Source organism: Actinophytocola sp., from assembly GCF_049647105.1.
Classification (GTDB): Bacteria; Actinomycetota; Actinomycetes; order Mycobacteriales; family Pseudonocardiaceae; genus Actinophytocola.
The window spans coordinates 1-56,161 of the sequence record NZ_JBARWZ010000309.1; the positions used below are offsets into that span (position 1 = coordinate 1).

Here is a 56,161-nt window from a genome sequence, read left to right on the forward strand (position 1 = left end):
GTGGTCCGCCGCGGCAACGACGTGCTGTCGCGCGCCTGAACGACAAACTCGTAGGTCCCGAACCGTGGACTCGCGGGTCCTGAACCGTGGACTCGCGGGGTTTGGGGGGGTGTTGTTGCCAGTTGGGTGGGGGCTGTCTGGTAACCGTGAACTACTTACGAGGTGGTTCGGGGGGTGGTTACTTGCTGGTAGGGATGTGGATGTCGGGAATCCCTCCACCGGAGGTTAAACACCATGCGTCTCCGTTCCATTGTCATTTCTCTCTTCGCGGCCGTGGCCGCGACCGGCGTGGCGTTAGTCCCCGCGTCGGCTGATCCCGTTGCGGCGGCGGGTAAATACGTCGCACTCGGTGACTCGTACGCGTCCGGCACGGGCGCGGGCGACTACGGCGACAGCGGCAGCTGCAAGCGCAGTGCCAACGCCTACGCACAGTTGTGGGCGAACGCCAACGCCCCGTCCGCGTTCGACTTCGTCGCCTGCTCCGGCGCGGTCACCTCGGACGTCCTCGCCAACCAGGTCGGCGCCCTCACCGCGGACACCGCGCTCGTCACGATCTCCATCGGTGGCAACGACGCGGGCTTCGCGGACGTCATGGCGGACTGCAACCTCGGCTCGGACGACAGCTGTGTGGCGCGCAACCAGGAGGCGCAGGACTTCGCGCGCAGCACACTGCCTGGCCGGCTGGACAGCGTGTACACCGAGATCAGCAGCCGGGCGCCGAGCGCGCAGGTGGTCGTGCTCGGTTACCCGCACATCTACCAGCTTTCCGGCGACTGCAACGTCGGCCTGTCCGAGACCAAGCGCGCGGCCATCAACGGCTCGGCGGACGCGCTCGCCGAGGTCGTCTCCTCGCGTGCTGGCGCGTTCGGCTTCACCTTCGTGGACGGGCGCTCGGCGTTCTCGGGTCACGAGATCTGCTCGTCGGGCGACTGGTGGCTGCGCAGCATCACCCTGCCGATTGACGAGTCGTATCACCCGAATGCGGCCGGTCACAGCGGGGGCTACTACGCGGCGTTGTCCGCGGTCGCTTAGTCCGGTCATCCGCGGGCGGGGTCCGGTGTCGCGTGTTCGCCGGGCCCCGCCCGCATGTCCACGTACCGTGATCGAGAGCCACTCGAGTGGCACCGGGGCGGGCCGGGCGCCGAGTGGACGGGTGCGGCGGCCGTGGCTACCATCGCTCATGTTAACGATGACTAACGTGAGCGGAGTGAGATGGACGCGCCCGTGCTGGGGAGCGGAGCCGACCCGGGGGACCCCGCATACCAGCGGTACGTGAAGGACCACGCCGCGCTCGTCGACGACCTGCGTGCCCGTACCGCCACCGCCGCGCGCGGCGGCGGTGAGCGGGCCAGGCAGCGGCACCTCGACCGAGGCAAGCTTCTGCCGCGCGACCGCGTCGAGTCGCTGGTCGACCTCGGCTCGCCGTTCCTGGAACTGTCCCCGCTGGCCGCGACCGGCATGTACGACGACGAGGCGCCCGCGGCCGGCATCATCACCGGCGTCGGCCGGGTCTCCGGCCGCGAGTGCGTGATCGTCGCCAACGACGCAACGGTCAAGGGCGGCACCTACTACCCGGTCACCGTCAAGAAGCACCTACGCGCGCAGGAAGTCGCACTGCACAACAACCTGCCGTGCGTGTACCTGGTCGACTCCGGCGGTGCGTTCCTGCCCCGCCAGGACGAGGTGTTCCCGGACCGTGAGCACTTCGGTCGCATCTTCTTCAACCAGGCCAACATGTCCGCGCGTGGCATCCCGCAGATCGCCGCCGTGCTCGGCTCGTGCACCGCGGGTGGCGCGTACGTGCCCGCGATGAGCGACGAGGCCGTGATCGTCCGCAACCAGGGCACGATCTTCCTCGGCGGCCCGCCCCTGGTGAAGGCCGCGACCGGCGAGGTCGTCACGGCGGAGGAGCTTGGCGGCGGCGACGTCCACTCGCGACAGTCCGGCGTGACCGACCACCTCGCCGAGGACGACGGTCACGCGCTGCGGATCGTCCGGTCGATCGTGTCCACGCTCGGCCCGCGCGGCCCGCGCCCGTGGGAGGTCGAGCCGGTCGAGGAGCCCGCCGCCGACCCGGCAGAGCTGTACGGCGTCGTGCCGACCGACTCCCGCACCCCCTATGACGTGCGGGAGGTCATCGCACGGGTGGTCGACGGCAGCCGGTTCCGCGAGTTCAAGAAGGAGTACGGCACCACGCTCGTCACCGGGTTCGCCCGCATCCACGGGCACCCGGTCGGGATCATCGCGAACAACGGCGTGCTGTTCGGCGAGTCCGCGGTCAAGGGCGCGCACTTCATCGAGCTGTGCGACCAGCGGTCCGTCCCGTTGGTGTTCCTGCAGAACATCACCGGGTTCATGGTCGGCCGCGACTACGAGACCTCCGGCATCGCCAAGCACGGCGCGAAGATGGTGACCGCGGTGGCGTGTGCGCGGGTGCCGAAGTTCACCGTGATCATCGGCGGCTCGTTCGGTGCGGGCAACTACTCGATGTGCGGCAGGGCCTACGAGCCGAGGTTCCTGTGGATGTGGCCCAACGCGCGGATTTCCGTGATGGGCGGCGACCAGGCGGCGTCCGTGCTCGCGACTGTGCGGCGCGACCAGCTCGGCGACGACTGGTCCTCGGCGGACGAGGAAGCCTTCAAGGAGCCGATCCGCGCGCAGTACGAGGACCAGGGCCACCCGTACTACTCGACCGCGCGGCTGTGGGACGACGGCGTGATCGACCCGGCCGACACGCGGATGGTGCTCGGCCTTGGCCTGTCCGCCGCGGCGAACAAGTCGCTGGAACCGGTCCGCTACGGCGTCTTCAGGATGTGACTGCATTGATGTTCGGCACTGTGTTGGTCGCCAACCGGGGCGAGATCGCGATCCGGGTGTGCACCACGTTGTCCCGCATGGGAATCCGGTCGGTCGCGGTGTACACCGACGCCGACGCGGGCGCCAGGCACGTCGCTGAGGCGGACGAGGCCGTGCGGGTCGGCAGCTACCTGTCCATCGCGGACATCGTGGCCGCCGCCAGGGAGAGCGGTGCCGAGGCCGTGCACCCCGGTTACGGCTTCCTGGCGGAGAACGCGGCGTTCGCGCGTGCCTGCGCCGAGGCGGGAATCGTGTTCGTCGGTCCGCCGCCGGATGCGATCGAGGCCATGGGCGACAAGATCCGCGCGAAGCAGACCGTGAGCGCGGCCGGGGTTCCGGTCGTGCCGGGGCGGACCGAGCTGGGGATGACCGACGACGCCCTGATCGAGGCCGCCGCCGAGGTCGGCTACCCGGTGCTGGTCAAGCCGTCCGCCGGTGGCGGCGGCAAGGGCATGCGGCGGGTCGAGGCGCCCGCCGACCTGCCTGCCGCGCTGGAGTCCGCGCGCCGCGAGGCCCGTGGCTCGTTCGGTGACGACACGCTGCTCATCGAGCGTTTCGTCGCGAACCCGAGGCACATCGAGATCCAGGTGCTGGCCGACGGGCACGGCTCGGTGATCCATCTCGGCGAGCGCGAGTGCAGTCTGCAGCGGCGGCACCAGAAGATCATCGAGGAGGCGCCGTCGCCGTTGCTCGACGCCGAGGCCAGGGCGCGGATGGGTGCGTCCGCCGCGGCCGCGGCCCGCTCGGTCGGCTACACGGGCGCGGGGACCGTCGAGTTCATCGTGTCGACGGACCGGCCGGACGAGTTCTTCTTCATGGAGATGAACACCCGCCTGCAGGTCGAGCACCCGGTGACCGAGATGGTGACCGGGATCGACCTGGTGGCGCAGCAGCTCCGGGTCGCGGCCGGACTTCCCCTGGAGATCGGGCAGTCCGGGGTGGCGATGAACGGGCACGCGGTGGAGGCCCGCGTCTACGCGGAGGACCCCGCGCGCGGCTTCCTGCCGACCGGAGGTCGGGTGCTCGCGATCGCCGAGCCGTCCGGTGACCACGTGCGGGTAGATTCGGCGCTGCGCGAGGGAACCGTCGTCGGCTCGGACTACGACCCCATGCTGGCCAAGGTGATCGCATGGGGACCCGACCGGGAGTCCGCGCTGCGGCGGCTGTCCACCGCGCTCCGCGAGACGGCCGTGCTCGGTGTCGGCACTAACGTGGCGTTCCTGCGGGCTCTGCTGTCCGATGTGGACGTGGTGGCCGGGCGGCTCGACACCGGGCTGGTGGAACGCAAGCTGGACGCGCTGGTGGCGACCGACGTGCCTGCCGTGGTGTTCGCCGCGGCGGCGCTCGACGAGCTGATCGACCTGCAGCCCGCCGGTGCGGTGGTCGACCCGTGGGACCTGGTGGGCGGCTGGCGCCTCGGCGGGCCCGCGGCCATCCCGTTCAAGCTGGTCAGCGGCGACCGCACGGAGACCGTCCGCGTCACCGGCACACCCGCCGCCGCCTCCGTCGTGGTCGGCGACGATGCGCCCGTGCGTGCGTCCGCGCACCGGGAACGCGACCGGCTCACCGTGACCTTCGGCGGTCGCACCACGTCGTTCCGCCGTGCGCGGGACGGGGACACGCGATGGCTCGTGGCGGACGGCCGTACCTGGCCGGTCGACGAGCACTCGCTGCTGGAGAGCAACGCCGTGTCCGCCTCGGGTGGCGGGCCGGTGACCAGCCCGATGCCCGGCACCGTGCTGGTGGTCAAGGCCGCCGCCGGTGACGTCGTGGCGGCCGGGGCGCCGCTGGTCGTCGTCGAGGCGATGAAGATGGAGCACACCGTGACGGCACCGGTCGACGGTGTGGTCACCGAACTGCATGTCCGCGCAGGCCAACAGGTCGCGCTGAACCAACCCCTTGCCGTGGTGACCCCACAAGAGGAGCAGTAATGATCGACTTCCGGCTCACCGAAGAGCACGAGGCGCTGCGCAAGACCGTAGAGGAGTTCGCCCGCGAGGAGGTCGCGCCGGTCATCGGCGACCTGTACGAGAAGGCCGAGTTCCCGTACGAGATCGTGGCGAAGATGGGCCGCATGGGGCTGTTCGGCCTGCCGTTCTCCGAGGAGTACGGCGGCATGGGCGGCGACTTCCTCGCCGTGTGCGTCGCGCTGGAGGAGCTCGCCCGGGTCGACTCGTCGGTCGCGATCACCCTCGAGGCCGGGGTGTCGCTCGGTGCCATGCCGATCTACCGGTTCGGCACCGAGGAGCAGAAGCGGGAATGGCTGCCCAGGCTGTGTTCCGGTGAGATGCTTGGTGCCTTCGGGCTCACCGAGCCGGGCGGCGGCTCCGACGCGGGCGCGACGCTGACCACCGCCGTCGAGCGGGACGGCGACTGGGTGCTCAACGGCTCCAAGGCGTTCATCACCAACTCCGGCACGAAGATCACCGGGCTCGTCACCGCGACCGCCGTCACCGGCCAGACCTCCGACCGCCGCAAGGAGATCTCCGCGATCATCGTGCCGTCCGGCACGCCGGGCTTCTCGGTGTCCAAGAGCTACTCGAAGGTCGGCTGGAACTCCTCCGACACCCACGAGCTGTCGTTCGCGGACTGCCAGGTACCCCAGGAGAACCTGCTAGGGCAGCGTGGCAGGGGCTACGCCCAGTTCCTGTCCATTCTGGACGAAGGACGCATCGCCATCGCGGCGTTGTCCGTCGGCCTCGGCCAGGGTTGCGTCGACGAGTGCGTGCGGTACGCCCACGAGCGCAAGGCCTTCGGTCACGCGATCGGTGAGTACCAGGCGATCCAGTTCAAGATCGCGGACATGGAGGCACGCGTCCACACCGCGCGGCTCGCGTACTACGCGGCGGCGGCGAAGATGCTGCGCGGGGAGCCGTTCAAGAAGGAGGCGGCGATCGCGAAGCTCGTCAGCTCCAACGCGGCCATGGACAACGCGCGCGACGCGACGCAGATCTTCGGCGGGTACGGGTTCATGAACGAGTATCCGGTCGGCCGCTTCTACCGCGACGCGAAGATCCTCGAGATCGGCGAGGGCACCAGCGAGGTGCAGCGCATGCTGATCGCACGGGAGCTGGGTTTGCGCTGATCGCGGCGGTACGATGACAGCGCTTTCCGCCCTGCTGCGCCTGTTCGTCGTACGGAGGCTTGATGCGCACGTCCCGTCGGCTCGCCCTGCTCGTGCTCACGGCGGCGCTGCCGCTCGCCGTGGTCACCCCGGCGGTGGCTGCTCCCGATCCTGGTTCGCACCGCCCGACACCGCCCCCCTGGCTGAAGGTCGAGAACGGGGTCAGCGTGCCCCAGTTCGACCTCGCGAACGCGGTGGAGGAAACGCTGTTCGTGCAGACCGAGGTCGACAGCGACCTCGACGGTGTGCGCGACCGGGTGCGCGTCCGGCTCTCGCGACCGGGGGAGACGGAGACGCAGGGCATCAAGGTGCCGGTGGTCTTCGAGCACAGCCCGTACCGCTACAACACCGGCGGCGGCGTGAACCACAACGTGGACTTCTCCGTGCTGCCACAGGAAGGCTTACAGCCGACCGAGGGGGCCGGTGGCACCGCGGTCGCGCCGCGGCCGGATCTGCCCGGCTCACTGGACAACTACTGGGTGCCGCGCGGGTACGCGGTCGTGCTGGGTGAGTCGATCGGCACCGGCTTCTCGGACGGATGTCCCACGGTCGGTGACATGAAGGAGACGCTCGGCACGAAGGCCGTCATCGACTGGCTGAACGGCCGGGCGAAGGCGTACACCGAGGCGGGCGAACCCGTCGAGGCGGACTGGACCACCGGCGACGTCGGCATGACCGGCACGTCCTACAACGGGACGCTCCCCAACCAGGTGGCCACGACCGGTGTCGAGGGACTGCGCACGATCGTCCCGGTGTCGGCGATCGCGAGCTGGTACGACTACTACCGGGCGAACGGCCTGGTCCGCGCGCCGCACTCGAACGCCTCCGGGCAGGGCGAGAACGCCTACCAGGGCGAGGACCTTGACGTGCTGGGGTACTACGTCGAGGGGCCAGGGCGCGTCGAGAAGTGCGCGCACATCACCGACGCGTTGCTGCAGTACGCCGATCGGACGACCGGTGACTACAACGCGTACTGGCACGAGCGGGACTACCTGCACCGCGCCCGCGGCATCAAGGCGAGCGTGTTCGTGGTGCACGGGCTCGAGGACTACAACGTCATGCCGACCGCGTACTCGTCGTGGTGGTCGCAGCTGGAGCGGTACGACGTGCCGCGCAAGATCTGGCTGCACAAGGGCGGCCACGGCGGTCCCGGCGGCGCGTCCGACTATCAGCGAACCCTCAACCGGTGGATGGACTACTGGCTGTTCGGGGTGCGCAACGGGATCATGGCCGAGCCGCGCGCCGACGTGCAGCGGCCGGACGGCACCTACGAGAAGTACGCGGACTGGCCTGCGCCGGGTGCGCGGAACACGACGCTGCGCCTGTCGTCGCCGTCGGCGACCGAGCCGGGTGCGCTCGGCCGCTCCGGTGGCGGTCCCCGCCAGTCGTTCGTCGACTCCGGTCGCACACTGGACACGGATGTCTCGCTGCTGCCGGACCCGGACACGGCCAACCCGAACCGGCTCGTGTACCTGTCCGCGCCGCTGGCTCGTGACACCCACCTGAGTGGCACCCCATCGGTGTCGCTGCGCGCGTCCGTCGACAACCGGTACGCGGCGAACCTGACGGCGGTGCTGGTCGACTACGGCCCCGACGGCCAGACGATGGTGACGCGCGGGTGGACGGATGTGCAGAACCGCATGGACATCGACCGGAGCACGCCGGTCGAGCAGGGCAAGGAGTACACGTTCGACTGGCCGCTCGAGTCGGACGACTACGTGTTCCCGGCCGGTCACCGCATCGGGCTGGTGATCGTCTCGACGGACATGAACTTCACGCTGCGGCCGCTGCCGGGCACGCGGCTGACGGTGAACCCGGGCAAGAGTGCTGTCACGCTACCGATCGTGGGAGGCAGGCTGTGAGGCGTTTGCTGGTCGTACTGTGTTCATTGGCGCTGGTGACGGGCCTGGCCCCGGTCGCGGTCGCCGCACCGTCCTGTACGTCCACATTGGACTGTTCGGCCGCGGAGATCGACGGCATGTCGATGGCCGAGCGGCTGGAGTTCGTGCGGGACATGCAGTCCGGCCCGGCGGTGGCGCTTGGCGCGACGGACCGGTGGCGCAACATCGAGGGCGTGATCACGTTCTTCCGTGACCGTGGCCTCGGCGCGCCGGGCACCTGGGTGTCCTATGTGGACGCGGGCATCGTGGAGGGCATCCAGCGGGGCATCGCGATCGCGCTGGGCTGGTCAACGGACACCGGTGGCAACCCGGGCTCCGCGAAGTGGGCGAGCTACCTGACCAGGCTGTCGACGGGCCAGCTCACGTCGAGGGCCGCACACGACCGCGCGTGGAGCGAGGCGGAGCAGGCGTCGACCGAGTACGGCAACACGATGGCCGAGGCCAACGGCGTCCCCGCGACGGCGGTGGAGTGGCGGTTCTACCAGTTCTCGGAGATGTACCGGTGGGCGCTGCGGAACCGCCCGTTCGCGCTGGATCTGCTGGTGATCTACGGCCCGCTGATCAGCCCAGGGCTGGTGAAGGCGCGGGTGCCGTTCTACGACTGGTTCACCGACGTCAGCGAGGCGGCGCCGTCGACCAAGGGCTGCGAGATGGCGTACGGGTTCGCGGAGCTGCACCCGATCACGGGGGTGTTCGGGATCGCGGGCCTGTTCCTCGCGTACATGAAGGAACTGTTCGAGGAGTACCAGGCCCAGACGTGAGGCGGGGTGGCCGCCGGCCCCCTCGAACCACGCTACCGGCGGCCACCGACAGAACCGCCGGACGAAGCCCGGGTTGTCCACAGGCCGTCGCCCCTGTGGACAACCCGGGCTTCGCCGCGTGGCGAGGTCACCACCGTCGTTTCGGGAGCTTGTGGAGGGACTGTCCGGTTCCGGTGGCCGGTGTGATCAAGGGCTGGGAAAGCTATCCGGTCGAGGACGCCGATCAGGGCTAGCATCAGAAGTGTGACCCGCTCACCTGCACGGATCTCCCACGAGCAAGCGGTGGACGCCCTTCGCGCGCAGCTTCTCGCGCGGCCGGACGGGGCGCCGATCCGGTTGGCGAAACCCACGTCGAACCTCTTCCGGTTCCGGGAGCCGCCCGGCCGAGAAGCACTCGACGTCAGCGCCTTCTCCGGCGTCATCGAGGTCACCGGCACGACCGCGGACGTCGGCGGCATGACCACCTACGAGGACCTGGTCGACGCCACCCTCCCGCACGGCCTGATGCCGCACGTCGTGCCGCAGCTCAAGACGATCACGCTCGGCGGCGCGGTCGCCGGCCTGGGGATCGAGTCGACGTCCTTCCGCAACGGGATGCCGCACGAGTCCGTGCTGGAGATGGACATCCTCACGCCAGACGGGGACGTCGTCACCGCCACCCCGGACAACGAGCACGCCGACCTCTTCCGCGGCTTCCCCAACTCCTACGGCACGCTCGGTTACGCACTGCGGTTGCGGATCGAGCTCGAGCAGGTCAAGCCGTACGTCCGGCTGCGGCACGTGCGGTTCACCGACGCCGCCGACTGCGCCGGGGCCATCGAGGAGATCTGCGCGGGCGGGACCTACCGGGGTGACCGCGTCGACTTCCTCGACGGCGTCATGTTCGGCAGCACCGAGCTGTACCTGACGCTCGGCAGCTACGCCGACACCGCGCCGTCGCTGTCCGACTACACCGGGCAGCGCATCTTCTACAAGTCCATCCGTGACCGCGTCACCGACCACCTCACGATCCGCGACTACCTGTGGCGCTGGGACACCGACTGGTTCTGGTGCTCCCAGGCCCTCGGCGCGCAGCACCCGCTGGTCCGCCGCCTGTGGCCACGCCGCTACCTGCGGTCCGACGTGTACCGCAGGATTGTCGCGCTCGACCGGCGGCACGACCTCTCCGGACGGGTCTACAGGCTGCTCGGCCATCCCGCCCGCGAACCCGTGATCCAGGACGTCGAGATCCCCGTCGAGCGGATCGCCGACTTCCTCCGGTTCTTCGCCGACGAGATCCGCATCAGCCCCGTCTGGCTGTGCCCGCTGAAGCTGCGTGAGCAGACCGGATGGCCGCTGTACCCGATGAAACCCGGCCGCCTGTACGTGAACGCCGGGTTCTGGGCGACCGTCCCGTTGGGACCGGGCGAGCGGGACGGCACCTACAACCGGCTCATCGAGAACAAGGTCACCGAGCTGGGCGGGCACAAGTCGCTGTACTCGACTTCGTACTTCGATGAGGATGAGTTCTGGGAGGCGTACGACGGGGAGACATACCGGCAGCTCAAGGGCGCGTACGACCCGAACGGCCGGCTCCCGGATCTGTACTCGAAGGTCGTGCGGAACAAGTGAAGGGGAGGAGCGACATGCGGCTGGCGGAGATCATCGAGCGTGCCCTGGGGCGGGACGCTCCGTTGGAGGTCACCGGTTACGACGGAAGCCGGGCCGGGGACCGGGACTCGCCGGTGCGGATCGAGATCAAATCACCGATCGCGTTGTCCCACATCGCGTCCGCGCCCGGTGAGCTGGGGTTCGCGAGGGCGTACGTGAGCGGCAGCCTCGACATCCACGGCGACATGTACACGGCGCTGCGGAGCATCGCCGTGACCACGCTGGACGCGATCCCGGTGAAGACCAGGGCCGAGATGGCGCTGCGGCTCGGCTGGTCGCGGCTGTGGTGGCCGGTGCCGCACCCGGCAGGCGAGGCGCCGAGGCTGCACGGAAGGCGCCACTCCAAGCGCCGCGACCAGGAAGCCATCGCGCACCACTACGACGTGTCCAACCGTTTCTACGAGTGGGTGCTCGGCCCGTCGATGGCGTACACGTGCGCCGTCTACCCGGACGCCGACGCCACCCTCGAGGAGGCGCAGTGGACCAAGCACGACCTGGTCGCGCGCAAGCTCGGTCTGGCGGAAGGCATGCGGCTGCTGGATGTCGGCTGCGGCTGGGGTGGCATGGTCATGCACGCCGCCAAGCACTACGGCGTGCGTGCGCTGGGTGTCACCCTGTCGCGCAAGCAGGCGGAATGGGGCCAGAAGAAGATCGCAGAGGCCGGGCTGACCGACCTCGCCGAGATCCGGCACCTGGACTACCGCGACGTGGCGGAGTCGGGGTTCGACGCGGTCAGCTCCATCGGCCTGACCGAGCACATCGGTGAGGCGGCGCTGCCCGCGTACGTGCGGTCGCTGCACGACAAGCTGCGTCCGGGCGGCAGGCTGCTGAACCACTGCATCACCCGCCCCGACAACACGCAGGGCGCGCGGGTCAAGGGGTTCTTCGACCGCTACGTGTTCCCCGACGGCGAACTGCTCGGCCCCGGCCACATCATCTCGGCGATCCACGACAACGGGTTCGAGGTCCGCCACGAGGAGAACCTGCGTGAGCACTACGCGAAGACGCTGACAGCGTGGTGCGCGAACCTCGACGAGCACTGGGACGAGGCGGTACGCGAGGTCGGCGAGGAGCGGGCGCGGGTGTGGCGGCTGTACATGGCCGGCTCGCGGCTGGGCTTCGACGACAACAACATCCAGCTGCACCAGGTGCTCGCGGTGAAGCTGGACGGCGTGAAGTCGCACATGCCGCTGCGCCCCGAGTGGTGACCTGACGGTGAGCGGTCCGTCCGGCTGCCCGGACGGACCGCTCAGGCCTTCCGGGCCACGCCCGCGAAGACCAGCGAGGCCTCCGGGTGCTCGCCGACGTCCTCCGGCGACTCCGGTCGCCACTCCGGCGTCCACACCAGGCCGGGCTCGACGAACTCCAGCCCCTCGAAGAAACGCGTGATGTCCTCCGGTGTCCTGCGCACCCCGGGGCTGCTCGACTCCTGGTACAGGCGGTCCACCTCGTCGCGCCCCTCCAGCGACGGGTTCTCCACGCCGTGCGACAGCACGAGGAAGCTCCCCGGCGCCATGGCGGACACGTACTGCGCGACGGCGTCGTGGGGCGTCGACGAGTCGGGGATGAAGTGCAGCACGGCCACCATCAGCACGGCCACGGGCTGCGAGTAGTCGATCAGCGGGGAGGTCAGCACCGGCCCGGGGTCGGTCAGGTCGCCGTGCATGACCATCGCGTTCGGGTTGTCCCGCAGCAGCAGCTCACTGTGCGTCACCGCGACGGGCTCGTTGTCCACGTACAGCACCCGTGCATCGGGGTCGACGGCCTGTGCGATCTCGTGCACGTTCCCCGCGGTCGGGATGCCCGACCCGACGTCGATGAACTGCTTGATGCCCGACTGGGTGCAGAACCGCACCGCCCGCCGCAGGAACGCGCGGTTCAGCCGGGCCGCGGGCCGCGCGAGCGGCATCACCTCGAGCAGCTTCTCGGCGAACACCCGATCCTGTTCGAAGTTCGCGGCGCCGCCAAGCAGATAGTCGTAGATCCGCGCGGCGTTGGGGCGGTCAAGGTCGATCGACTCCGGGGCCCAACTCGGGCGGTCGCCTGTCATGCACTCGATGCTATGCGACAACCGCGGCGGTACGAGGCAGTATGACGTCATGATCTCGCTGTCCGCCGCCTCGAACAACGTCATGGACATGGTGCTGCGCGGGGGTATCGCCGACCTGCGCCCGATGCCCCGCGTGCTCATCGACAAGGGCCCGAACCGCTCGGTCTACCGCTTCGTGGCCAACGACCGCGAGCAGTCCGGCGAGCCGGTGCTGCTGGTGCCGCCGCTCGCCGTGCCCGCGTTCTGCTTCGACCTTCGCCGCGGGTGCAGCCTCGCGGAGCACCTCGTCGAGGCGGGCAGGCGGACCTACCTCGTCGACTACGGCACGGTGCGGTTCTCCGACCGGGGGCTCGGGCTCGAGCACTGGATCAACGAGGTGCTGCCGCGCACCGTCCGCGCGGTGAGCAAGGACGCGGGCGGCGCGCCGGTGCACGTGGTCGCGTGGTGCCTTGGCGGCATCCTGTCGCTGCTGACCCACGCCGACCAGCCGGACCTGCCGATCGCGTCGATCGCGACGGTCGCCGCACCGATCGACATGACCGCGATCCCGCTGGTGGCACCGATCAAACCGCTCGTGGACGTGACGAACGGCTGGATACTGACACCGGTGTACCGCGTGCTGGGCGGCGCGCCGAGGGCACTGGTGAAGCGCGTGTTCCAGCTGTCGGCGATCGACAAGGTCGTCACCAAGCCGTACGCGATTCTGTCCCATTTGGACGATCGGGACTTCCTGGCACAGATCGAGGCCGTCGATCGTTTCACCGACAACATGGTCGCCTACCCCGGTCGCACGTTCGGCCAGATGTACCACCGGTTCTTCCGCTCCAACGACCTGTCGAACGGCGAGGTCGACTTCGGCCGCAGGCGCATCTCGCTGCACGAGGTGAAGGCGCCGGTGCTCGTGGTGGCGGGGGAGGGCGACAGCATCGCGCCGGAGCGGGCCGTGCGCAGACTCGTCGAGGTGCTGGACAACGCGGCGGAGGTGCGGTTCGAGACCGCGCCGGGCGGACACCTCGGCGTACTGGCGGGTCGCCGCGCACGCAGCACGACGTGGGCACACCTGGACGGCTTCCTGGACGCGCAGCTGACCTAGCCCTGTGGACAACCCGCCCCGCGACGGCTGGGAATGTCGGTGGTCGCGGCTAGGCTGGGAATCGGGGGGCCGGAGGCCGTTCCCGGCACGGGCGTCCTCGCCGTTTTGCCTCCGGCGGTTCCTTGCCGGAGGGGCAGGTCTCTGGGATGGCAGGGATCCCCTTGGTGGCGGGCTTGCGCCCTCGGGACGCGATGTCCCGAAAGCGCCTGATCAGTTCTGGGACGTCACGCGCGGCGCTTTGCCAGTCGAAGGTGAGTAGCAGCGTCTCCTCGAACGGCTGTCCCTTCGCGGTTGCGCGGCAGCACGCGGTCCCTGTGCCCGAGCCGGTCGGCGGACAGTTCGACTGTCTGGTCAGGTTCCGGTCAGGATCAGTGCGCTCGTCGGGACGCCGGTGCCCGCGGTGACCAGCACGTTCTCCACGGATCGGAGTTGGTTCGCGGCCGTGCCGCGGAGCTGACGGACGCCTTCCGCGATGCCGTTCATGCCGTGGATGTACGCCTCGCCGAGTTGGCCGCCGTGCGGGTTGGTCGGGAGGCGGCCGTCAAGTTCCAGGGCGCCGTCCGCGATGAAGTGGCGGGCCTCGCCGCGTGGGCAGAAGCCCAGCTCCTCCAGTTGGACCAGGACGAACGGGGTGAAGTGGTCGTACAGCACCGCCACCGACATGTCGTCGGGGCGAAGGCCGCTCTGCCGCCACAGCTGTCGCGCCACGACGCCCATCTCCGGCAGGCCGGTCAGGTCGTCGCGGTAGTAGCTGTTCATCGTGAACTGGTCGGTGCCCGAGCCCTGCGCGGCCGCCACGATCCGTGCCGCCGGGTTGGGGAGGTCGGCGGCCCTGGCCAGGGACGTCACCACCAGCGCCACCGCGCCGTCGCTCTCCTGGCAGCAGTCCAGTAGTCGCAACGGTTCCGCGATCCACCGCGACGACTGGTGGTCCTCGATGGTGATCGGGCGGTTGTGGAACCACGCCTTGGGGTTCGTCGCCGCGTGGCGGCGGTCCGCGACCGCGACGCGGCCGAAGTCCTCGCTCGTCGCGCCGTAGGTGTGCATGTAGCGTCGCGCGAACATCGCCACCGACGCCGCCGGGGTGCCGAGGCCCATCGGGTAGTGCCAGCTGTTGTCGAGGCCGCTCGACGTGGGGGCGGCCGCCGCGGCGGTCTGGACCCGGCCGAAGCGGCTGCCCGACCGTTCATTGAACGCGCGGTAGCACACCACCACCGACGCCATGCCGGTCGCGACCGCCATCGCCGCCTGCTGCACCGTGGCGCACGCGGCGCCGCCGCCGTAGCCGACGCGGGAGAAGAACGACAGCGACGGGATGCCCAGCTCGCGGGCGACCGCGACCTCGGAGTTGGCGTCCATGGTGAACGTCGTCAGTCCGTCCACATCGGACGGTCGTAGTCCGGCGTCGGCCAACGCTTCCTTCACCGCCTCCGCCGCGAGTCGCAGTTCGCTGCGGCCCGAGTCCTTCGAGAACTCGGTCGCCCCGATGCCCACGATCGCGGTGTCCACGAGCCCGTCCATCTACGGCACCTCGATCCGCACGGTGCCGGTCACGTGGTCGCCGAGGCTGTTGCGGCCCGCCACCGCCACGACGTACTCGTCGCCATCGTGCTCGGTGACCCGGCCGGTGAACGTCAGCGTCTCGTAGGCGTAGCACGGCACCCCGAGCCGGATCGCGATCTTCTTCACCCGCACGGAAGGGCCCGCCCAGTCGGTCACGAACCGTTGTACCAGCCCGGTGTCGGTGAGGATGTTGAGGAAGATGTCCTTGGAGCCCCGTTTCACCGCGAGGTCGCGGTCGTGGTGCACGTCCTGGAAGTCACGCGTGGCGAGCGCCGTGCTCACCACGAACGTCGGCGTCACGTCGATCGACAGGGGGGGAAGCGTATCGCCGACACGGAATGACGTCGTCATCGGCGCCGCCACACGGGCATCGTCAGCTCGTCGTCGACCTCGACGAAGCCCACCCGCACCGGGAGTCCGATGTGGACCTCGTCGGGTGGCACGTCCAGTTCGGCCATCAACCGCACGCCTTCCGCCAGTTCCACGAGCGCGACCACGAACGGCAGGGTGCGCCCTGGCACCGGCGGGTGGTGGTGCACGACGTAGCTGTACACCTCGCCGAGTCCGCTCGCGGCTGTCCATCCGGGCTTGGTCTCGTTGCAGGACGGGCACATCGGGCCGGGTGGGTGCCGCAGCTCGCCGCAACCGCCGCACTGCTGGATGCGCAGCTCACCCAGGGTCGTGCCCTCCCAGAAGAACGCCGTGTCCCGGTTGACCAGCGGGCGGATCACCGGTGCCACCGGCGGCTTCGCCGGTGCGGGCCGGAACTTGAGCACCCGGAACATCATCTCCGCGACCGGCTCGTCGCCGACGTACCAGGTGCTGAGGGTGGTCACGAACCAGCCCTCGCCGAGTGCCGTCCTCTTCGGGCCGACCACGCTCTCCAGCCGGGACGTGATCGCGACTTCCTCGCCGTAGCCCAGATAGCGGTGGTAGGTCTGCTCGCAGTCGGTCGCCACGATCGACGAGTAGCCCGCGTCGTCGAGCACGGCCAGCATGGCGCCCAGCGGGTCGTCGTCCTGCCGCCTGCCGTGCAGGCCACCCATCGTCCACACCTGCGCCATCGCGGGCGGCGCGACCTCGGTGTATGCCGGACTGTGGTCGCCGAGCGCCTCCAGCCAGTTGCGGACCATCGGCAGGTTGACCGGGTCGCGGCCCGGCCGCCGCGCGGACTCGCCCCAGGCCAGCACCTTGTCGGCGGCGTCCTCGATCCCGGTCATCGCGGCACCCTCGGCAGTCCCAGCCCGGCCGTCGCGATGAGTTCGCGTTGTACCTCGTTCACGCCGCCGCCGAACGTCAGCACCAGGTTGCGTTTCGCCTGCAGGTCCAGCCATCGCAGCAGCCGTCCCGTCTCCGGGTCGGCCGGGTCGCCGTGTACGCCGACCACCTCCTCCAGCTCGCGCCCCAGCCACTGGATGCGGTCCGACGTGAACACCTTCGTCGCCGACGCGTCCGCGATCGACACGTTCGCGCCCGACGCCGCGACCTGCCAGTTCAGCAACTCGTTGACCCGCACGTGCGCGCGTGCCTTCGCGAGCGTGCGCCGCACGTCCGGCTCGTCGCACAGGTCGCGGGCGGCGGCCCAGTCCCTGACCCGCTCGTACAGTGCGGCGAGCCGCCCGGCCGGGCCGAGCATCACGCGTTCGTGGTTGAGCTGCGTCGTGATCAGCCGCCAGCCCGCGTTCTCCTCGCCAACCAGCATGTCCGCCGGTACCCGCACGTCGCTGTAGTACGTCGCGTTCACGTGGTGCGCGCCGTCACAGGTGATGATCGGTGTCCACGTGAAGCCAGGGTCGCTGGTGTCGACGATGAGGATCGAGATGCCCTTGTGGCGTGGGGCGTCCTGGTCGGTGCGGCACGCGAGCCAGATGTAGTCGGCGTCGTGCGCGCCGGTCGTGAAGATCTTCTGGCCGTTCACGACGTACCCAGAACCGTCGCGGACCGCCTTCGTGCTCAACGACGCCAGGTCGGTGCCCGCCGACGGTTCGGTGTAGCCGATCGCGAAGTGGACCTCGCCCGCGAGGATCCTCGGCAGGAAGAAGTCCTTCTGTGCGGCCGTTCCGTATGTCTGGAGCGTCGGGCCGACGGTCTGCAGCGTCACGTACGGCAGCGGCACGTCCGCGCGCGACGCCTCGTTGACGAAGATCTGCTGCTCGACCGGGCCGAACCCGTGGCCGCCGTACTCGGTCGGCCAGCCGACGCCCAGCCACCCGTCGCGGCCCATGCGGCGCACGAGTGCCCGGTAGGTCTCGCCGTGCCGGTCGGTGAGCATCGCCGCGTGTTCCTCTGTGGACAGTAGTTCGCGGAAGTACGCTCGCAGCTCGACCGCGAGTTCCAGCTGTGCCGGGGAAAGCTCGAGATCCATGTCAGACCGCCGCCAGCCGGTGTTCGACGCCGCCAAGCAGCCGGACCAGGTCCTTGGTGGCGGAGTAGTAACGGTGCATGGCGTAGCTCTCGTCGACGCCGAGGCCGCCGTGCAGGTGGTGGCAGGTGTGCAACGCGGGCATGGCCTCCTCGGTGAGCCAGTAGGCGGCGATGGCGAGATCGTCGTCGGGGTCGCGATGCTCCGCGAGCCGCCAGATCGCCGACCATGCGGCCAGGTGCAGCGTGCGGGACGCGACGTAGACGTCGGCGATCTGCTGCGCGACGGCCTGGAACGTGGCGAGTGGCTTGCCGAACTGCTCGCGGGTCCGGACGTGGTTCGCGGTCAGCGACAGCGCCCCCGCGAGGAGCCCGTCCCCGTACGCGCAGGCACCGGCGAGCGCGAAACGTCGCAGTTCCACGGTGTCGCACAGGCGGTCGCCCCGTGCCCGGTCGAGGACGACGGTGTGTGCCTGCGCGCCGCTCGCCGTGTACGTCGCGGTCAGCGTGACGTCCTCCGGCGCGACGAGGAACACCGTGTCACCGGCGGGCACCAGGATCGCGTGCGCGCGGGCGGCGTCCGGCACGCCGACCACGGTGCCGGACAACAGGTCCCCGTCCGCGGTCACCTCGCCGCGCAGCGCCGCGGTCAGGAACCGCTCACCCGCCGCCACCGGCGACAGCATGGCGCGCTGCCGTTCTGTTCCACAGTGGACGATCGGCAGCACCCCGAGCGCGAGCGTGCTCAGCGCCGGAAGTGGCGCGGCGGCCCGGCCCACCTCGGTCAGCACCAGCGCGGTCTCCAGCACGCCGAGCCCATCGCCGGACAGCAGACCGGCGTGCCCGAGTGCCTTCCACGCCGAGTCGGGATCCGGTTCGCGGGCCAGCACGTCCCTGGCGAGGTCCGCGACGGCCTGCTGGGTGTCGTCCAACTCGAAGTCCATCAGTGTGGCTCCCTTGGCAGACCGAGGATGCGTTCGCCGATGAGGTTGCGCAGCACCTGCGTGGTGCCGCCCGCGATGGACAGGCAGCGGGTGAGCAGGAACTCGTGCAGTGCGGGGTCGGTGGTGTCGTCGACGGCCGCGCCCGCCGCACCGAGCAGGTCGACGGCGACCTCTGCGACGTCCTGCCGGTGCCGCACCCCGACCAGCTTGCACACGCTCGACTCCGGCCCCGGGCCGTGCCCTTCCAGCTGTCGCAACGTCGCCCGCAGGTCCACAAGGGACACTGAAAGTCCCTCCGCCACCAGTGCGCCGACGCGCTCGCGGGCGTCGTCGGAAATGTCCAGCGCCAGCAACCGCTCCACGCCGTCGCCGAGCGCGGAGCCCGCGCCGAGCGCGACCCGCTCGGTGGCGAGCGTGGTGCGTGCGAGCCGCCAGCCGCCGTCGACCTCGCCGACCACGCAGTCGTCCGGCACGAACACGTCGTCGAGGAACACCTCGTTGAACCGGGCCTCGCCGGTGATCTCGCGCAGCGGCCGCAGTGTGATGCCCGGCGAGCGCATGTCGACCAGGAAGTAGGTGATGCCATGGTGTTTCGGCGCGTCCGGATCGGTGCGGGCGAGGCAGATGGCCCAGTCGGCCTCGACCGCCTGCGACGTCCACACCTTCTGCCCGGTCAGCACCCAGCCCCCGTCGGCGCGGGTGGCCTTCGTGCGCAGCGCGGCGAGGTCGGAGCCCGCGCCCGGCTCGGAGAACAGCTGGCACCAGGTCAGCTCACCACGCAACGTCGGGCCCGCGAAGCGTTTCTGCTGCTCCTCGGTGCCGTGCGCGAGGAGCGTCGGCACGGCCCACGCGCCGATAACCAGGTCCGGGCGGCGGATACCGGCCTTGGCCAGCTCGTCGTCGATCACCAGCTGCGCGCGTGGCGACGCGGCGAGACCGTGTGGCCGTGGCCAGTGCGGCGTGAGGTACCCGCTGTCGGCAAGGCGGACGCGTTGCTCCCCGGCGGACAGGCCGGCGAGCGAGTGTGCGAACTCCCGTGCCGCGGTGCGGGTTTCGGCATCTTCTGCGTCGACGGCGAGGCTGCGCCGCACCCCCGCGAGCGCACGCCCTGCCACCTCCCGGCGCCAGCGCGCGGTGCCGCCGAGCAGCTGCCGGTTGGCGATCGCGCGCCGCAGGTACAGGTGCGCGTCGTGTTCCCAGGTGAAGCCGATGCCGCCGAGGATCTGGACGCAGTCCTTCGCGTTGTCGACCGCCGCGTCGACCGCGAGCGCCGCGGCCGATGGCGCGGACAGTTCGCCGCCTCTTGCCGCGTCCCACGCGAGCGCCGCGGCCTGCTCGGCGCGGCACAACATCTCCGCGCACAGGTGCTTGACGGCCTGGAACGAGCCGATCGGCCTGCCGAACTGCTCCCGGACCTTCGCGTAGGCGACGGCGGTGTCCAGGCACCAGCGGGCGATCCCGGCGGCCTCGGCGGCGAACAGGGTGGCGGCGGTGTCGAGGACGTGCGTGGTCGTGAGGCCGGTCGCGGTGACCGGGGTGTCGTCGAGGGTGACCCGGCCGAGCGGCCGCGAGAAGTCGAGCGGGGCCAGCGGGGTCACCGGCCCGTTGGCGGTGAACCACGTGCCGCCCGCGCGGAACAGCACCGGCCGGGCGGCAGGGAGGACCGGGGACAGCGTGCCGGACGCGCGGCCGTCGGTGACCGTCACATCGCCCTCGTCCAGCGCGATTCCCGCGGGGGCGCCGACGAGCACGGTCGTGAGCACCGAGGGCAGGAGGGGGCCGGGCACCAGATGGCGGGCGGACTCCTCGACCGCGGCGGCCTGGTCGGTGAGCGTGCCGCCGTCGACGGTGATCGTCAGCAGTCCCAGGCCGGTCACGGCAGGCCAGTGGCGGGTCCACGCGGTCGGCTCGGTTTCCATGGCGCGCACCGTGGCGAGCGTGTCCGCGCCTTCTGCCATGTCCCGCACCGCGTGCTTGAGGTCCTCGGTCACCGACACGCGCCCAAGTATAGAACATGTTCTAGTTTTCCGGCTGTGGACGGACGTAACATGTCCGGTAACCGGGTTCTGTAGGCTGAAGTGCGCAGGCAGGAACGCGTTTCGACTGTGTCGGACGTTCGCTCCGCAAGCTCCGCGAAAACAGGGGAACATTCGATGGCAAGACCGCGCACTTCCGGCGCGAACGCGCTGAACGTGCTCACCGACGACGAGCTCGGGTCGACAGCCCAGCGTGACCGTCGCAAGAGGATTCTGGACGCGACTATCGCGCTGGCTTCGAAGGGGGGCTTCGAGGCGGTGCAGATGCGTGCCGTCGCGGAGAAGGCCGACGTCGCGCTCGGCACGCTCTACCGGTACTTCCCGTCGAAGATCCACCTGCTGGTGTCCGGTCTCGCGCGGGAGCTGGAGCGTGGTCAGGAACGCGGCAGCGCGGCGATCCCCGGCGACACCGCCTATGACCGGCTGCTGTTCGTGCTGGGCCGCATCACCCGCGCCATGCAGCGCGACCCGAACCTGACCGAGGCGATGACCAGGGCGTTCATGTTCGCCGACGCCTCGGCGGCCGCCGAGGTCGACACGGTCGCGAAGCTGATCGAGCGCACCTTCACCCGCGCGCTGCACGCCGACGACCCGACGGGCGAGCCCACCGACGAGGACCGTGCGATCGCTCGCGTCATCGGCGACGTGTGGCTGTCGAACCTGGTCGCGTGGGTGACCCGGCGGTCGTCCGCTTCGGACGTCGGCGAGCGGCTGGAGCTGACCGTCCGGTTGCTGTTGACACACAAGGCTGAGTGAGAGGGCGCGCGAATGGGGCATGGCGGCGCCCGCCGCGCCTCGATCACGACGGCCATCCACCGACCCTAATTTCGCGCGCCCTCTCCCCGGTCGGCGGTTGGACTGGCCCACCTCGGCACGGCATATTGGTCCAATGGTCAATCCCCCGCCGTTCGACCGGATCGGGAAGCGTTACGACGAGTCGTTCACCGAGCGAGATGCGCAAGTTGCGGAAGGCAATTGGCTGATCGAACAGCTGACGCCGCCCGCACGCGTGCTCGACCTCGGCTGTGGCAGTGGACTGCCGACGTGCAAGCAGCTGGTCGACGCCGGCATCGAGGTCGTCGGCGTCGACGAGTCGGCGGGCATGCTCGCGCTGGCCGAGGAACAGGCGCCCGGCGGTCAGTACCTGCACCGGGACCTGCGCGACATCGCGGATCTCGGCGAGTTCGACGCCGCCGTCGCGTTCTTCTCGCTGATCATGCTGCCGAAGGACGACGTCCCGCCGCTGCTCAGCCAGCTGCGCAGCCAGCTGCGTGGGCCGAAGTTGCTGCAGATCGCGATGGTGCTCGGAGACTTCGACCAGTTCCCGATCGTCTTCATGGGGGAACCGATCTCGGTGACGGCCTACCCGCCCGACGATTTGGCTCACATCGTCGAGCGGGCCGGCTTCGAGTGCCTCGACCTGAGTGAGGTCAAGGCAGAGGCCGAGCGGAACCGCCTTGAGGTGCAGCTTTACCTGCGGGCGAAGGGCAACTAGCGCCCAGAACCGGAAACTCGGTGCGTAAGTGGCTGGGCCGCCGAATTACGCGCCGGGGTTCCGGTTCGGACACAGGGCCGGTCCGATGGAGCTTTTAGGCGGGGTCTGGGCCTGACAACAGTGACCCGGGGTCCGAGGACGTGCTGGGTCGATACCGGGATGCGGACTGGCCTAGACCCATTCGGCGGGCTTGAGCGCGCCGCGGAGCTTGGCGAGTGCGCGGTGCTGGGTCACGCGGACCGCGGTCGGGGTCAGGCCCACCGCGGTCGCGGTCTCCTGCGCCGAGAGACCCACGACCAGGCGAAGCACCAGGATCTCCCGCTGGCGGGGTGGCAGCGTCGCGAGCAGCCCGTCGAGGCGGTCGCGCAGGTCGGCAGCCATGATCAGCTGCTCCGGGCTCGCGCCCCCGTCCACACCGTCCGGCACGTCGGCCGCCGGGTCCGACCGGTCCCGGCCCGCTCGCCGGTAGTGGTCGGCCACCTTGTGGGCGGCGATGCCGTAGACGAAGGGGAGGAACGACTCGGGTTCGTCGCCGTAGCGAGCGAGCGCCCCCAGGACGGCCATACAGATCTCCTGGGCCACGTCGTCCGCGGACGAGTAGGCCGATCCGCTCCGTCCGATCCGTGACCGACAGTAGCGAACTATCGCTGGCCTGATCCAGGTGAAAAGAGTCGCGACGGCATCTTGCTCCCCCGCCATCGACGACGTCACCAGCTCATGGAACGCGGCGCTCTTGAGACGGGCGAAAATCTCAGTTGCATCCGATGACATTACCTGCGCACTCACGAGGCCTCCACGCACTTCTGCTCCCGCACGTGAGTGATACTCGTAAACTTCAATGGTCAACCAACAGAGGCGAATGGCCCTGTTCGGGGCACGGGTGTACGCAGGCACTCTTACTGTGCGTGTTCGCCATTCGGACCGTGCGACGGCGACTACTCATCGTGACAAAAGCACCCGTTTGATCTTGAAATGCCGTCGGCCAGGATTCCGCGGCGGGTCGGCGCCGGACCCGGTTCCCTCGAATGCCGACAGGGTGTCGCAGATCGGACCCGCGAATGATCACGCGGCCGTAGGCTTGTTCGGTGATCAGCACGCCAGCCGAAGAACTGGCTGAAACCCTCGTCGAGCTCGCGGACACGATGTCGGGGGAGTACGACCTCGACGGCTTCCTGCGGCTGCTGGTCGACAGATGCGTGCGGCTGCTCGAAGTGCCCGCCGCCGGGGTGCTCGTCGTCGATCACGGTGTGGTCGTGTCGCACGAGCAGTTGGCGCCGGTGCTGCGGCACGACGTGAGTCCGCTGCTGGACTGTTCCCGGGACGGCGCGCCGGTCGTGGTGCCCGACCTCGCGGCGGGGTCCAGCTGGCCCGCGTTCGCCGACGGCGCCATCGGCGCGGGTTTCGCCGCGGTCCACGTGCTGCCGTTGTGCAGGCGGACCGAGACGATCGGCGCGCTGGCGCTGTTCCGGGACGCCGAGGGGGAGGCGAACGGGCGCCTCGCCAAGGCCCTCGCCGACCTCGCCGCGGTGGCCATCCTGCAGGCCAGGGCGCTACGACGGTCGGAAGAGCTGGCCGCCCAGCTTCAGTACGCACTGGACCGCCGGGTGATCATCGAGCAGGCCAAGGGAGTGCTCGCCGAGCGGCACGGGCTGACCACGAGGGCCGCCTTCATCGCGCTGCGCACCTACGCACGCAGCAACAACACCAAGGTCAGCGCGCTCGCGCGAGCCATACTCGACGGCGATTTCGACACCGGCCTACTTGGTTAAGCCCGGGGGACCAGCCGGTCTATTGACTCGAGCATGTGTGCCTCGATCAGGCTGATCAGTTGCTGCTCGTCGCCGTCCGAGATCGCGTCCACCAGTGCGCGGTGCTCGGCCACCAGCTCATCCGGCTCCGGGTAGTGCTCCTGCAGCGCGGCGAGGCACATCCGCGTCTCCACCAGCAGCGTCTGCGCCATCCGCTCCAGCCGGGTGTTGCCGGAGCAGCTGACCAGCGTCTGGTGGAACGCCTGGTCCGCGTCGCTCATCGCGTTGCGGTCGCGGCCCGCCGCGGCGGTGACGAGGTTGTCAAGCGCCACCGCCAGCCGCACCACGGCCTCGCCGCGGTTGCCCGACATGATCAGCTGGCACGACGTGCGCTCGATGGCCAGTCGGGCCAGGTAGATGTCCCGAACGTCCGACGCGGACAGGTCGATCACGAACAGGCCCCGGTGCCGTTCGCCACGCAGCAATCCCTCCTGGACGAGTCGTTGCATCGCCTCTCGCAGTGGACCACGGCTCACCTCGAACCGCGCGGCGAGCTCCGCCTCGCCCAGCTGCGTGCCCGGCGCGAAGATCCCGTACATGATCGCCGAGCGCAGCTGCGCCGCGATCAGTTCCGCCGTCGACTGTCTGGCCACCGGCTCGAGCTCGCCCAACTCACTCACGATTCACCCCTTGGCAAAGAGTGCCCCCAGCCCGGCTCTCGGCTCCGTGACGCCGACGAGCCGCAGCCCTTCCCACACACTGACCTGGTTCGCGGTCAGCACCGGCTTGCCGAGCCGTTCCTCCAGCTCGGTCAGCCACTCGACGGTGTGCAGCGCCGTGTCCGGCACGAGCACCGCCTCGGCGTCGGCGTGGTCGTTCGACGCCACGAACGCCAGGACCTCGTCGCGGCCCAGTGTGCCCACCTCGGCCGCGGTCACGATGCCGCGACACGACAGCGACACCACCTCGATGTCCGCGGCACCGAGGAACGCCACGAACCGGTCCGCCACGTCCTGAGGGTAGGTCGCCGCCACCGCGACGCGCTTGAGCCCCAGATGACGCACCGCGTTGACGAACGCGAAAGAGGTGCTCGACGCAGGCGCCGCCGCGGCCGCCCGCACGCCGTCGACCTGCGCCGTCGCGCCGTCCCAGCCGAAGACGAAGCTGCCGGACGTGCACGCCCACACCGCGGCGTCGACGCCGCGCGCCCTCAGCGTCGCCGCGCCCTCGCCGAGGACGTCCTCGCCGCCGATGTCCCGCAGCGCGTCCACGCGGTGCGCGTCCTCCCGCATCAGCGTGTGCACCAGCGGCAGCGCCACGGCGCGGCCGGACGCGGCCAGCAGCCGCTCCATCGCCGGGTACTCGTCCTCCGCGCTGTAGCCGGGGTACAGGAACCCAATGGAGGTCATGAGCAGAACCTATCGTCAGGCCGCGTGCGGCTGGGTGACCTGCGCGAGCCACTGACCGGTCGCCATCATCGGCGAGCCGATCGCGTGGAGTGCCGACCACATGGTCACCTGGTTCGCGGTGAGCACCGGCTTGCCAAGCCAGCGCTCCAGCGGCCCGATGATGTCGTAGGTCGGCACGTTCGTGCAGGAGATGAACAGTGCGTCCGCCTCGGGGACGTCGACCGCGGTGACCGCCTGGACGATCTCCGCGTAACCCACCTTCCAGATGTGGTCGAGCAGCCCGAGACCCACGCTCGACACCACCTCGACCCGATGTTCGGCAAGGAACGTCAGCAGCCGCTCGGTGACACTGTCGATGTACGGGGTCACCACGGCGATCCGGTTGAGGCCCAGGATCCGCAGCGCCTCGACCAGCCCGCCGGACGTCGTGGTCGCCGACGGCGCGCCCGCGGACATCATGCTGGCGTGCAGCTCGCGCTCACCGCCCGCGCCGCCGACGAAGCTGCCCGACGCGCACGCGTAGGTCACCACGAGGGGCTCCGGCGCGAGCACGTCCTTGGTCGCGCGGCGGACCCGGTCGGGGTCGGACAGCTCGCTCGCCATCTCGACCGTCACCGGCACCGGCACGAACGGCAGTCGCGTCATGTAGAGGGAGATGTCGTCCGGCGCCCAGCGCCACAGCTCGCGGTCCAGTGCGAAGTCGAACGGTGCGACCACGCCGACGCCACGCTGGGAGACGAGCTCGGGGCCGATGATCTCCAGTGCGCCTCTTTCGGGAAACATGACGGCCCCCGCTCAGCCGTCGTGCCGTTGGTACACCAGCCGCTCACCGACGCTGCCCGACCGCCAGACGTCGTTGCATGCCTCCGCCATCACGTCCAGGCCCTCGACGATCGTGGCGTAGACGTTCCCCGGCACCCAGCCGACGTCGCCGTTCAGCAGGAGGTTGTTCCGGCCGTAGAAGATCGCGAGGTCGATGACCCCCGGCAGCTTCTCGAGGCCCTTCTCCTCCTTGAAGGCGCGGTCGAGCATGCCGCCGTGGAAGTCGAAGAACACCACGTCGCCCGGGATCGGCGTGATGGTGGGGTTCTCGAGGCCGATCGGCTGGTCGATGAACCGTTCCACCATTGTGTAGATCTCGTTGCGGGCGTATTTCGCGTGGTGCACGGGACCGGCGTGCGGCAACGTCTCCCAGACCGCGTCGCACGTTCTCGGCGCGTCCTTGTCCAGGAGTTGGGCCACGCACGACACGCCACGGCGTTCGAGCGTGATCGTCATGAATCGCGACATGGGCACCCCAATGCAGCACCGAGTAGGGAGAGAGTTGTGGTTGTCCTCCGCGGGCTGCGACGGCCGCGCTGATTGTTGACAATCATACGAGCGGTACTTAGCGTGTCAATCCCATGCCAGCTGGTAAATCCGCGACCGTCGTCGTACTCCACGCAAATTCGGGTGACACCGCCCGCCCCGACGGGATGACCGAGGTCGAATCGGTCGCCGATGTCCGGTATGTCACCGAGAACGGGCTGGTCGAGGCGTTGCCGGGGGCCGATGTGCTCCTCGTGTGGGACTTCCGTGCGAGCATGCCGGCGGCGGCGTGGCAGGTTGCTGACAAGCTGCGCTGGGTGCACGCCGCCAGCGCGGGGGTCAACCATGTGCTGACCCCCGAGGTCGTGGCAGGCGAAGTACTGGTCACCAACTCCCGGGGCGTGTTCGACGAACCCATGGCCGAGTACGTGCTCGCCATGGCGCTCGCGCTCGCCAAAGACCTGCCGACTACGTTGAGTCAGCAGCGCGAGCGCCGCTGGCACCACCGCGAGACCGAGCGCGTGGGCGGCAAGCGGGCGCTCGTCGCGGGCACCGGCCCCATCGGCCGGGCCATCGGCCGCAAGCTCGCCGCCGCGGGCATGACGGTCACCGGACTCGGCCGCACCCACCGAGTGGATGACCCTGACCTTGGCGAAGTGCTACCCATGTCGTCGCTGCCCGAGGTCCTCCCCGACATGGACTGGGTGGTGCTCGCCGCCCCGCTGACCGACGAGACCCGCGACATGATCGATGCCAAGGCGCTCGCCGCGATGAAGCCGACCGCGCGGCTGATCAACGTGGGCCGCGGCCCGCTCGTCGTGCAGGACGACCTGGTGGCGGCGCTGGGCGCGGGCGGGCTCGCCGGTGCCGCGCTCGACGTGTTCGTCGACGAGCCGCTGCCGTCCTCCTCACCGCTGTGGGACATGCCGAACGTGATCGTTTCGCCACACATGTCGGGCGACGTGGTGGGATGGCGGTCGGAACTGATAGCACTGTTCCACGACAACCTCACGAGGTATCTGGACGGCGAACCGCTGCGCAACGTGGTCGACAAGGCGCGGGGATACGTCCGTGGGAAGGGAACTTCATGACCGCTGGGATGACCGCGACCGAGCTGCTTGCCGAGTACCGCGCCGGCCGCCTGTCCCCGGTGGAGGCCACCACCGACGCCCTTGCCCGCATCGAGGAGCGCGACGGCGAGGTCAACGCGTTCTGCCTGGTGGACAAGGAGAAGGCGCTCGCGGAGGCGGCCGAGTCGCAGGCCCGGTGGCAGGCCGGTGAGCCGCGTGGCCTGCTCGACGGCGTGCCCGTCTCGGTCAAGGACATCATGCTCACCAAGGGCTGGCCGACGCTGCGCGGTTCGCACTCGGTCGAGAAGGACCAGCTCTGGGACGTCGACGCGCCCGCCGTCGCGCGGCTGCGCGAGCACCGCGCGGTGATCATCGGCAAGACCACCACGCCCGAGCTGGGCTGGAAGGGCGTCACCGACAGCCCGCTCACCGGCGTCACCCGCAACCCGTGGGACACCACGAAGACCGCGGGCGGCTCGAGTGGCGGCGCGTCCGCGGCGGTCGCGTCCGGCATGGGCACGATCTCGCTCGGCACCGACGGTGGCGGCTCGATCCGGATCCCCGCGTCGTTCAGCGGCGTGTTCGGCATCAAGCCGACCTACGGGACCGTGCCGATCTTCCCGGCGAGCCCGTACGGCACGCTCGCGCACGTCGGGCCGCTGTCGTGGAGCGTGGCCGACGCCGCGCTCGCGCTCGACGTGATCACCGGCCCGGACAGCCGGGACTGGTCGGCGGGCCCGCGCCAGGAGCGGTCGTTCGCCGCGGCCGCCGAGTCCGGTGCCGAGTCCGGCATCGCGGGCATGCGGATCGCGTTCAGCCCGAAGCTCGGCTACGTGCGGGTGGACAACGAGGTCGCGGCCGTGGTCGCGGCCGCGGTGGCGGTGTTCGCCGAGCTCGGCGCGGTCGTGTCGATGAGCGACCCCGGCTTCGCCGACCCGGTCGAGGCGTTCCATGTGCTGTGGTTCTCCGGTGCCGCCGCGTCGACCGCCGCGCTGACCGAAGCCCAGCGCGAGCGGCTGGACCCCGGCCTGCGCGAGGTGTGCGAGCAGGGCGCCGGGTACTCGGCCGTGGACTACCTGGACGCGACCGCCACCCGCGCGGCCGTCGGCAGGACCATGGGTGAGTTCCACGAGCACTACGACCTGTTGATCACGCCGACGATGCCGATCCCCGCGTTCGAGGCCGGTGTCGACGTGCCGCCGGGGTCGGCCGCGACGCGGTGGACCGGGTGGACGCCGTTCACCTACCCCTTCAACATGACGCAGCAGCCCGCGGCGACCGTGCCCTGCGGGTTCACCTCGGCCGGGCTGCCGGTGGGTTTGCAGGTGGTGGGGCCCCGGTACGCGGACGCGAGGGTGCTGGCCGCGTGTGCGGCCTTCGAGCAGGCCCGGCCGTGGCGCAACCGGCTGCCGTGACCGGCTTCACCTGTGGGAGGCGGTGGCCTACTCTAGGGTAGGTACCGTTATTTACTCCCGAGTAGGTTGGGGTGGTTCGGTGTCGACCAGCGAGGGTCTTGGCGCCAAGCCGCACAGGCGTAGTGCCCTGGGCGCCGTGATGTCCGTGCTCAACCGCGTGGCCGGCGCGCCGGTCGTCGAGCGGCTGGGGCTGAAGAAGACGGTGGACCGGACGCTGTACGAGGCGACGAAGACCGGCTTCCGCACCGCGGGTGCCGCGACCCGCGGCTTCACGGCCGCGGCCAAGCTGGGTGCGCCCGCCCGGCCGCCCGTCGTGCCGGGCAGCGGCGTATTCGACCTGACGCCCACCGACGACCAGCGGATGATCGTCGAGACGGTCCGGGAGTTCGCGGCCGAGCGCCTGCGCCCCGCCGCGGCGTCGGCCGACGACAAGTGCGCCCCGCCGGAGGAGTTGCTGTCGACGGCCGCCGAGCTTGGCGTCACGCTGCTCGGGGTGCCCGAGGAACTGGGCGGGGTCGCCACCGAACGCTCCACGGTGACGAACGTGCTGGTGGCGGAGGCCCTCGCGACCGGCGACCTTGGACTCGCGCTGGCGTGCCTCGCGCCCGCCGCGGTGTCGAACACGCTGGTGCTGTGGGGGAACGAGGAGCAGCAGGCGACGTACCTGCCTGCCTTCACTGGCGAGGACGTGCCCGCCGCCGCGCTGGCGATCCAGGAACCGGCCGCGCTGTTCGACCCGTTCTCGTTGCGTACCAAGGCACACCGGACGGCGGGCGGCTTCCGGCTGAACGGCGTGAAGTCACTGGTGCCCCGCGCGGTGGCGGCAGAGCTGTTCGTGGTCGCGGCCGATGTGGACGGTCGTGGGCCCGCGTTGTTCATCGTGGAGTCGTCGTCGGTGACGGTCGAGTCCGAGCCCGCGATGGGGTTGCGTGCCGCGGGCACCGGCCGGGTGGTGCTGGACCAGGTGACCGTGCCGGAGTCGGCGTTGCTCGACGCGGACTACGCGGAGTGCGTGCGGCTCGCGCGGCTGGGCTGGTGCGCGCTGGCGGTCGGGACCGGCCAGGCCGTGCTGGACTACGTGATCCCCTACGTGAACGACCGCGAGGCGTTCGGCGAGCCGGTGTCGCACCGGCAGGGCGTGGCGTTCAAGGTGGCCGACATCGGCACCGAGTTGGACGGGATGCGCCTGCTGACGTACCGGGCCGCGGCCCGCGCCGCCGCCGGGTTGCCGTTCGCCCGCGAGGTCGCGCTGGCCAGGAAGCTGTGCACTGACAAGGGAATGGCGATCGGCAGCGACGGTGTGCAGCTGCTCGGCGGGCACGGGTTCGTGAAGGAGCACCCGGTGGAGCGGTGGTACCGCGACCTTCGGGCCGTCGGCGTGATGGAAGGCGCGGTGCTGGTGTGATCAACCTCGAGGTCCCCCGCAAGCTGACCACACTGGTCGACCAGGCCCGCCAGGCGGCGATGGCGTTCCTGCGCCCCAACTCACGCAAGTACGACCAGGCGGAACATACCTACCCCAAGGAACTCGACACCTTGGCGTCCCTTTTGGACGGTCTCAGCGCGTCGGGTGGCGGTGCCGGTGCGGGTGGTGTCCGGCGGTCAGGTTCGGGTAAGTCGACCGCGAACCTGTCGCTGGTGCTTGGCACGATGGAGATGTGCTGGGGCGACGCGGGTCTGCTGCTGTCGATGCCGAGGCAGGGCCTCGGCAACGCGGCGATCGCGTCGGTGGCGTCGGAGGAGCAACTCGAGCGCTACAAGGGAAAGTGGGCCGCGATGGCGATCACGGAGCCGGACACGGGCTCCGACTCGGGCGCCATCCGGACCACCGCCGTCCGTGACGGCGACCACTACGTGCTCAACGGCGAGAAGATCTTCGTGACGTCCGGCGAACGCGCGGACTGTGTCGTCGTGTGGGCGACGCTGGACCGCTCGCTCGGCAAGGCCGCGATCAAGTCGTTCGTCGTCGACCGCGACACGCCGGGCTTCGAGCTGGTGCGGCTGGAACACAAGCTGGGCATCCGCGCCTCGGACACGGCGCACTTCCGGCTGGACAACTGCCGTGTGCCCGCGTCGAACCTGCTGGGTACCCCGGAGATCAAGCCGGACCAGGGTTTCGCGGGCGTCATGCAGACGTTCGACAACACTCGTCCGCTGGTAGCGGCCATGGCGGTGGGCATCACGCGAGCCGCCCTGGAGGAAACCCGCCGCCTGCTGACCTCCGCCGGCGTGGAGATCGACTACGACAAGCCCGCCAACAACCAGCACGCGGCGGCCGCGGCCTTCCTGGAGATGGAAGCGGACTACGAGTCGATGTACCTGCTGACACTGCAGGCCGCGTGGATGGCGGACAACCGCAAACCGAACTCGCTGCAGGCCTCGTACGCGAAGGCCAAGGCAGGCCGGTCGGCGACCGCGATCACCCTGCGATGCGTGGAACTGTGCGGCTCGCTGGGCTACACCGAACACGAACTGCTGGAGAAGTGGTCCCGCGACGCCAAGATCATGGACATCTTCGAGGGCACACAACAGATCCAGCAGCTCATCATCGCCCGCCGCCTGCTCGGGAAGACGAGCGCGCAGCTCAAGTGACCGGCACTCCTGCTCAGGAGTCAACCGAAACGGGAACCCTCCTCGCGAGCGCGGTGGGTGAATCCGAGCGCGGCACGGGCTTGCGGACCGAGATCAGCCCTCGCTGCTGCAGGTCGACGGCGCGCCGGACCACCTCGGCAACGGTGCCGAGTTTTGTCGACACCGCGATCTCGCCGATCGAGCGGACGAGGTCGACGTGGCACAGGAAGACGTGATCCTCCGCGCCGATCGCAGTGCGGTGACCGGTCCGGGTCTGACAGAAGAAGCGCGTCGGTCCTGCTGCGCCCTGCTCGTTCTCGACCAGGCTGCCCACCGAGACCGAGTCGTTGAGGCTGGGCACGTAGGACGCCGCGATCTCCACGGACTGTGCGTTGAGAACGATCTTGTTGATGCGCCGCCCATCGAGGTACACGACATCGAGGTTGCAGCCGAGGAAGCAGCGCAGAGCGTCGGCGGGCGTCTCGATGATCGGCTCGCCGCGGATATTGAATGAGGTGTTCAGCACGAGTGGAATACCGGTGCGCTCATGGAAGCGTTCTATCAGTCGCCGGTACATGCCGGGGTGATCCGCGGCGACTGTCTGGATGCGACAGGTGTCGTCGACGTGGGAGACGCTCGCGATGACGTCCATCGCCGAGTTCACCAGCGGCGCCACCGTCATCATGAACGGGTCGATATCCACGGTGTCGAAGTAATCGTTGACATGCTCGCCAAGAACCGAAGCGGCGTAGGGCCGGAACGGCTCGCGGAACTTGACGGTCGCGTTCAGGCGCGCGCGCATGTCCGGCGGGCGGGGGTCGCAGACGATGCTGCGATGTCCCAGCGCACGCGGGCCGAACTCGCTGGCGCCCTCGAACCAGCCGACGAACTTGCCGGAGACCATGTCCTGCACGGCTGCCTCGATCGGATCCGGGACCTCTGTGACCTCCACGAAGCCTGCGCGGTCGTCGATCGCCTCCTGAACGTCCTCAACCGAGTACGTGTGGCCGTGGTAATCGTCGTAGCTGCTCCAGTGCGGTCGCACGCCCGTCAATCGGTGGTGGCCATATAGCGCGGCACCGATGGCAACGCCCGAATCGCCCGCGGCGGGTGTCACGAAGAACCGGGAGAACCGCGTGTTCCGCAAGATCAACCCGTTGGCAACACTGTTCAGGCCCACCCCGCCACTGAGACAGAGTTCGTCGGCGCCGGTTGCCTCATACAGCACGTCGCACAGGTGGACGACCGCGCGCTCGAGCTCCGCCTGTACCTTCGCCGCCACGTCGCGACAGACGGGATCCTCGTGTGCGGGCAGGTTCGATCGGGGCGGCAGCCGGGTGACCCACCCCGTGTCGATACGCATCCCCTCGGGCCGGTATTCGATGATGGGGTCGGCCAGGCGCGAGGGGTCGCCGTACGGTGCCAGCCCCATCGTCTTGCCCGCGTGCTGCCAGTTGCCGAAGATGTACTCCGTGGCAACCGAATACATGTGACCCAGACTCGGAAAACGCTGATACGGATCTCTCGATTCCCACAGTTCCCAGCGCTTCCGAAGCAGGTTGAGCGCATCGCCCCGCTCGTCCACCACGTACATCGACTCCGCCTCTTCCATTTCCGAGTACGGAGGAGGTGGGCCGAGAAGGGGACTTCCTTGGCGTTCGTGCTCGCCGTGACTGTATCCGGACCCGTCGAGGATCAGAATCGCCGGCCGAGCGTAGCCGGAGGCCACCCACGCATAGTAAGCATGCAACATGTGGTGGGACGGGTTGACGATCACTTCGCCCGTGAAGCCCGGCTGCCGGACCATCAAGCCGAAATCATCCTTGATGTACTGATTGATGACCACCGCGTCGACGTCGTCGAGTCCGTTCAGGCCTGCCGAACGCAGACAGTAGGCGACGGCCTCATGCGGGTACCCCTCATGGTATTTCCTGCGCGAGATCCGCTCCTCGGGGAGCGCGACGACAATCTTGCCGTCGATCAGCAGGCATGCCGCCGAGTCATGGGCCCCATTAATGCCGAGTACAACGGTACGAGTCATCTGACCACCCTGTAGCGACGGAAGTATTTCACCGTTGTCGCCATTCCTTCGAGACGCGCCGAATTCCGCGCGCCAAACCGGAAGCACAACTCAATATCCGCCGGTCTTGTCCGGCTCGCCAAGTGTCGTTTCGCTCGAAGGACGACGTCAAGACGGTGTGCCGCTCTACGGAACGGCAGAAACTCCTTGCTCGCGGACCGGACCAGGATGCGCCAAGAGTGGTGTTCCGGTCCGTGGCACAGGCAATGGACACGCGTGGGCGTGACCGACAGTCTGGGCCGATCTGCACACCTGTGGATTCAGAAGAACAGACGAGTGCTGGCGCCAACTACCCAGGGAGCCCTACATGCGTATGCCCAGAGTCCTCACGTACGGCGCGGTCGCGTTGGTGACGATGATCGGCAGTGTGTTGATCGCCGCCGCGCCGGCGCAGGCCACTGTCGGTGACGCGGTCTGCACCGGAACCTCGGCCCAGACGTACAGTCCCGGCCTGACCAACACGGCCCAGACCCTGAATGCGGCCACGTCAACGCACTACGTGCCATGTACGTCACTCGCTGACCCGGCCCTGAACTCCGGCGCCACCATCCGCAGCCTGCCCGGCATCACGCTGAGCTGCACGGCCTTGTTCACGGCGACGACCGCGCCGACGATCACCTGGAACACCGGCCAGACTTCGACGCTGAGCCTCGTTGGGCAAGGCCTCGTCACCGTGCCCCTGGTCAGCCAGTCGGTGACCTACCTCGGCAGCGTCACGGCAGGCCAGTTCGTCGGCGACGCCGTAGCGCTGCTCGTTGTCTACACCGGCAACCCCTTCAACGCCTGCTCGTCAACCGGCGTCACCGCCGTCGCCGGACTGGCCGCCCTCACGATCGCCTGATCACCCACGCAGTCTATGAAGAGCACGTCGGTGCCGCCTCGGCTTCGCCGGGCGACACCGACGCGCATCAACCCTCATCGCCGCCCCACGGTTCTCGTCTGTCCACACAAGACTCTTGATCGGTGTGCGGATCAAGATGCCGCTCGATCTCGCGGGCGCGCCGAAGCTCCGTCGCCGCCCACTGAGTCGCCTCATGGCGATGCCGCTCGTCGGTCCTCGCCGTCCGCGCATAGACCTCAGCGCCGTGACGATGGAAGTCGATCCACAGGCGCGGATCCGCATCGAGACGCGGACGCCGATGCGTCAACACCTCGTGAGCCTCTGCCAATGTGGCAGGAACGCGATCAGACAGCATCGGCCGCACCGCCCCCGTGGCCGTTCCTATGTCCCCTGGCAATCGCCATCTGTGTGTGAACCCCTCTGGTCGTGCGGTCTCCGTTCCAGCCGCTCGATCCACATTCGGCGACTTTGAGTCTCTTCCTGATTCCCATTTAGTCCGGTCTGAGACTTCGGTCCGTCATCTTGTCTCATCTGGTCTCGTCTGCGTGCTAATCTGGGTCTCGTGACCAGCGGAAACGGCGAATTCAATGCCCGGTCGACTCTGCTCAAGGTGCTGCTCAGACAGAAGCACCTACAGGCACACAGCACCTACAGGCACACAGCACCTTCAAGCGGGAATACGACAAGGTGGCGACGAAGGTCGACCGGGAGCTGGTGGGCAGAGGTCCGGCGAAGGCTCAGTTCTACCGTTGGCTGTCTGGCGACCTGACCGGCCTGCCGTACCCGCACCACTGCCGAGTACTGGAGGCGATGTTTCCCGACTGGTCTGTCGAGCAACTCTTCCAGCCGTACACCGGGAGTCTTGAGTTCCTTCCCGAGCCCACGGCTTCCAGGTCAGGTATGGCGGGGAGAGAGGCGGAGGCAGCCCAGATGAGCAACGGAACCGACGAGATCGTCGGCACGTACCCCTACCGGTCACGCTTCCCGTCGGGGAAGTGGTGGGAGCTGTTCTCCAACGCCACCGAGCACATCGACCTACTCGGGTACACGCTCTACTTCCTGCCGCTTGAGCATCCCGGCCTGATCGACCTGCTGCGCAAGAAGTGCGAGAGCGGCTGCGTCGTCCGCGCCGCCATCGCTGACCCCGAGTCGCCGCACGTCGCGTACAGGGACAGCGAGGAGAAGCAGCCGATCACGCTTGTGGTGCGGATCAACTCGACGTTGCAGCACTTCGCGCCGCTCGCTGACTGCGAGAACTTCCAGTTCCGCTACCAGGACATTCCGCTGTACAACTCGGTCTTCCGCTTCGACGACCAAATGCTGGTGACGCCCCACCTGTTCGCCACGCCAGGGTCAGCCGCGCCGCTGATGCACCTGCACCGTCGCGGCGACGAAGGCCTGTTCTCCAGGTTCATGGATCACTTCGAAAGCGTCTGGACCACCACGAAGGCTGACCATTAGGGAGACCCAACCGTGGCCCGCAAGGACTACTACGACGACCCCGGCGCACCTGCCCCGAACTCCATCGTGGCAGCGGCATCAGCCATTGTCACCAACGAAAAAGGCGAGATACTGCTGCATCGCCGAACTGACAACGACCTGTGGGCCCTTCCAGGTGGAGGCATGGAGTTCGGTGAATCAATCGCGGACACCGTGGTTCGAGAAGTCCACGAGGAGACCGGCCTACATGTAACCCCGAAGTATGTTATTGCTGTTTACTCGGATCCTAAGCATGTCTTTGCGTATACGGATGGTGAAGTGCGACAGGAGTTCTCTGTATGCGTCGCCTGTGAAATCATCGGTGGCGACTTGAAGATCAGCAGTGAGTCTCAGGAGCTTTCGTTCGTCGATCCGAGCGACGTCGGAAACTTGAGGATGCATCCGCGAATCCACGCCAGGATCGTCGACTACCTGCAAGACGTTCGCGGCGGTTTGAACCCGACTTCGACATGAAAACGGGCTGATCAGCCTGCCACCGCGGTCATCCGCACCGAAGCCAAGGTGGTGAGGAACGCCTGAGTGTCGCTGAGGTCAGGCAGTACGGCGTCGGGCCCGCAGTCAGTCAGCTCGTCGACGCCGTACACACCACTCGCCACCGCTATGATCTTCGCGCCGCCGTCGTGGGCAGCCTGCACGTCGAGCGGCGTGTCCCCGATGAGAACGGTCGACTCGCGGTCGAACGTCCGCCCGTACCTGGCCGCGACTTTCCGCCGAGAAGCATCGATCAGCTTCGACCGAACGATGTCGTCCGACCCGGTCCCGCCGATGTCGAGGTCGAGCCACTTCTCCAGCCCGAACGTCGTCACCTTGAGCCGAGAGTTCTCGACGACGTTGCCGGTCAGCACGGACTGAAGGACGGTCGGCTGGTCACTCAGCGCGGAGAGCGCGTCGACGACACCGGGAAGGACGTAACCGCGGTCGGCGAGGTCACCCGCCTTGGCGGCCATCACCTCCCGGAGCACGTCCGCAAATGCAGAGATAGGCCCGAAAGCCTCCGGCGACTCACCGTTGGCGACAAGCAGCTCGTGCATGATCTGGAGATCGGTCCGCCCGTGGGTAACAGGCCGAGCCGAAGGCGACCGGCCGACGACCCGCTCGAACGCGCCCTGGTACGTCTCCTTGCTGATCCCACCGTTCTCGATCAGCGTGTGGTCGACGTCCCACAACACCAGCGTCTCGCGGAACTCCATGAACACACCCTCTCACGGCGACCTCACGACCAGCGTGAACGCGCCATGACCGACGACCAGCCTGCGGACCTGGTAGGCACAAAGCCATGGCCCGCATCGACCACTACCGCAACCCAGACGCCCCACTTCACAAGTTCGCTATCCATCCATCGATCCTCCTGCGCATAGGAAGCGGGCCGCGTTGAATCACGTTCGTCCAGGTGTTCACGTCCATGTGGGATCGAGCAAAGGACACTGCCGAGTGACCGACGAACTGCTCGACCTCCAACGGATCGCCGAACAGGCCGTGGGGCTCGGCTTCGACATCGTCAAGAACACCACGCCAGCCGAAATCCGGCACAAGGGCGACCGCGACGTGGTCACCGATGTCGACCTCACGGTCCAGAACGAAATCCACGACTTCCTCAAGCGCATGACCCCCGAAATCGGCTTTCTCGGTGAAGAAGAGACGGCCGCGACCAAACTCGACGACGACCGGGACGTGTGGATGCTCGATCCGGTTGACGGCACATCGAACTTCGCGCACGGACTGCCGCTGTGTGCGGTTTCGCTCGCACTGGTACGCAGTGGTGAGCCCGTTGTCGCTGCCGTCGTCGCTCCATTCCTCGACCTTCGGTACGTTGCCGCGAAGGGGCACGGAGCGTTCGGGAACGGCGTTCAACTTCAGGCCAGCGGGGCAACCAACCTCGCGGAGTCCATAGTTTCCATCGGCGACTACGCGGTAGGTGACCAGGCAGAGGTCAAGAACAATCGCCGGATTCGGCTCACCACATTACTGGCTGAGCGAGTCGAAAGGGTCCGGATGTTCGGCTCCGCTGCTCTCGATCTTTCCTGGGTGGCAGAAGGACGCACGGATGCGACGATCATCTTGGCCAACAAGCCATGGGATACCGCCGCAGGTGTGCTCCTTGTACGTGAGGCCGGTGCCATCGTGGTCGATGCAAGCGGCTCACCTCACGGATTCGCCTCGGCCGAGACGATCGCCATCAGCCCTGGAATCGCTGATTCACTGCTCTCGTTGGTCAATGCCGTCTGAGGAGCTTGCCCACAAGGTCGTTCAGAATCTCTTGGAGTCCGGTAAGCCATGAACCCGCACGCCAGCCGAGTCGCCCACTTCGTGATCGACGTCGGTGATCTCGACCAGGGTGTCATCTTCTGGTCCGCTGCGCTCGAAGCCACAGAGGAACCCATCAACCCTGCCAGCAGCAGGATCTATCGACGACTACGTCTCCCTGACTCCGAGATACGGGTGCTCCTCCAGTTCACCACCGACCAGAAGGCCGGTAAGGAACGGATGCACCTCGACCTCGAAACCGACGACGTACCGGCTGAAGTGCGCCGCCTCGAAGCGCTCGGCGCGACCCGCTGGGACCACCAGCGTGAGCGAGGCAGCGACTTCTGGGTAATGCGCGACCCCTGGGGAAATGAGTTCTGCGTTCTTCAAACCGAATTTCCCGACCTGCTCGCCAAGCGTCGAACGTCGTCATGAATCGCTAACGGACCGTGAGTATTGTTTCGTCCAGGACCACCGTGTCGTTGCGGTTGATGGACGTGGTGATTGCCTGGTAGCCCTTTTCCGTTTGCCACATGCGGACTCGCAGGGTCTCGCCCGGGAAGACCACTCCCGAGAAGCGGGCCGAGAACGAGCCGACGGCTGTGACGTCGCCCTTCAGCATCTCGTCCACGATGGCCTTGCAGACCATGCCGTACGTGCACAGCCCGTGCAGGATGGGGCGGTCGAAACCGGCCTTCTCCGCGAATTCCGGGTCGGCGTGCAGCGGGTTGCGGTCGCCGCACAGGCGGTACAGCAGTGCCTGCTGTGGCAGCGTCGGCAGTTCCACCACCAGGTCCGGGGCGCCGACCGGCGGTGGGAGACGCAGCGCGGGGCCCCGGGAGCCGCCGAAGCCGCCCTCGCCCCGTGCGAAGATGCCGGTCGTCGTTGTCCACAGTGGAGCGCCCGCCAGGTCGACTACCTTGGCCTCCTGGACGATGACCGCTGCCTTGCCCTTGTCCCACACATCCGCGATGCGGGCGCGGGAGGTGGCGCGGCCCGCGATCGGCAGGCGGGCGTGGATGGTGATCGACTGGGTGCCGTGCAGGACCTTCGAGAGGTCGATGTCGATGCCCGGGAAGGACACGGCGGGCGGCTCGAACATCCGGAAGTTGGGGGCGACCACCCCGAACGTCGGCAGGACCTGGAGCCGGTCCTCCAGGACGTACTTCAGTTCGGACTCCTCCGTCGGGTGTCCGCCCGCGCCCACCGCCAGGTGGTACAACAGCACGTCGGTGCTGGTCCACGCGAACTCGGTCTTCCCCAGGTCCGCTCCGACGGCGACCTCCGGGTCGATGGGCATCCTTACCTCATTCGTAGCTGATCTCGACCTCGTCCGTCACCGGCAGGGACTGGCACGCCAGCCGGATGCCGTCCGCGAGGTCCTCCTCCTCGAGAACATCATTGTTCAGCATTTTGACCTCGCCCGACACCAACCGGCACGCACACGCACTGCACGCACCCTCTCGGCACGAGTACGGCGCGTCAAGTCCACGTTCGAGCAGCAGGTCCAGCAGCCTGGTCTCGGCCGGCCAGTCGAACCGGTGTTCGGCACCGTCCAGCGTGACCTTCACCGACGCGCTGCGTGACGAGGCGGCCCGCGCGGGTGCCGCCTGCTCGAACGGGTTCGCGCCGAGTGACGTGAAGCGCTCGAGGTGGATCCGCCCGCGCGGCACCGCCAGTGTGGACAACGCGGCGCGGACCGCGGTCATGAACGGGGCCGGGCCGCAGACGAACGCCTCGTGCGCGGCATAGGGGCGGGCCAGCGTGGCGAGGGTGTCCGGCGTGGGCAGCCCCTGCACGGACTCCAGCCAGTGCAGCCCGGCCAGCCGGGCGGGATACCGGGCCGCCAGCGCCGTCAGCTCGGCCGCGAAGATCACCGACTGCTCGTCGCGGTTCGCGTACACCAGCACCACGCGGCCGGTGCCCTTCGCCAGCGCCGACTTCACGATCGACAGCACGGGGGTGATGCCGCTGCCCGCCGCGAACAGCAGCAGGTCCGCGTCGAGGGAGGCCGGGGTGAAGATGCCCGCCGGCGCGAGGGCCTCCAGTTCGTCGCCTGCCGACACCGAGTCGCAGATCCAGTTCGAGCCGTAGCCGTCCGCCGTCCGCTTCACCGTGACCTGGAGAACGGTGTCGGTGTGCGGGGAACTGGACAACGAGTAGCACCTGGCCACCGAGCCGCAGCGCTCGCTGGGGATCCGGAGCGTCAGGAACTGGCCGGGCCGGTAGTCGAACCCGGGTGAGTCGAACACCAGCGAGCACGCGTCCGCCGTCTCACGAACGACCTCGCGGACCCGCAGCCGAAACGACTCAGTCATGACGGCCCCTCGCAGGCTCCGGGCCGTCTCGGCGTCCATGATTCGTTCGCGAGCTCACTCATCCCGTACCGCCACCTCGCCGGTCGCCACCGCTTTCTCGATCGCCTCCCGCAGCCGCGGGCACGTGTCGATCCGCGCCGACAGCTCGCCCGCCGCGACCCGCGCCGCGAACTCCGGGCACGACTCGGCTGGCGAGGACTGCCACTGGATGCTCGTCTGCATCCGGCTCGCCTTGCGCACCAGCACCTCCGTCGTACACGCGGCGCACGCGACCGGCGCCAGGCCCGCGGTCAGGAACTCGTGCTCGTCGGCGAGTGTCCCGATCGGGTCGGTGTGCGGCGGTGCCTTGGCCCACGACGCGGCCCACGAGGTCATCCCGCCGCCTCCTGACGTGCCAGGTTCTCGGCGACCTCCTGCTCCCAGACCTCGTTCGCGCGGGTCGTGTCCACCTCGAACTCGAAACGCCGGGTCATCTCCTCGGTCACGTCCCCGGCGTCCACATAGAACTGCTCGTACCACCGCCGCAGCTGGTAGACCGGGCCGTCCTCCTCGCACAGCAGCGGGTTGTCGATGCGGGTCTTGTTCCGCCAGATCTCCACGTCCTGCAGGAACCCGACGCCGAAGCTCTTCGCGAGCTTCGCGGCCACCTTGTCGGCCTTCTCCTCGTCGAGGCCGGGCAGCTTCTTCACGCTCACGCCCCACTGCAGGACGAAGGAGTCCGCGCTGACGGGGTAGTGGCAGTTGATCAGCACGGTCTCGATGGTCGTGCCGTGGTAGTCCTGCCAGAGATCGTTGATCATGTAGGACGGCCCGAAGTACGACGCCTCCGACTTGAGCGTCACGTCGTCCGCCGAGTACGACCCAGCCGAGACGTCCGGCCTGCCGCGCGAGTTCAGGTACTGCGTGGCGATGTGGCCATCGAACACGTTCTTGAAGTAGGTCGGGAACGCGAAGTGGATGTAGAAGAAGTGGGCCATGTCCACCATGTTGTCGATGATCTCGCGGCAGTTGGAGCCGTCGATCCGCACGGTGTCCCAGGTCCACTCGCTCCACTCAGGACCGGACGCGCCGCGGGCCTCGGGGATCACCACGTCGTCCTGCGGCGCGTTGCCCTCCGGGTCGTGCCATACGAACAGCTGCTTGTTGCGTTCGAGCGTCAGCCACGACCGGGTCCGCGCCCGCATCGGAATCCTTTTGGCATAAGGGATCTGCACGCACTTGCCGGTGCCCGACCAGCGCCAGTCGTGGAACGGGCACGCGATGGCCTCGCCCTTGACCGTGCCCTGCGACAGGTCGCCGCCCATGTGCCTGCAGTACGCGTCGAGCACGTTCAGCGTGCCGTCCCCGGTCGCGAACACGACGAGCTTGGTGCCGAACGCCTCGATCGCGTGCGGTTTGCCGTCGCGGAACGGTTCCGCGAGCCCGAGGCAGTGCCACCCGCGAGCGAACCGCTCCCGGGGCGCACCGACGTCGATCGTGCGAAAACCACTGGTCATTGCTTCGCTCCCGCCATGTCGAGTGCCGCCAGGTACCCGAACACCATCGCCGGTCCCAAGGTCGCGCCCGGCCCCGCGTACGTGCGTCCCATCACCGGCGCGCTCGCGTTGCCCGCCGCGTACAGTCCGTCGATCATCGTGCCGTCCTCACGCAGTACCCGCGCCGAGGTGTCGGTACGCAGACCACCTTTCGTGCCGAGGTCACCGGGCACGATCCGGATCGCGTAGAACGGGCCCTTCACGAGGGGCGCGAGGTTCGGGTTCGGCCGGTTGCGCGGGTCGCCGTAGTACCGGTCGTACGCGCTTTCGCCGCGGTGGAAGTCGGCGTCCACGCCGGACTCGGCGAACCCGTTGAACCGGGACACGGTGGCCCGTAACGCGTCCTCGGGCAGCTCGATCTCCTTCGCCAGTGCCTCCAGTGTCGGCGCGCGCCGCACCGTGCCCGCCTTGTACCAGCGGCCGGGAAAGGGCTGGCGGGGACCGAGTCCCGCGAAGATGTACCGGTTGCGGTAGGTCTGGTCGGCGATCAGCCAGGCGGGCACGCTGCCGGTGTCGTACATCGCGTGCACGGCGTCCACGTAGGGTGCCGCCTCGTTCGTGAACCGCTCGCCCCGCTCGTTCACGAGGATGCAGCCGGGCAGGCTTCGTTCCGCCAGGCAGAAGTACGGGCCGCGCGGCAGCATGATCGAGGGGCCCCACCACGCGTCGTCCATCAGCGCGATCGCCGCGCCGAGCCGCATGCCTGCCTCGATGCCGTCGCCGGTGTTGTCCTCCGCGCCGACCGTCCACTCGGTACCGATCGGTGCCCGCTGGTACTCCTTGCGCATCCGCTCGTTGCGTTCGAAGCCACCCGATGCGAGCAGCACGCCTTTCGCCGCGCGGATCGGGCCGGTCTCGGTCTCCACGCCGACGACGCGGCCGTCCTCAACGATGAGCCCGGTGAGCGGTGTCGAGAGGCGGACCGGGACGTTCAGCGTGGCCAGTCCGGCACGCAGACCCGCGGAAAGTGCCTGTCCCATGGTGAGCAGCCGTCTGCGCATGGCGAGTGACACGACGCGGCGACCCGCGACGCGAGCCGTGCGGAGGATGCCGCGCGGATGCCTGGCGACGAGGTTCATCCACCGGTAGTCGGCCTGCGTGACCGCGATGCCGGTGGGTGCCTTGAGGTACGGGGGTTCGAGGTGCGCCAGGTCGTCGCCGAGCACGGCCGCGTTGAGCGGGCGTGGCTCCAGCGAGCGGCCCCTTGGCAGGCCCCCGGGTGCCTCGGGGTAGTAGTCGGCGTAGCCGTTCACCCAGCGCATGCGCAGCGGTGTGCACGCGAGGACGAACCGCAGCATGGCCGGGCCGTGCTCCAGGAACGCCATGCGCATGGCGTCGTCGACGACGTCGCCGGTGATGTGGGTGAGGTAGGCGCGTGCCTGCTCCGGGGTGTCGGGCACGCCCTCGGCGAGCAGCACGTCGTTGTTCGGGATCCAGACGCCGCCGCCGGAGCGTGCCGTCGAGCCGCCGAAGCGCGGCGCCTTCTCGATGAGCACGGTGCGCAGGCCGTGGTGGGCCGCGGTCAACGCGGCGGTCATGCCTGCCGCCCCACTGCCGACAACGACCACGTCGTACTCGTTCATGGCACCCATACTAGAACAGGTTATAGTTTTTGCCATGCCCTTGGAGTGGGACGAGGACGCCGACGTCGTCGTGGTGGGGTTCGGCGGGGCCGGCGCGTGCGCCGCGCTGGAGGCCGCGCGGACGGGCGCGTCCGTGCTGGCCATCGACCGGTTCACCGGCGGCGGCTCGACGGCGATGTCGGGCGGGGTCGTGTACGCGGGTGGCGGCACGTCGGTCCAGAAGGCCGCCGGGGTGGCCGACACGGTCGACGACATGGCCGCCTACCTGCGGCAGGAGGTCGGCGACGTGGTGTCGCCGTCGACACTGCGCGAGTTCTGCGAGTCCAGCGCGGACATGATCGAGTGGCTGGCCGGCGCGGGGGTGCCGTTCGACCCGTCGGTGTGCCCGTTCAAGACGTCCTACCCGCCGAACGACTACTACCTGTACTACTCGGGCAGCGAGAACGCGTGGCCGCACCGGGCCGGGGCCACACCAGCGCCGCGCGGGCACCGGACGCACGGGAAGGGGACGTCCGGCCGGGTGTTCTTCGCCGCGCTGGCGGCCTCGGCCAGGGCCGAGGGTGTGCGGGTGCTGCCGCAGACGACGGCGACGTCGCTCGTGGTCGAGGACGGCCGGGTCATCGGCGTCGAGTGCCGGACATTGCGGTCGCGGTGGCACGGCGTGCTGCACCGGTACGCCACCAAGCCGGGGCTCTACCTCCCGGGTTTCGCGCGTTCGCTGCACCGGCGGATCACGGCGCTGGAGGCGTCGCGGGGGCGCACGATCCGGATCCGGGCGCGGCGCGGCGTGGTGCTGTCGGCGGGCGGGTTCGTGAACAACCGGGCGATGCTGCGCGAGCACGCGCCGGAGTTCCTCGGCGGGCTGCCGCTGGGGACACAGGGCGACGACGGCAGTGGTATCCGCCTTGGCGAGTCGGTGGGCGGTGTGACCGACCGGATGTCGACCGTGTCGGCGTGGCGTTTTCTGACGCCGCCGTCGGCGTTGCTGCGTGGCGTGCTCGTGGACTCGGCGGGTGCGCGGTTCGTCGACGAGTCCAGCTACGGCGCGGCGATCGGCTCGCGGCTGGTGCTGGAACGCGGCGGCAAGGCGTGGCTGCTGGTTGACGAGCGGATCCTGCGTGCCGCGCGACGGCAGGTCCGGCGGGAAACCCTGTGGTTCCAACGAATTACGGCGCACTACCTCCTGCGGGCCGCACTGGTGCGTGGCCGGTCGGTGGCGGAGGTGGCGCGCGGGTCGGGCGTCGATCCGGCCGGACTGGCGGCGACGGTGGCCGCCTACGGGCGCGAGGAGGACGCGTTCGGGAAGTCTCCCGAGCTGGTGGCCCCCTTGACCGGGCCGTATGCGTTGATCGACTGCTCGTACGGACCACGACTGGGCTATCCGTGTCCGATGCTCACCCTCGGTGGGCTACGGGTCGACGAGAAGACGGGACAGGTCCTGGACGTGCCGGGCCTTTACGCCGCGGGCCGCACCGCGGTCGGGATCTGTTCGAACTCCTACGTGAGCGGCCTGTCCTTGGCGGACTGTGTCTACTCGGGCCGCAGAGCGGGCCGCCACGCGGCGGTGGCTGGGCCGGGACCAACACTTTGATTCCGGGGAGGCGGGCTAGCGCGGACTAGTTCGACAGGAATGAGAACGTGTTCTAGTCTTGGGTGTGTGAGCGAACAGGTGCTTGACGCTGTGCGGGAGCTTCTTCCGGTGTTCCGGGAGCGGGCCCAGGACACCGAGGACGCGCGCCGGATCTCCTCGGAGTCGATCAAGGCACTCCAGGAGTCCAGGTTCTTCAAACTGCTCCAGCCCACCCGCTACGGCGGGATCGAGGCGCATCCCAACGACTTCTACCGGGCCGTGCGTGCGATCGCCTCCGCCTGCGGGTCGACCGGGTGGGTGGCCGCCGTGCTCGGGTGTCACCCGTGGCAGCTCGGGTTGTTCGACGACCGCGCACAGCGGGAGGTCTGGGGCGAGGACGACGACACCCGTGTCTCATCGAGCTACGCGCCGATGGGCCGGGCCACGCCGGTAGAAGGCGGGTTCGAGTTCACCGGCCGCTGGAGCTTCTCGTCCGGCTGTGACCACGCCACCTGGGTCTTCCTCGGCGGCCTGGTGCTCGGCGAGGACGGCACCCCGACCGACTTCCGCACCTTCCTGCTGCCACGCGCGGACTACGCCATCGACGACGTCTGGGACACCATCGGCCTGCGGGGCACCGGCAGCAACGACATCATCGTCGAGAAGGTGTTCGTGCCCGGGTACCGGACGCTGAGCTTCATGGACACCGGCCGCTGCCACGGGCCGGGGCAGGCCGTCAACACCGGGCCGCTCTACAAGCTGCCGTTCGCGTCCGTCTTCTCCTGTTCCATCGCGGTGCCCGTCGTCGGGATGGCCGAGGGCGCCTACGACGCCTACGTGACCCACACGCGGGAACGGGTGCGTGCGTCGACCGGTGGGCGGGCCGCCGAGGACTCCTTCAACCAGCTCCGCATCGCCGAGGCGGCAGGCAGGATCGACACGGCCGTGCTGCAGATCGAGCGCAATCTCGACGAGGAGCTGCGGCACGTGACCGAGGGCGAGAAGATCCCGTTCCCGCTGCGGGTGCGGACGCGCCGCGACCAGGTGAACGCCACCAGCGCGGCGATCGCGGCCGTCGACCGGCTCTTCGAGAGCGCGGGCGGGCGGGCACTCAAGGTCGGCACGCCGATACAGCGCTTCTGGCGCGACGCGCACGCGGGCCGGGTGCACGCCATCAACGATCCGGAGAAGGCACTCGTCATGTACGGGCAGCAGCAGCTCGGGTTGAAGGTGCAGGACGCGTGGGTCTGACTACAGAGGAGCGGAGCGAAGGAGCGGGCGCCGCCTGGACTGAGGAGCGCGCGCAGGCGCGAGGAACGAGCGCCGAGCACGCGACGAGGGAAGGCGGCGTCTGAGCGGATGAGCGCAGCGACCCATACAACAGAGGACATTCGTGCCGGGCTCCACTACTACGAGGCCGGTAGCGGCGAGACGGTCGTGCTGCTGCACGGCGGTGGGCCCGGCGCGTCCGGGTGGAGCAACTTCGGGCGCAACCTTGCCGTGTTCGCGGACCGGTACCGCACGATCGTCGTGGACCAGCCCGGGTTCGGCGGTTCCGACAAGCCGGACATCACCAGCCAGTACTTCACGTTCTCCGCCGACGCCCTGCTGAAGTTCCTCGACGAGCTGGGCATCGAGAAGGCCCACTTCGTCGGCAACTCGCTCGGTGGCGGCACCGCGGTCCGGTTCGCGCTGCGCTATCCGGACCGCGCGGGACGGCTCGTGCTCATGGCGCCCGGTGGGCTGGGGCTGAACGTGTTCGCGCCCGACCCGACCGAGGGCATCAAGAAGCTCTACCGGTTCGCCGCGCCGCCGGGGCCGTCGAAGGAGAAGCTTGCCGACTTCCTGCGCACGCTCGTCTATGACGCTTCGCTCGTCACCGACGAGCTGGTCGACGAGCGGTACGCGGTCGCGAGCGACCCGGACACGTTGGCTGCCATGGCGGCCATGGGTGCCTCTTTCGCGGCGAACCCGGAGGAGGGCATGCTCTGGCGGGAGGCGCACCGGCTGCGGCAGCGCGTCCTGCTGGTGTGGGGCCGCGAGGACCGGGTCAACCCGCTCGACGGCGCGCTCACCGCGCTGAAGCTGATCCCGCGCGCACAGCTGCACGTGTTCGGCCGATGTGGACACTGGGCACAGCTCGAGAAGTTCGCCGAGTTCAACCGCATCGCCATGGACTTCATCGGGAGCGAGTGATGGGCATCCGATCCCTTGCCTACCTGCGCATCGAGGCCACCGACATCGAGGCGTGGCGGGTGTACGGGCTCAAGGTCCTCGGCATGGTCGAGGGCAATGGCACCCGCGACGACGCGCTCTACCTGCGCATGGACGACTTCCCGGCACGCCTGGTCATCGTCCCCGGCGAGGCCGACCGGCTCTCGGCGTCCGGCTGGGAGGTCGCGAACGTCGCAGAACTTGGCGAGGTCTGCGGTCGCCTGGAGGCCGCGGGCGTGCCGTACAAGGAAGGTACGCGGGAGGAACGCGCGGACCGGCGGGTCGACCAGCTGATCACGTTCGACGACCCGTCCGGCAACACCCTCGAGGTCTTCCACGGCGCGGCACTGGAGCACCGGCGGGTAGTCAGCCCGTACGGGCACCGGTTCGTCACCGGCGAGCAGGGCCTCGGCCACGTCGTACTGTCCACACAGGACGATGCGGAGGCGCTGGCCTTCTACCGCGACGTCCTGGGGTTCCGGCTCCGCGACTCGATGCGCCTGCCGCCGCAGCTCGTCGGCAGGCCTGCCGACGGGGATCCCGCGTGGCTGCGGTTCTTCGGCTGCAACCCGCGCCACCACAGCCTCGCGTTCCTGCCGATGCCGACGCCGTCCGGGATCGTGCACCTCATGGTCGAGGTCGAGAACACCGACGATGTCGGCCTGTGCCACGACCGCGCGCTGCGCCGCAAGGTGCCGATGTCGGCGACGCTCGGCAGGCACGTCAACGACCTGATGCTGTCCTTCTACATGAAGACGCCCGGCGGGTTCGACGTCGAGTTCGGCTGCGAGGGCCGCCAGGTCGACGACGAGGCATGGATCGCCCGCGAGAGCACCGCGGTCTCCCTGTGGGGACACGACTTCTCGATCGGCGCGCGGCAGGGATGATTCCTTCGGCACGGTTTCGCAAGGCGCTGGGCAACTTCTGTACCGGCGTCACGGTCGTGACCGCCATGCGGGACGACGAGCCGGTGGGGTTCGCGTGCCAGTCGTTCGCGGCGCTGTCGCTCGATCCGCCGCTCGTGCTGTTCTGCCCTGGGCGAACCTCGCGCACGTGGCCGCACATCGAGGCGCACGGCCACTTCTGCGTGAACGTGCTCGCCCACTCGCAACAGGACGTGTCCGCCGTGTTCGGAAAGGCGGGCGACGACAAGTTCTCGTGCGTGCCCTGGGCACCCGCGCCCTCCGGCGCCCCGATCCTCGCCGGCGTCCTGACCTGGCTCGACTGCGCCGTCGAGGCCGTGCACGAGGCGGGCGACCACTACGTCGTGATCGGCCGGGTCACCACGCTCGGTGACCAGCGCGACGAGCGGCCGCTGCTGTTCCACCGCGGCGCGTACACCGTCACCGAGCCCGCCGAACCGACGCCGGGCATCCTCGACAACCTCATCACGTGGTCCAGGCACGACGACTGGATCTAGTCTCGAAAACATGGAGTTCTCGGAGATCGTCGTCAAGACGGACCGGCTGGACTTTCCCGCACTCGCGGCCGGTGACGGCCCGGTCGTCGTGTGCTGGCACGGTTTCCCCGACCACCCCATGACGTTCGCGCCGCTGGCACAGCACCTCGTGACCGAGGGGCGCCGGGTCGTCATGCCGTTCCTGCGCGGGTTCCATCCTTCGACGGTCGACGCGCTGACCTACTCGGACAGCATCACGCTCGCCGCCGACGCGGCCGCGGTCGCCGAGGCGTTCTGCGAGCCGGTCGACATGATCGGACACGACATCGGCGCCGGCATGGTGGCGCGGGTCGCGGCGGCGTGGCCGGACCGCCTGAACCGCGGCGTCACGCTGGCCATCCCGCCGCCCGCCACACTGGGCCAGGCACTGAGCGATCCCGCGCAGCAGCAGCGGCTGTTCTACCTGTTCCTGTTCACCGTCGAGGGGGTAGCGGAGGCGGTGCTGAACACCGACCGCAAGCTCATCGACTACCTGTGGTCGACCTGGTCGCCGCGGCTGACGCTCGACGCCGCGCACAGGGCGCGGGTCCACGAGCTGTACGGCGACGAGAAGTACCTCGACAACGTGCTGAAGATCTACCGCGCGAACTTCGACCCTGGCCGGTTCGACCCTGCGCTCGTCGACTACGGCGGCCGCACCGAGGCGGTGGCGTCGAAACCGTTGCTGGTACTGGGTGGCGGCGACGACGGCTGCATCGACCCGCGCCAGTTCGTCGACGCGCACAAGGGGCTCGCGGCCGGGTCCGAGGTGGAGGTCCTGCCCAGGGTCGGGCACTTCCTCCACCTCGAACAACCGGACACGGTCGCGAGACGGGTCCTCGACTGGCTCAGTAGGTGAACGCCCGCCCGAACTCCAGCCACTGGTCTTCGGTGATCTCGGGCTTCGGCTTGTCCGCTGGCCAGTCGACGGAGAGGTGCATGCCGGTGCGGTCCGGGCGTTCGGAGACGATGTAGACGGAGTTCTCGTCGCCCTTGCTGAGCGCCACCGCGGTGCCGTCGTCGAGGACCTCGGTCCGGACGCAGCTGCCCGCGGCGCACGTCACCTCGCCGATCTTGTCGCTGACGTAGACGAAGAAGCCGAGGGTGGTGCCGTTGTCGTCGATGACGTCGCCCTCGGCGAAGCAGCCTCTCCCGTCGCAGCCGAACCCGAAGGCGCTGTGCTGCCAGCTCGCGGGCAGGATCCGGTCGAACGCGGCGATCATCTCCGTCTGCAACCGGGGCTTGCGCTCGGCGTTCTCCTCGGGGGTGGCGTCCTCCTGAACCTCAGGCGCGTTCGGCACTGTCGTCGGCGAGTCCTGCGTGGTGGGCGGCGGGTCCGCCGAACTGCTCGCCGGGTCCGCCGAGCTGCTCGCCGGGGCGGGTTCGGTCGTCCGCGAGGTGGCCGGGCCGGTCGCCGTCGGGTCCTGCCACGACCCGATCGCCACGGTGAGCGCGCCGATCGCGACGAGCGTGGCGAACGTGGCGGTGTACACGGCGCGCCGGGCGCGGCGGTGGGCGTGGGCCAGCTGGATCACGGTGTGGGAGTCGATGGGGGCGGGTTCTGCCTCGTTGGCCAGCAGCGACAGGCCGCGGGTGATGTCGTGGGTCATGACTTCAGCTCCTTGAGCGCCTCGGCGTCCAGTCCGGCCAGCGCGGCGCGCAGCGCGGCGAGGCCTCGTGCGGACTGGCTCTTCACGTTCCCTTCCGAGCACCGCAGGATGGTGGCCGTTTCGGTCACGGTGTGCTGTGACCAGTAGCGGAGCACCACCGCGGCGCGTTGGCGAGGCGGGAGCTTGGCGAGTGCGACCCGGATGACCTCCTTCTGGTGCATGACCCCGGCGGGGTCGCGCTCCGGTGCTGGCGTGTCGGGGACGTGGCCGTCCTGCGACTCGGCGCGGCGCCATGGGCGGCGCCGCTCGTTCAGCCAGCACCGCAGCAGCACCTTCCTGGCGTACGGGTCCGCGGCGTCCTTGTCCCGCACCTTCGGCCACGCCTGGTACAGCCTGATCAGGCAGGTCTGCACGAGGTCGTGCGCGAGGTGCTGGTCACCGCAGAGCAGGTAGGCCAGTCGTGTCAGCGACGCCGTCGACCGGGTCGCGAACACGTGGAAGCGCTCGTCGTCGCTTCTGTCGCGCGGGCTCATACCCCTCACACACGCCGCGGGCTCTGAAGGTTGCGCGCCCTAGCTGCCCGGTCCGACGCCGAGGCGCGCGGTGTGCTCGCGTGGTGAGCCGAACAGGTGCGTGTTGCCGTGCGCCCGCTTGAAGTACAGGTGCGCGTCGTGCTCCCAGGTGATCGCGACGCCGCCGTGCAGCTGGATCATCTCGGCCGCGACCTGTGAGAACGCCTCCGTGCACCAGACCGTCGCGGTGGCGGCGGTGCGCGCCAGGTCCTCGCCGGTCGCCACCGCCTTCGCGGCCGCGAGTGCCGCCGACTCGGCCGTCTCCACCAGCACGTGCATGTCGGCCATCCGGTGCTTCAGCGCCTGGAACGACGCGAGCGGTCGGCCGAACTGGGTCCGCTGCCTCGTGTGGTCCACGGTCAGCTCAAGGCAGCGGGCCGCGGCGCCCGCCGACTCCGCGCACAGCGCCGCACACGCCACGTCCCGGACGCGTGCCATGTCCGGCACACCGAGGAACCGCCCGGCACCGGTCGCCGTGACCGTCGCCAGCCTGCGGGTCGGGTCCATGCCACCCGCAGGAGTGACGTGCACCTCCGACTGTGACAACGCGTACAGTCCGTCGTCGCGCGGCACCAGGAAAACGTCCGCGACCTGGGCATTCAGTGCGTACGCGCCCAACACGGGCGACATGACCGCACCGGCCGCGATCTCCGGCAGCAACCCGGCGATGTCGGACCCCGTCGACTCGACCGCCGCGGCCGCCACCACCGAACCGAGGTAAGGCCCCGGCGTCAGGAACCGGCCAAGCTCCGACAGCACCACCCGGGTCTCGAGGAACGTTGCTTCGCAGGTCGGAGGGGCTGCCAGGGCGGTAATTCCCAGGGACACCAGCCGCGCCCACAGCTTCTCGTCGTAACCGGATGACGACGTCATCACCGACCGGGTGTCCGACTCGCGGGTGAGCAGCCGACGAAGGGTGTCACGCAGCGCGTCCTGCTCGGAGGTCACCGCTCAATTCAACCAAACAGTTGCTTGGTTGCCTAGGAGGTAGCCCGATCAGGTGGATTCGATATCCTCATGACTCAGGTCGGGGGCCTGGTCCGAATCCATCCGAGGAGTCGTTGGTCATCGAGAAGGGTGCACTGGTCGCCGGTCGTTACCGACTGATCGAACAAGTCGGCAGCGGAGCCATGGGCGTCGTGTGGAAGGCGCAGGACGAGCGGCTCGGCCGTACCGTCGCGATCAAACGGCTCGTCGTTCGCTACGCGCTCTCCGAGTCCATGACGGAGGAGACCCGCAGACGGGCCATGCGTGAGGCCCGGATCGCGGCGCGCCTCCAGCACCGCAACGCGATCGCCCTGTTCGACGTGGCGGAACACGAGAGCGACCCGATCCTGGTCATGGAGTTCCTGCCGTCCAAGAGCCTGTCGGCGGTGCTGGACGAACGTGGCACGCTGACCCCGGCGGAGGCGGCGGAGATCGGTGCGCAGGTCGCGGAGGCCATCGCCGCCGCGCACGCCGTCGGCATCGCGCACCGCGACATCAAGCCGGGCAACATCCTGCTCGCCGAGAACGGCACGGTGAAGATCACCGACTTCGGCATCTCCCGAGCGCTCGACGACGGGACCGCCACCACGCAGACCAGCATGGTCGCGGGCACCCCCGCCTACCTCGCGCCGGAGATCGCCCGAGGCGACGAGTCGTCCCGCGCCTCCGACGTGTTCTCCCTCGGTTCGACGCTCTACCACGCGATCGAGGGCCGGCCGCCGTTCGGCACCAACACCAACCCGCTCGCACTGCTGCACGCGGTCGCGTCCGGCAATGTGCCGCCCCCGCGCAACGCGGGCGCGCTGGCGCCGACGCTCATGAGCCTCATGCGTGTCGACCCGGCCGACCGGCCGAGCATGCAGGAGGTGGCGGCCGCGCTGGCGGGTGTCAGCACGGAACCGGTGCCGGTCCAGCCCATCCGTTCCGCGCCGAAGACGCCGCCACGGCCGGTGCTCGCGGCGGCGCCGACCCAGCCGGCGCCGCGGGCCGTGCCCGCCCAGCCGACCGCCGCGTTCCCGAGGCCCGCCGCGGCACCGCAGGCGGGGCCGTCACGCAGGAACCTGGTGATCGTGGGCGCGGTCGCGCTGTTCGTGCTGGCCGGGACGCTGTTGGCCGTGCTCATGCTGAACAGCCCCGACAAGCCGGGCGGCGAACGCCAGGCGGGCAACGGCACCGCCCAGAATGGCGGCGAATCCCAGAAGCCGTCCCAGTCGGACGACCCGTCCGATCCGCCGGACGACTCCTCCGACAAGCCGTCGGACCCGGGGCCGATTCCCGCCGACCCGGCCGGCGGGCCCATCGGCTACAGCGCCGCAGGCCAGCGGGTGATCGACTACTTCAACGAGGTCCAGAACGCGCCGGGCCGCTGGGGGATGCTGACCCCCCACGCGCAGGCGCTGTTCGGCGGTCAGGACGCGTTCAACGAGTACTGGGCGCAGTTCACGAACGTCTCGTCCTCCGACGCGACCGGGGTGACCCCGAACGCCGACGGCTCGGTGATGGTGCCGGTCAACGTCACCTACACGACCGAGGCCGGGCCGAAGACCGAGCACAAGACGATCCGCGTGACCAGGGTCAACGGCCAGCTGCTCATCGACTCCGAAGCGAAGTGAGCACCTGGCGCCGGTGCCAGGTCTGTGTGCCCCACGCCGAGCGCAGCGCCCTGACCTTGAGCAGTGACCACGACATGGCGTGCTCGCGGGTGTAGCCGATCGCGCCGTGGACCTGCAGCGCGACCCGCGCGGCGAGGTAGGCCGCGTCGGCGGCGGCGACCCTGGCCGCCGAGATGTCGCGGGTCTCGCCGGTCACCGCGGCCGCGTGCACGAGCGGGCGGGCGAACTCGAGCGCCACCAGCACGTTCGCGAGGTGGTGCTTGACCGCCTGGAACTCGCCGACGGGGCGGCCGAACTGCCGCCGCTGCGTCACGTACTCGCTCGCCTGGTCCAGCAGGCCGCGGCCGAGGCCGACCAGCTGGGCCGCCTGGCACAGCACGCCGGCGTCGAGCACGTCCCCGGCGGTGCCGACCCATTCGCCTGGCCGGACCTCGAAGAGCCGCCGCGCCGGGTCGACGGAGGTGAGCAGGGCGCCGGTCTCGGCCCGGCACACCGCGTCGCCGTCGACCACGTACGGGGTGGCCACGTCCGCGTCCAGCGCGTACGGCACGTGTGGCGGCAGCGCGACGGTCGCCAGTCCGGGAATGCCCAGCGCGGGCGCCACCGCGTACGACTCGATCAGCGGCCCCGGCACGGCGTGCCTGCCCAGCTCCTCGAACACCACGACCAGCTCGACCGGGAGGTCCGCAAGCTCAGCCACGCCGATCTTGGCGAGCCTGCCGAGCAGGTCGAGCCCGGGGCCGGGGTCGCCCGCCGCCCACGACCTGCTGACCGCGGGCACGTCCGTGCCGGACAACAGCGCGTGCACGCTCGCGGCCAGCTCCCGCTGCTCGGTGCTCAGCGCGAACCTCATCGGTCACCTCTCGGCAGGCCGAGCACCCGCTCGGCGACGACGTTGCGCTGGATCTCGTTGGTGCCCGCGTAGATCTGCCCGGACAACGCGAACAGGTGACCGGACTGCCACGGCCCGGCCAGCTCACCGTCCGCGCCGAGCAGATCGAGCGCGGTCTCGTGCAGCGCCACGTCCAGCTCGGACCAGAACAGCTTGTTCACGCTCGACTCGGCGCCGAGCGCGCCGCCTTCGGCGAGGCGGCTGATCGTGCCCAGCGTGTACAGGCGGTAGGCCTGCGCGCCGATCCACGCGTCGGTCACCCGGTCCGCCATGCGGGGGTCGGGATTCGCGTGCCACAGGTCGACGAGTCGCTCGGCGCCCGCCATGAACCGGCCAGGGCTGCGCAGTGTCAGGCCGCGTTCGTTGCCCGCCGTGGTCATCGCGACCCGCCAGCCATCGCCTGGCGCGCCGATCACGTCCTCGTCCGGCACGAACACGTCGTCGAGGAAGATCTCCGCGAAGCCAGGCACGCCGTCGAGCTGCTCGATCGGCCGGACGGACACGCCGTCGGCCCGCAGGTCGAACATGACGTAGGTGAGCCCGCGATGCGGCTGGGCCTCGGCGTCACTGCGGAACAGGCCGAACGCGCGGTCGGCGTGGCTTGCCCTGCTGCTCCACGTCTTCTGACCGCTCAGCAGCCAGCCGCCGTCGGTCCTCGCGGCTCTGCTCCGGACCGACGCCAGGTCGCTGCCCGCCTCCGGCTCCGACCACGCCTGTGCCCAGATGTCGTCCGCGCGGGCCATGCGCGGCAGGACGCGGTCGCGTTGCTCGTCGGTGCCGAACGCGAACAACGTCGACGCGAGCAGCGCGATGCCGTTGCCGCTGACGCGGGCGGGCGCGCCCGCCGCGTAGTACTCGTCCTCGAAGACCAGCCACTCCAGCAGCGTCGCGTCGCGGCCGCCGTACTCGTACGGCCAGGTCACCGCGGAGAGGCGGGCGTCGGCGAGGGTGCGTTCCCACGCCCGGTGCAGGGGGAAGCCCGCCTCGGTGTCCATGGGCGGCAGTGGGTCACTCGGCACGTTGGTGGCGAGCCAGTCCCGCACCTCGTCGCGGAACCCGAGGGTCTTCGCGTCCAGGTCAAGATCCACTGGCGTTCCTCATCGACCGGGCGTCCAGGCCGCCGAGCGAGTCCGTCGACGTCTCCGCGTTGTGGGCGTGCGCGAAGTGGTGCAGGCCGAACACCGAGTCCATCCCCGCGCGCAGGCCCATCTGGTCCTCCGCCTGGTTCACCGCCCGCTTCGCGAGCGCGAGCCCGAAGCGTGGCATGGCAGCGATTCGCGCTGCGACCTGCTCGGTCTCATTGCGCAACTCTTCGCGCGGGACGACCTTGTTGACCATGCCCAGCTCGTACGCGCGCGCCGCGCCGAACCGGTCACCGGTGAACAGGAACTCCTTGGCCGCGCGCGGGCCGAGCATCCACGGGTGCGCGAAGTACTCCACGCCAGGGATGCCCATGCGCACCACCGGATCGGAGAAGAACGCGTCCTCGGCCGCCACGATCAGGTCGCACACCCACGCGAGCATCAGCCCGCCCGCGATGCACGCGCCCTGCACCATCGCGATCGTCGGCTTCGGGATCTCCCGCCAGCGGCGGCACATCCCCAGGTAGACCTCCATCTCGCGGGCGTAGCGTCCATCGCCGCCCGGTTTGCCGACGTGGTCCCACCACATGACGGCCTTGCGGTCGAAGCTCGTGTCGACGTCGCGGCCCGGGGTGCCGATGTCGTGTCCCGCGGAGAAGTGCTTGCCCTCGCCCGCCAGCACGATCACCTTGACCTCGTCGTCGTCCACGGCGCGGGTGAAGGCGTC

General features: G+C 69.3%; 54 protein-coding genes (1 of these 54 cut by a window edge). 28 read left to right on the forward strand and 26 right to left on the reverse strand.

Translation table 11 applies throughout. The annotated features are described in order from the left end of the window. The first annotated feature begins 234 nt into the window (after positions 1-234). From WBA97_RS37600 to WBA97_RS37635, 8 genes are all read left to right on the forward strand, one after another. Positions 235-1,032 (forward strand): SGNH/GDSL hydrolase family protein, encoded by a 798-nt coding sequence (locus WBA97_RS37600; RefSeq protein WP_424235801.1) that lies wholly within the window; start codon positions 235-237, stop codon positions 1,030-1,032. Between the two features lie 180 nt (positions 1,033-1,212). Continuing rightward, entirely contained in the window at positions 1,213-2,817 is a 1,605-nt protein-coding gene (locus WBA97_RS37605; protein ID WP_424235802.1) for a carboxyl transferase domain-containing protein, read from the forward strand. Between the two features lie 8 nt (positions 2,818-2,825). Further along, complete coding sequence (locus WBA97_RS37610) at positions 2,826-4,787, forward strand: biotin carboxylase N-terminal domain-containing protein (RefSeq protein WP_424235803.1); 1,962 nt, start codon at positions 2,826-2,828, stop codon at positions 4,785-4,787. Next, the gene (locus tag WBA97_RS37615; RefSeq protein WP_424235804.1) at positions 4,787-5,941 is read left to right on the forward strand and encodes an acyl-CoA dehydrogenase family protein; all 1,155 of its coding nucleotides are present in this window, start codon (positions 4,787-4,789) and stop codon (positions 5,939-5,941) included. The genes WBA97_RS37610 and WBA97_RS37615 overlap by 1 nt, the downstream gene beginning before the upstream one ends. 62 nt (positions 5,942-6,003) lie before the next feature. After that, positions 6,004-7,842, forward strand: coding sequence for a Xaa-Pro dipeptidyl-peptidase (locus tag WBA97_RS37620; RefSeq protein WP_424235805.1), 1,839 nt, complete (start codon positions 6,004-6,006; stop codon positions 7,840-7,842). Further along, the gene (locus WBA97_RS37625; RefSeq protein ID WP_424235806.1) at positions 7,839-8,642 is read left to right on the forward strand and encodes a hypothetical protein; all 804 of its coding nucleotides are present in this window, start codon (positions 7,839-7,841) and stop codon (positions 8,640-8,642) included. The genes WBA97_RS37620 and WBA97_RS37625 overlap by 4 nt, the downstream gene beginning before the upstream one ends. 243 nt (positions 8,643-8,885) lie before the next feature. Continuing rightward, positions 8,886-10,253: an FAD-binding oxidoreductase gene (locus WBA97_RS37630; RefSeq protein ID WP_424235807.1), complete on the forward strand. Its 1,368-nt coding sequence runs from the start codon at positions 8,886-8,888 to the stop codon at positions 10,251-10,253. Positions 10,254-10,267: 14 nt separating this feature from the next. Continuing rightward, the gene (locus tag WBA97_RS37635) at positions 10,268-11,500 is read left to right on the forward strand and encodes a class I SAM-dependent methyltransferase (RefSeq protein ID WP_424235808.1); all 1,233 of its coding nucleotides are present in this window, start codon (positions 10,268-10,270) and stop codon (positions 11,498-11,500) included. Positions 11,501-11,541: 41 nt separating this feature from the next. Here the strand turns inward: WBA97_RS37635 and WBA97_RS37640 are convergent, their stop codons facing one another. Then, positions 11,542-12,342 carry an SAM-dependent methyltransferase gene (locus WBA97_RS37640; RefSeq protein WP_424235809.1) on the reverse strand — a complete coding sequence of 267 codons (801 nt, stop codon included), beginning with the start codon at positions 12,340-12,342 and terminating at the stop codon, positions 11,542-11,544. A gap of 49 nt (positions 12,343-12,391) precedes the next feature. On the opposite strand from WBA97_RS37640, the gene WBA97_RS37645 reads away from it, so the two are divergent. After that, a complete protein-coding gene (locus WBA97_RS37645) occupies positions 12,392-13,435 on the forward strand; it encodes an alpha/beta hydrolase (RefSeq protein WP_424235810.1) in 1,044 nt (347 codons plus the stop codon). Between the two features lie 351 nt (positions 13,436-13,786). Here WBA97_RS37645 and WBA97_RS37650 read toward each other — a convergent pair whose 3' ends face one another. From WBA97_RS37650 to WBA97_RS37675, 6 genes are read right to left on the reverse strand one after another with little or no spacing between them, the layout of a single operon-like run. After that, the gene (locus tag WBA97_RS37650; RefSeq protein WP_424235811.1) at positions 13,787-14,956 is read right to left on the reverse strand and encodes a lipid-transfer protein; all 1,170 of its coding nucleotides are present in this window, start codon (positions 14,954-14,956) and stop codon (positions 13,787-13,789) included. Next, entirely contained in the window at positions 14,957-15,349 is a 393-nt protein-coding gene (locus WBA97_RS37655) for a MaoC family dehydratase (protein WP_424235812.1), read from the reverse strand. It lies immediately after the preceding gene. Beyond that, a complete protein-coding gene (locus tag WBA97_RS37660; protein ID WP_424235813.1) occupies positions 15,346-16,218 on the reverse strand; it encodes a bifunctional MaoC family dehydratase N-terminal/OB-fold nucleic acid binding domain-containing protein in 873 nt (290 codons plus the stop codon). Before WBA97_RS37660 ends, WBA97_RS37655 begins: the two co-directional genes overlap by 4 nt. Beyond that, positions 16,215-17,363 (reverse strand): acyl-CoA dehydrogenase family protein, encoded by a 1,149-nt coding sequence (locus WBA97_RS37665; RefSeq protein WP_424235814.1) that lies wholly within the window; start codon positions 17,361-17,363, stop codon positions 16,215-16,217. Before WBA97_RS37665 ends, WBA97_RS37660 begins: the two co-directional genes overlap by 4 nt. A 1-nt stretch (position 17,364) precedes the next feature. Continuing rightward, complete coding sequence (locus tag WBA97_RS37670) at positions 17,365-18,303, reverse strand: acyl-CoA dehydrogenase family protein (RefSeq protein WP_424235815.1); 939 nt, start codon at positions 18,301-18,303, stop codon at positions 17,365-17,367. Continuing rightward, positions 18,303-20,222, reverse strand: a complete 1,920-nt coding sequence (locus WBA97_RS37675) for an acyl-CoA dehydrogenase family protein (RefSeq protein WP_424235918.1) — start codon at positions 20,220-20,222, stop codon at positions 18,303-18,305. Before WBA97_RS37675 ends, WBA97_RS37670 begins: the two co-directional genes overlap by 1 nt. Positions 20,223-20,456: 234 nt before the next feature. On the opposite strand from WBA97_RS37675, the gene kstR reads away from it, so the two are divergent. Together kstR and WBA97_RS37685 are read left to right on the forward strand one after the other, a co-directional pair. Then, the gene (kstR, locus tag WBA97_RS37680; RefSeq protein WP_424235816.1) at positions 20,457-21,095 is read left to right on the forward strand and encodes a cholesterol catabolism transcriptional regulator KstR; all 639 of its coding nucleotides are present in this window, start codon (positions 20,457-20,459) and stop codon (positions 21,093-21,095) included. Between the two features lie 133 nt (positions 21,096-21,228). After that, positions 21,229-21,834, forward strand: coding sequence for a class I SAM-dependent DNA methyltransferase (locus WBA97_RS37685; protein WP_424235817.1), 606 nt, complete (start codon positions 21,229-21,231; stop codon positions 21,832-21,834). 171 nt (positions 21,835-22,005) lie between these two features. On the opposite strand, the gene shbA is transcribed toward WBA97_RS37685, so the two are convergent. Further along, positions 22,006-22,605, reverse strand: a complete 600-nt coding sequence (shbA, locus tag WBA97_RS37690) for an RNA polymerase sigma factor ShbA (protein ID WP_424235919.1) — start codon at positions 22,603-22,605, stop codon at positions 22,006-22,008. A 314-nt stretch (positions 22,606-22,919) separates the two neighbouring features. On the opposite strand from shbA, the gene WBA97_RS37695 reads away from it, so the two are divergent. Continuing rightward, complete coding sequence (locus tag WBA97_RS37695) at positions 22,920-23,603, forward strand: ANTAR domain-containing protein (RefSeq protein WP_424235818.1); 684 nt, start codon at positions 22,920-22,922, stop codon at positions 23,601-23,603. On the opposite strand, the gene WBA97_RS37700 is transcribed toward WBA97_RS37695, so the two are convergent. The 4 genes from WBA97_RS37700 to WBA97_RS37715 are packed head-to-tail and all read right to left on the reverse strand — an operon-like array spanning position 23,600 to position 26,281. Beyond that, the gene (locus WBA97_RS37700) at positions 23,600-24,262 is read right to left on the reverse strand and encodes a GntR family transcriptional regulator (protein WP_424235819.1); all 663 of its coding nucleotides are present in this window, start codon (positions 24,260-24,262) and stop codon (positions 23,600-23,602) included. The two genes, WBA97_RS37695 and WBA97_RS37700, sit on opposite strands and share 4 nt — an antisense overlap. A gap of 3 nt (positions 24,263-24,265) precedes the next feature. Further along, the gene (locus WBA97_RS37705) at positions 24,266-24,991 is read right to left on the reverse strand and encodes a maleate cis-trans isomerase family protein (protein ID WP_424235820.1); all 726 of its coding nucleotides are present in this window, start codon (positions 24,989-24,991) and stop codon (positions 24,266-24,268) included. 15 nt (positions 24,992-25,006) lie between these two features. Further along, the gene (locus WBA97_RS37710; protein WP_424235821.1) at positions 25,007-25,774 is read right to left on the reverse strand and encodes a maleate cis-trans isomerase family protein; all 768 of its coding nucleotides are present in this window, start codon (positions 25,772-25,774) and stop codon (positions 25,007-25,009) included. Positions 25,775-25,786: 12 nt separating this feature from the next. Continuing rightward, complete coding sequence (locus tag WBA97_RS37715) at positions 25,787-26,281, reverse strand: DUF3830 family protein (RefSeq protein WP_424235822.1); 495 nt, start codon at positions 26,279-26,281, stop codon at positions 25,787-25,789. A 113-nt stretch (positions 26,282-26,394) separates the two neighbouring features. On the opposite strand from WBA97_RS37715, the gene WBA97_RS37720 reads away from it, so the two are divergent. The 4 genes from WBA97_RS37720 (at position 26,395) to WBA97_RS37735 (ending at position 31,376) form a co-directional block, all read left to right on the forward strand. After that, on the forward strand, positions 26,395-27,390 hold the full coding sequence (locus tag WBA97_RS37720) for a D-2-hydroxyacid dehydrogenase (RefSeq protein ID WP_424235823.1): 996 nt from the start codon (positions 26,395-26,397) through the stop codon (positions 27,388-27,390). Continuing rightward, the gene (locus WBA97_RS37725; RefSeq protein WP_424235824.1) at positions 27,387-28,784 is read left to right on the forward strand and encodes an amidase; all 1,398 of its coding nucleotides are present in this window, start codon (positions 27,387-27,389) and stop codon (positions 28,782-28,784) included. Before WBA97_RS37720 ends, WBA97_RS37725 begins: the two co-directional genes overlap by 4 nt. A gap of 127 nt (positions 28,785-28,911) precedes the next feature. After that, on the forward strand, positions 28,912-30,189 hold the full coding sequence (locus tag WBA97_RS37730; RefSeq protein WP_424235920.1) for an acyl-CoA dehydrogenase family protein: 1,278 nt from the start codon (positions 28,912-28,914) through the stop codon (positions 30,187-30,189). Continuing rightward, positions 30,186-31,376 carry an acyl-CoA dehydrogenase family protein gene (locus WBA97_RS37735; RefSeq protein WP_424235825.1) on the forward strand — a complete coding sequence of 397 codons (1,191 nt, stop codon included), beginning with the start codon at positions 30,186-30,188 and terminating at the stop codon, positions 31,374-31,376. Before WBA97_RS37730 ends, WBA97_RS37735 begins: the two co-directional genes overlap by 4 nt. Positions 31,377-31,389: 13 nt before the next feature. Here WBA97_RS37735 and WBA97_RS37740 read toward each other — a convergent pair whose 3' ends face one another. Next, a complete protein-coding gene (locus WBA97_RS37740; protein ID WP_424235826.1) occupies positions 31,390-33,396 on the reverse strand; it encodes a carbamoyltransferase family protein in 2,007 nt (668 codons plus the stop codon). 388 nt (positions 33,397-33,784) lie between these two features. Between WBA97_RS37740 and WBA97_RS37745 the strand changes: the two genes are divergently transcribed. Next, positions 33,785-34,276: a hypothetical protein gene (locus WBA97_RS37745; protein ID WP_424235827.1), complete on the forward strand. Its 492-nt coding sequence runs from the start codon at positions 33,785-33,787 to the stop codon at positions 34,274-34,276. Between the two features lie 67 nt (positions 34,277-34,343). On the opposite strand, the gene WBA97_RS37750 is transcribed toward WBA97_RS37745, so the two are convergent. Then, positions 34,344-34,631 (reverse strand): AMED_5909 family protein, encoded by a 288-nt coding sequence (locus tag WBA97_RS37750; RefSeq protein ID WP_424235828.1) that lies wholly within the window; start codon positions 34,629-34,631, stop codon positions 34,344-34,346. Positions 34,632-35,206: 575 nt separating this feature from the next. On the opposite strand from WBA97_RS37750, the gene WBA97_RS37755 reads away from it, so the two are divergent. Then, the gene (locus WBA97_RS37755; protein ID WP_424235829.1) at positions 35,207-35,737 is read left to right on the forward strand and encodes a hypothetical protein; all 531 of its coding nucleotides are present in this window, start codon (positions 35,207-35,209) and stop codon (positions 35,735-35,737) included. Between the two features lie 12 nt (positions 35,738-35,749). Beyond that, positions 35,750-36,229 carry an NUDIX domain-containing protein gene (locus WBA97_RS37760; protein ID WP_424235830.1) on the forward strand — a complete coding sequence of 160 codons (480 nt, stop codon included), beginning with the start codon at positions 35,750-35,752 and terminating at the stop codon, positions 36,227-36,229. 11 nt (positions 36,230-36,240) lie between these two features. Here the strand turns inward: WBA97_RS37760 and WBA97_RS37765 are convergent, their stop codons facing one another. Beyond that, entirely contained in the window at positions 36,241-36,966 is a 726-nt protein-coding gene (locus WBA97_RS37765; RefSeq protein WP_424235831.1) for an HAD family hydrolase, read from the reverse strand. A 241-nt stretch (positions 36,967-37,207) separates the two neighbouring features. Between WBA97_RS37765 and WBA97_RS37770 the strand changes: the two genes are divergently transcribed. Then, positions 37,208-38,002 carry an inositol monophosphatase family protein gene (locus WBA97_RS37770; RefSeq protein WP_424235832.1) on the forward strand — a complete coding sequence of 265 codons (795 nt, stop codon included), beginning with the start codon at positions 37,208-37,210 and terminating at the stop codon, positions 38,000-38,002. A gap of 48 nt (positions 38,003-38,050) precedes the next feature. After that, the gene (locus tag WBA97_RS37775; RefSeq protein ID WP_424235833.1) at positions 38,051-38,455 is read left to right on the forward strand and encodes a VOC family protein; all 405 of its coding nucleotides are present in this window, start codon (positions 38,051-38,053) and stop codon (positions 38,453-38,455) included. A gap of 4 nt (positions 38,456-38,459) precedes the next feature. On the opposite strand, the gene WBA97_RS37780 is transcribed toward WBA97_RS37775, so the two are convergent. The 5 genes from WBA97_RS37780 to kstD are packed head-to-tail and all read right to left on the reverse strand — an operon-like array spanning position 38,460 to position 43,492. Then, positions 38,460-39,320: a MaoC/PaaZ C-terminal domain-containing protein gene (locus tag WBA97_RS37780; protein WP_424235834.1), complete on the reverse strand. Its 861-nt coding sequence runs from the start codon at positions 39,318-39,320 to the stop codon at positions 38,460-38,462. 7 nt (positions 39,321-39,327) lie between these two features. Continuing rightward, entirely contained in the window at positions 39,328-40,338 is a 1,011-nt protein-coding gene (locus tag WBA97_RS37785; RefSeq protein WP_424235835.1) for a 2Fe-2S iron-sulfur cluster-binding protein, read from the reverse strand. A gap of 54 nt (positions 40,339-40,392) precedes the next feature. Then, entirely contained in the window at positions 40,393-40,713 is a 321-nt protein-coding gene (locus WBA97_RS37790; RefSeq protein WP_424235836.1) for a hypothetical protein, read from the reverse strand. Next, positions 40,710-41,834, reverse strand: a complete 1,125-nt coding sequence (locus tag WBA97_RS37795; RefSeq protein ID WP_424235837.1) for a Rieske 2Fe-2S domain-containing protein — start codon at positions 41,832-41,834, stop codon at positions 40,710-40,712. Before WBA97_RS37795 ends, WBA97_RS37790 begins: the two co-directional genes overlap by 4 nt. Next, positions 41,831-43,492: a 3-oxosteroid 1-dehydrogenase gene (gene kstD, locus WBA97_RS37800; protein WP_424235838.1), complete on the reverse strand. Its 1,662-nt coding sequence runs from the start codon at positions 43,490-43,492 to the stop codon at positions 41,831-41,833. Before kstD ends, WBA97_RS37795 begins: the two co-directional genes overlap by 4 nt. Here kstD and WBA97_RS37805 point away from each other — a divergent pair. The 6 genes from WBA97_RS37805 (at position 43,491) to WBA97_RS37830 (ending at position 49,537) form a co-directional block, all read left to right on the forward strand. After that, complete coding sequence (locus tag WBA97_RS37805; protein WP_424235839.1) at positions 43,491-45,047, forward strand: FAD-binding protein; 1,557 nt, start codon at positions 43,491-43,493, stop codon at positions 45,045-45,047. The two genes, kstD and WBA97_RS37805, sit on opposite strands and share 2 nt — an antisense overlap. 39 nt (positions 45,048-45,086) lie before the next feature. Next, on the forward strand, positions 45,087-46,277 hold the full coding sequence (gene hsaA, locus WBA97_RS37810) for a 3-hydroxy-9,10-secoandrosta-1,3,5(10)-triene-9,17-dione monooxygenase oxygenase subunit (RefSeq protein ID WP_424235840.1): 1,191 nt from the start codon (positions 45,087-45,089) through the stop codon (positions 46,275-46,277). Positions 46,278-46,385: 108 nt separating this feature from the next. After that, positions 46,386-47,222: a 4,5:9,10-diseco-3-hydroxy-5,9,17-trioxoandrosta-1(10),2-diene-4-oate hydrolase gene (gene hsaD, locus WBA97_RS37815; protein WP_424235841.1), complete on the forward strand. Its 837-nt coding sequence runs from the start codon at positions 46,386-46,388 to the stop codon at positions 47,220-47,222. Next, positions 47,222-48,127, forward strand: a complete 906-nt coding sequence (gene hsaC / locus WBA97_RS37820; protein WP_424235842.1) for an iron-dependent extradiol dioxygenase HsaC — start codon at positions 47,222-47,224, stop codon at positions 48,125-48,127. The genes hsaD and hsaC overlap by 1 nt, the downstream gene beginning before the upstream one ends. Next, on the forward strand, positions 48,124-48,660 hold the full coding sequence (gene hsaB / locus WBA97_RS37825; protein WP_424235843.1) for a 3-hydroxy-9,10-secoandrosta-1,3,5(10)-triene-9,17-dione monooxygenase reductase subunit: 537 nt from the start codon (positions 48,124-48,126) through the stop codon (positions 48,658-48,660). The genes hsaC and hsaB overlap by 4 nt, the downstream gene beginning before the upstream one ends. Positions 48,661-48,670: 10 nt before the next feature. Then, complete coding sequence (locus WBA97_RS37830; RefSeq protein ID WP_424235844.1) at positions 48,671-49,537, forward strand: alpha/beta fold hydrolase; 867 nt, start codon at positions 48,671-48,673, stop codon at positions 49,535-49,537. On the opposite strand, the gene WBA97_RS37835 is transcribed toward WBA97_RS37830, so the two are convergent. Genes WBA97_RS37835 through WBA97_RS37845 form a run of 3 tightly spaced genes read right to left on the reverse strand, consistent with a single transcriptional unit; the run spans position 49,527 to position 51,808 of the window. Further along, positions 49,527-50,288, reverse strand: coding sequence for a hypothetical protein (locus WBA97_RS37835; RefSeq protein ID WP_424235845.1), 762 nt, complete (start codon positions 50,286-50,288; stop codon positions 49,527-49,529). The two genes, WBA97_RS37830 and WBA97_RS37835, sit on opposite strands and share 11 nt — an antisense overlap. Further along, positions 50,285-50,821 (reverse strand): SigE family RNA polymerase sigma factor, encoded by a 537-nt coding sequence (locus WBA97_RS37840; protein ID WP_424235846.1) that lies wholly within the window; start codon positions 50,819-50,821, stop codon positions 50,285-50,287. The genes WBA97_RS37835 and WBA97_RS37840 overlap by 4 nt, the downstream gene beginning before the upstream one ends. A gap of 39 nt (positions 50,822-50,860) precedes the next feature. Continuing rightward, positions 50,861-51,808 (reverse strand): acyl-CoA dehydrogenase family protein, encoded by a 948-nt coding sequence (locus WBA97_RS37845; protein WP_424235847.1) that lies wholly within the window; start codon positions 51,806-51,808, stop codon positions 50,861-50,863. 113 nt (positions 51,809-51,921) lie between these two features. Between WBA97_RS37845 and WBA97_RS37850 the strand changes: the two genes are divergently transcribed. Further along, positions 51,922-53,460 carry a serine/threonine-protein kinase gene (locus WBA97_RS37850; protein ID WP_424235848.1) on the forward strand — a complete coding sequence of 513 codons (1,539 nt, stop codon included), beginning with the start codon at positions 51,922-51,924 and terminating at the stop codon, positions 53,458-53,460. Here the strand turns inward: WBA97_RS37850 and WBA97_RS37855 are convergent. The 3 genes in view from WBA97_RS37855 to WBA97_RS37865 are tightly spaced (each overlapping or abutting the next) and all read right to left on the reverse strand, a layout consistent with a single transcriptional unit that may run on beyond the window. Further along, the gene (locus WBA97_RS37855; protein ID WP_424235849.1) at positions 53,438-54,313 is read right to left on the reverse strand and encodes an acyl-CoA dehydrogenase family protein; all 876 of its coding nucleotides are present in this window, start codon (positions 54,311-54,313) and stop codon (positions 53,438-53,440) included. The genes WBA97_RS37850 and WBA97_RS37855 overlap by 23 nt on opposite strands. Further along, on the reverse strand, positions 54,310-55,440 hold the full coding sequence (locus WBA97_RS37860) for an acyl-CoA dehydrogenase family protein (protein ID WP_424235850.1): 1,131 nt from the start codon (positions 55,438-55,440) through the stop codon (positions 54,310-54,312). The genes WBA97_RS37855 and WBA97_RS37860 overlap by 4 nt, the downstream gene beginning before the upstream one ends. Further along, a protein-coding gene (locus WBA97_RS37865; protein ID WP_424235851.1) for an enoyl-CoA hydratase crosses the window boundary here: on the reverse strand, positions 55,430-56,161 show its 3' portion. It continues 108 nt past the right edge of the window; 732 of the gene's 840 nt are visible here — the last part of the coding sequence; its start codon lies beyond the right edge, outside the window — the gene reads right to left on this strand; the stop codon is at positions 55,430-55,432. The genes WBA97_RS37860 and WBA97_RS37865 overlap by 11 nt, the downstream gene beginning before the upstream one ends.

Coding starts and splice junctions, on each gene's coding strand:
- WBA97_RS37600 (WP_424235801.1), top strand. CDS start 235: ATGCGTCTCCGTTCCATTGTCATTTCTCTCTTCGCGGCCGTGGCCGCG.
- WBA97_RS37605 (WP_424235802.1), top strand. CDS start 1,213: ATGGACGCGCCCGTGCTGGGGAGCGGAGCCGACCCGGGGGACCCCGCA.
- WBA97_RS37610 (WP_424235803.1), top strand. CDS start 2,826: ATGTTCGGCACTGTGTTGGTCGCCAACCGGGGCGAGATCGCGATCCGG.
- WBA97_RS37615 (WP_424235804.1), top strand. CDS start 4,787: ATGATCGACTTCCGGCTCACCGAAGAGCACGAGGCGCTGCGCAAGACC.
- WBA97_RS37620 (WP_424235805.1), top strand. CDS start 6,004: ATGCGCACGTCCCGTCGGCTCGCCCTGCTCGTGCTCACGGCGGCGCTG.
- WBA97_RS37635 (WP_424235808.1), top strand. CDS start 10,268: ATGCGGCTGGCGGAGATCATCGAGCGTGCCCTGGGGCGGGACGCTCCG.
- WBA97_RS37640 (WP_424235809.1), bottom strand. CDS start 12,342: ATGACAGGCGACCGCCCGAGTTGGGCCCCGGAGTCGATCGACCTTGAC.
- WBA97_RS37645 (WP_424235810.1), top strand. CDS start 12,392: ATGATCTCGCTGTCCGCCGCCTCGAACAACGTCATGGACATGGTGCTG.
- WBA97_RS37650 (WP_424235811.1), bottom strand. CDS start 14,956: ATGGACGGGCTCGTGGACACCGCGATCGTGGGCATCGGGGCGACCGAG.
- WBA97_RS37655 (WP_424235812.1), bottom strand. CDS start 15,349: ATGACGACGTCATTCCGTGTCGGCGATACGCTTCCCCCCCTGTCGATC.
- WBA97_RS37660 (WP_424235813.1), bottom strand. CDS start 16,218: ATGACCGGGATCGAGGACGCCGCCGACAAGGTGCTGGCCTGGGGCGAG.
- WBA97_RS37665 (WP_424235814.1), bottom strand. CDS start 17,363: ATGGATCTCGAGCTTTCCCCGGCACAGCTGGAACTCGCGGTCGAGCTG.
- WBA97_RS37670 (WP_424235815.1), bottom strand. CDS start 18,303: ATGGACTTCGAGTTGGACGACACCCAGCAGGCCGTCGCGGACCTCGCC.
- WBA97_RS37675 (WP_424235918.1), bottom strand. CDS start 20,222: ATGGAAACCGAGCCGACCGCGTGGACCCGCCACTGGCCTGCCGTGACC.
- kstR (WP_424235816.1), top strand. CDS start 20,457: ATGGCAAGACCGCGCACTTCCGGCGCGAACGCGCTGAACGTGCTCACC.
- WBA97_RS37685 (WP_424235817.1), top strand. CDS start 21,229: ATGGTCAATCCCCCGCCGTTCGACCGGATCGGGAAGCGTTACGACGAG.
- shbA (WP_424235919.1), bottom strand. CDS start 22,605: ATGTCATCGGATGCAACTGAGATTTTCGCCCGTCTCAAGAGCGCCGCG.
- WBA97_RS37705 (WP_424235820.1), bottom strand. CDS start 24,991: ATGACCTCCATTGGGTTCCTGTACCCCGGCTACAGCGCGGAGGACGAG.
- WBA97_RS37710 (WP_424235821.1), bottom strand. CDS start 25,774: ATGTTTCCCGAAAGAGGCGCACTGGAGATCATCGGCCCCGAGCTCGTC.
- WBA97_RS37715 (WP_424235822.1), bottom strand. CDS start 26,281: ATGTCGCGATTCATGACGATCACGCTCGAACGCCGTGGCGTGTCGTGC.
- WBA97_RS37720 (WP_424235823.1), top strand. CDS start 26,395: ATGCCAGCTGGTAAATCCGCGACCGTCGTCGTACTCCACGCAAATTCG.
- WBA97_RS37725 (WP_424235824.1), top strand. CDS start 27,387: ATGACCGCTGGGATGACCGCGACCGAGCTGCTTGCCGAGTACCGCGCC.
- WBA97_RS37740 (WP_424235826.1), bottom strand. CDS start 33,396: ATGACTCGTACCGTTGTACTCGGCATTAATGGGGCCCATGACTCGGCG.
- WBA97_RS37750 (WP_424235828.1), bottom strand. CDS start 34,631: ATGCTGTCTGATCGCGTTCCTGCCACATTGGCAGAGGCTCACGAGGTG.
- WBA97_RS37755 (WP_424235829.1), top strand. CDS start 35,207: ATGAGCAACGGAACCGACGAGATCGTCGGCACGTACCCCTACCGGTCA.
- WBA97_RS37765 (WP_424235831.1), bottom strand. CDS start 36,966: ATGGAGTTCCGCGAGACGCTGGTGTTGTGGGACGTCGACCACACGCTG.
- WBA97_RS37775 (WP_424235833.1), top strand. CDS start 38,051: ATGAACCCGCACGCCAGCCGAGTCGCCCACTTCGTGATCGACGTCGGT.
- WBA97_RS37780 (WP_424235834.1), bottom strand. CDS start 39,320: ATGCCCATCGACCCGGAGGTCGCCGTCGGAGCGGACCTGGGGAAGACC.
- WBA97_RS37785 (WP_424235835.1), bottom strand. CDS start 40,338: ATGACTGAGTCGTTTCGGCTGCGGGTCCGCGAGGTCGTTCGTGAGACG.
- WBA97_RS37790 (WP_424235836.1), bottom strand. CDS start 40,713: ATGACCTCGTGGGCCGCGTCGTGGGCCAAGGCACCGCCGCACACCGAC.
- WBA97_RS37795 (WP_424235837.1), bottom strand. CDS start 41,834: ATGACCAGTGGTTTTCGCACGATCGACGTCGGTGCGCCCCGGGAGCGG.
- WBA97_RS37805 (WP_424235839.1), top strand. CDS start 43,491: ATGCCCTTGGAGTGGGACGAGGACGCCGACGTCGTCGTGGTGGGGTTC.
- kstD (WP_424235838.1), bottom strand. CDS start 43,492: ATGGCAAAAACTATAACCTGTTCTAGTATGGGTGCCATGAACGAGTAC.
- hsaA (WP_424235840.1), top strand. CDS start 45,087: ATGAGAACGTGTTCTAGTCTTGGGTGTGTGAGCGAACAGGTGCTTGAC.
- hsaD (WP_424235841.1), top strand. CDS start 46,386: ATGAGCGCAGCGACCCATACAACAGAGGACATTCGTGCCGGGCTCCAC.
- hsaC (WP_424235842.1), top strand. CDS start 47,222: ATGGGCATCCGATCCCTTGCCTACCTGCGCATCGAGGCCACCGACATC.
- hsaB (WP_424235843.1), top strand. CDS start 48,124: ATGATTCCTTCGGCACGGTTTCGCAAGGCGCTGGGCAACTTCTGTACC.
- WBA97_RS37830 (WP_424235844.1), top strand. CDS start 48,671: ATGGAGTTCTCGGAGATCGTCGTCAAGACGGACCGGCTGGACTTTCCC.
- WBA97_RS37835 (WP_424235845.1), bottom strand. CDS start 50,288: ATGACCCACGACATCACCCGCGGCCTGTCGCTGCTGGCCAACGAGGCA.
- WBA97_RS37840 (WP_424235846.1), bottom strand. CDS start 50,821: ATGAGCCCGCGCGACAGAAGCGACGACGAGCGCTTCCACGTGTTCGCG.
- WBA97_RS37855 (WP_424235849.1), bottom strand. CDS start 54,313: ATGAGGTTCGCGCTGAGCACCGAGCAGCGGGAGCTGGCCGCGAGCGTG.